Origin of the sequence: Actinacidiphila acidipaludis (genome assembly GCF_019890725.1) — a bacterium.
GTDB classification, from domain to species: Bacteria; Actinomycetota; Actinomycetes; order Streptomycetales; family Streptomycetaceae; genus Actinacidiphila; species Actinacidiphila acidipaludis.
This window is the reverse complement of sequence record NZ_JAINZZ010000022.1, coordinates 1-57,671: the sequence shown is the minus strand read 5'-3', so window position 1 is coordinate 57,671 and position 57,671 is coordinate 1. Positions and strand designations below refer to the sequence as shown.

Annotated in this window: 43 protein-coding genes (1 of these 43 running past the window's edge); 23 read left to right on the top strand and 20 right to left on the bottom strand. The window is 72.5% G+C overall.

Features of this window, described 5'->3' with window-relative positions; translation table 11 throughout:
* From K7862_RS18795 to K7862_RS18775, 5 genes are all read left to right on the top strand, one after another.
* Window positions 1–52 carry the 3' end of an extracellular solute-binding protein gene (locus K7862_RS18795; RefSeq protein WP_308012059.1) on the top strand. It extends 1,313 nt beyond the left edge of the window, so only the last 52 of its 1,365 coding nucleotides appear in the window; the start codon falls outside the window, past its left edge; the stop codon is at window positions 50–52.
* Window positions 53–59: 7 nt separating this feature from the next.
* On the top strand, window positions 60–989 hold the full coding sequence (locus K7862_RS18790; protein WP_372461587.1) for a carbohydrate ABC transporter permease: 930 nt from the start codon (window positions 60–62) through the stop codon (window positions 987–989).
* Between the two features lies 1 nt (window position 990).
* The gene (locus K7862_RS18785; RefSeq protein ID WP_222963909.1) at window positions 991–1,893 is read left to right on the top strand and encodes a carbohydrate ABC transporter permease; all 903 of its coding nucleotides are present in this window, start codon (window positions 991–993) and stop codon (window positions 1,891–1,893) included.
* 88 nt (window positions 1,894–1,981) lie between these two features.
* Entirely contained in the window at window positions 1,982–5,020 is a 3,039-nt protein-coding gene (locus K7862_RS18780; protein WP_222963907.1) for an alpha-mannosidase, read from the top strand.
* A 77-nt stretch (window positions 5,021–5,097) separates the two neighbouring features.
* Complete coding sequence (locus K7862_RS18775; RefSeq protein WP_222963905.1) at window positions 5,098–5,526, top strand: SRPBCC family protein; 429 nt, start codon at window positions 5,098–5,100, stop codon at window positions 5,524–5,526.
* Window positions 5,527–5,688: 162 nt separating this feature from the next.
* Here the strand turns inward: K7862_RS18775 and K7862_RS18770 are convergent, their stop codons facing one another.
* Window positions 5,689–6,594 (bottom strand): LysR family transcriptional regulator, encoded by a 906-nt coding sequence (locus K7862_RS18770; protein ID WP_222963903.1) that lies wholly within the window; start codon window positions 6,592–6,594, stop codon window positions 5,689–5,691.
* 169 nt (window positions 6,595–6,763) lie between these two features.
* Here K7862_RS18770 and K7862_RS37675 point away from each other — a divergent pair, with 169 nt between their 5' ends.
* From K7862_RS37675 to K7862_RS18760, 3 genes are all read left to right on the top strand, one after another.
* Window positions 6,764–7,018 (top strand): nuclear transport factor 2 family protein, encoded by a 255-nt coding sequence (locus tag K7862_RS37675; protein WP_262413407.1) that lies wholly within the window; start codon window positions 6,764–6,766, stop codon window positions 7,016–7,018.
* Window positions 7,015–7,236 carry a nuclear transport factor 2 family protein gene (locus tag K7862_RS37670; RefSeq protein ID WP_372461590.1) on the top strand — a complete coding sequence of 74 codons (222 nt, stop codon included), beginning with the start codon at window positions 7,015–7,017 and terminating at the stop codon, window positions 7,234–7,236. The genes K7862_RS37675 and K7862_RS37670 overlap by 4 nt, the downstream gene beginning before the upstream one ends.
* Before the next feature lie 107 nt (window positions 7,237–7,343).
* Entirely contained in the window at window positions 7,344–8,276 is a 933-nt protein-coding gene (locus tag K7862_RS18760; RefSeq protein WP_222963901.1) for a zinc-binding dehydrogenase, read from the top strand.
* A gap of 62 nt (window positions 8,277–8,338) precedes the next feature.
* Here K7862_RS18760 and K7862_RS18755 read toward each other — a convergent pair whose 3' ends face one another.
* Window positions 8,339–8,776: a winged helix-turn-helix transcriptional regulator gene (locus K7862_RS18755; protein ID WP_222963899.1), complete on the bottom strand. Its 438-nt coding sequence runs from the start codon at window positions 8,774–8,776 to the stop codon at window positions 8,339–8,341.
* An 82-nt stretch (window positions 8,777–8,858) separates the two neighbouring features.
* Here K7862_RS18755 and K7862_RS18750 point away from each other — a divergent pair, with 82 nt between their 5' ends.
* Window positions 8,859–9,929 (top strand): GlxA family transcriptional regulator, encoded by a 1,071-nt coding sequence (locus K7862_RS18750; RefSeq protein WP_222963897.1) that lies wholly within the window; start codon window positions 8,859–8,861, stop codon window positions 9,927–9,929.
* A gap of 121 nt (window positions 9,930–10,050) precedes the next feature.
* Here the strand turns inward: K7862_RS18750 and dxs are convergent, their stop codons facing one another.
* On the bottom strand, window positions 10,051–12,045 hold the full coding sequence (dxs, locus tag K7862_RS18745; RefSeq protein WP_222963895.1) for a 1-deoxy-D-xylulose-5-phosphate synthase: 1,995 nt from the start codon (window positions 12,043–12,045) through the stop codon (window positions 10,051–10,053).
* A 110-nt stretch (window positions 12,046–12,155) separates the two neighbouring features.
* Complete coding sequence (locus K7862_RS18740; protein ID WP_262413405.1) at window positions 12,156–15,236, bottom strand: multifunctional oxoglutarate decarboxylase/oxoglutarate dehydrogenase thiamine pyrophosphate-binding subunit/dihydrolipoyllysine-residue succinyltransferase subunit; 3,081 nt, start codon at window positions 15,234–15,236, stop codon at window positions 12,156–12,158.
* Between K7862_RS18740 and K7862_RS18735 the strand changes: the two genes are divergently transcribed.
* Both K7862_RS18735 and K7862_RS18730 read left to right on the top strand, forming a co-directional pair.
* The gene (locus tag K7862_RS18735; protein WP_222963892.1) at window positions 15,235–15,690 is read left to right on the top strand and encodes a DUF6884 domain-containing protein; all 456 of its coding nucleotides are present in this window, start codon (window positions 15,235–15,237) and stop codon (window positions 15,688–15,690) included. The two genes, K7862_RS18740 and K7862_RS18735, sit on opposite strands and share 2 nt — an antisense overlap.
* 130 nt (window positions 15,691–15,820) lie before the next feature.
* Window positions 15,821–17,002, top strand: coding sequence for a TDT family transporter (locus K7862_RS18730; RefSeq protein ID WP_308012057.1), 1,182 nt, complete (start codon window positions 15,821–15,823; stop codon window positions 17,000–17,002).
* A 73-nt stretch (window positions 17,003–17,075) separates the two neighbouring features.
* Here K7862_RS18730 and K7862_RS18725 read toward each other — a convergent pair whose 3' ends face one another.
* Window positions 17,076–18,335 (bottom strand): SGNH/GDSL hydrolase family protein, encoded by a 1,260-nt coding sequence (locus K7862_RS18725; protein ID WP_222963890.1) that lies wholly within the window; start codon window positions 18,333–18,335, stop codon window positions 17,076–17,078.
* A gap of 31 nt (window positions 18,336–18,366) precedes the next feature.
* Entirely contained in the window at window positions 18,367–20,982 is a 2,616-nt protein-coding gene (locus K7862_RS18720; RefSeq protein ID WP_222963888.1) for a hypothetical protein, read from the bottom strand.
* Window positions 20,983–21,309: 327 nt separating this feature from the next.
* Here K7862_RS18720 and K7862_RS18715 point away from each other — a divergent pair, with 327 nt between their 5' ends.
* From K7862_RS18715 to K7862_RS18685, 7 genes are all read left to right on the top strand, one after another.
* Window positions 21,310–22,341 carry a glycoside hydrolase family 43 protein gene (locus K7862_RS18715; protein WP_222964020.1) on the top strand — a complete coding sequence of 344 codons (1,032 nt, stop codon included), beginning with the start codon at window positions 21,310–21,312 and terminating at the stop codon, window positions 22,339–22,341.
* 417 nt (window positions 22,342–22,758) lie between these two features.
* Entirely contained in the window at window positions 22,759–24,153 is a 1,395-nt protein-coding gene (locus K7862_RS18710) for an ABC transporter substrate-binding protein (RefSeq protein ID WP_222963886.1), read from the top strand.
* A 20-nt stretch (window positions 24,154–24,173) separates the two neighbouring features.
* Window positions 24,174–25,091, top strand: a complete 918-nt coding sequence (locus tag K7862_RS18705) for a carbohydrate ABC transporter permease (RefSeq protein WP_308012056.1) — start codon at window positions 24,174–24,176, stop codon at window positions 25,089–25,091.
* Window positions 25,088–26,026 (top strand): carbohydrate ABC transporter permease, encoded by a 939-nt coding sequence (locus K7862_RS18700; protein ID WP_222963884.1) that lies wholly within the window; start codon window positions 25,088–25,090, stop codon window positions 26,024–26,026. Before K7862_RS18705 ends, K7862_RS18700 begins: the two co-directional genes overlap by 4 nt.
* Before the next feature lie 137 nt (window positions 26,027–26,163).
* A complete protein-coding gene (locus K7862_RS18695) occupies window positions 26,164–28,248 on the top strand; it encodes a glycoside hydrolase family 2 protein (RefSeq protein WP_222963882.1) in 2,085 nt (694 codons plus the stop codon).
* Between the two features lie 144 nt (window positions 28,249–28,392).
* The gene (locus K7862_RS18690) at window positions 28,393–29,409 is read left to right on the top strand and encodes a LacI family DNA-binding transcriptional regulator (RefSeq protein ID WP_222963880.1); all 1,017 of its coding nucleotides are present in this window, start codon (window positions 28,393–28,395) and stop codon (window positions 29,407–29,409) included.
* A 103-nt stretch (window positions 29,410–29,512) separates the two neighbouring features.
* Window positions 29,513–30,583 carry a helix-turn-helix domain-containing protein gene (locus K7862_RS18685; RefSeq protein ID WP_222963878.1) on the top strand — a complete coding sequence of 357 codons (1,071 nt, stop codon included), beginning with the start codon at window positions 29,513–29,515 and terminating at the stop codon, window positions 30,581–30,583.
* Window positions 30,584–30,690: 107 nt separating this feature from the next.
* Here K7862_RS18685 and K7862_RS18680 read toward each other — a convergent pair whose 3' ends face one another.
* Window positions 30,691–34,893 carry a carboxypeptidase regulatory-like domain-containing protein gene (locus K7862_RS18680; RefSeq protein ID WP_308012055.1) on the bottom strand — a complete coding sequence of 1,401 codons (4,203 nt, stop codon included), beginning with the start codon at window positions 34,891–34,893 and terminating at the stop codon, window positions 30,691–30,693.
* Between the two features lie 591 nt (window positions 34,894–35,484).
* Between K7862_RS18680 and K7862_RS18675 the strand changes: the two genes are divergently transcribed.
* The gene (locus tag K7862_RS18675; RefSeq protein WP_222964014.1) at window positions 35,485–39,546 is read left to right on the top strand and encodes a carboxypeptidase regulatory-like domain-containing protein; all 4,062 of its coding nucleotides are present in this window, start codon (window positions 35,485–35,487) and stop codon (window positions 39,544–39,546) included.
* A 132-nt stretch (window positions 39,547–39,678) separates the two neighbouring features.
* Here the strand turns inward: K7862_RS18675 and K7862_RS18670 are convergent, their stop codons facing one another.
* The 4 genes from K7862_RS18670 to K7862_RS18655 all read right to left on the bottom strand — a co-directional run bounded on the left by K7862_RS18670 (window position 39,679) and on the right by K7862_RS18655 (window position 41,767).
* Window positions 39,679–39,858, bottom strand: a complete 180-nt coding sequence (locus K7862_RS18670; protein WP_222963876.1) for a hypothetical protein — start codon at window positions 39,856–39,858, stop codon at window positions 39,679–39,681.
* Window positions 39,859–40,107: 249 nt separating this feature from the next.
* Window positions 40,108–40,920, bottom strand: a complete 813-nt coding sequence (locus tag K7862_RS18665) for an SDR family NAD(P)-dependent oxidoreductase (protein WP_262413403.1) — start codon at window positions 40,918–40,920, stop codon at window positions 40,108–40,110.
* Between the two features lie 59 nt (window positions 40,921–40,979).
* Window positions 40,980–41,321, bottom strand: coding sequence for an ArsR/SmtB family transcription factor (locus K7862_RS18660; RefSeq protein ID WP_222963874.1), 342 nt, complete (start codon window positions 41,319–41,321; stop codon window positions 40,980–40,982).
* Window positions 41,318–41,767 carry an SRPBCC domain-containing protein gene (locus K7862_RS18655; RefSeq protein ID WP_222963872.1) on the bottom strand — a complete coding sequence of 150 codons (450 nt, stop codon included), beginning with the start codon at window positions 41,765–41,767 and terminating at the stop codon, window positions 41,318–41,320. Before K7862_RS18655 ends, K7862_RS18660 begins: the two co-directional genes overlap by 4 nt.
* Before the next feature lie 898 nt (window positions 41,768–42,665).
* On the opposite strand from K7862_RS18655, the gene lanKC reads away from it, so the two are divergent.
* The 4 genes from lanKC to K7862_RS18635 all read left to right on the top strand — a co-directional run bounded on the left by lanKC (window position 42,666) and on the right by K7862_RS18635 (window position 49,772).
* On the top strand, window positions 42,666–45,269 hold the full coding sequence (lanKC, locus tag K7862_RS18650) for a class III lanthionine synthetase LanKC (RefSeq protein WP_222963870.1): 2,604 nt from the start codon (window positions 42,666–42,668) through the stop codon (window positions 45,267–45,269).
* 98 nt (window positions 45,270–45,367) lie between these two features.
* Window positions 45,368–45,505: a SapB/AmfS family lanthipeptide gene (locus tag K7862_RS18645; RefSeq protein ID WP_222963868.1), complete on the top strand. Its 138-nt coding sequence runs from the start codon at window positions 45,368–45,370 to the stop codon at window positions 45,503–45,505.
* Window positions 45,506–45,625: 120 nt separating this feature from the next.
* Window positions 45,626–47,467, top strand: a complete 1,842-nt coding sequence (locus K7862_RS18640) for an ABC transporter ATP-binding protein (RefSeq protein WP_222963866.1) — start codon at window positions 45,626–45,628, stop codon at window positions 47,465–47,467.
* 232 nt (window positions 47,468–47,699) lie between these two features.
* Window positions 47,700–49,772: a hypothetical protein gene (locus tag K7862_RS18635; protein WP_222963864.1), complete on the top strand. Its 2,073-nt coding sequence runs from the start codon at window positions 47,700–47,702 to the stop codon at window positions 49,770–49,772.
* 69 nt (window positions 49,773–49,841) lie between these two features.
* On the opposite strand, the gene K7862_RS18630 is transcribed toward K7862_RS18635, so the two are convergent.
* The 9 genes from K7862_RS18630 to K7862_RS18590 form a co-directional block, all read right to left on the bottom strand.
* On the bottom strand, window positions 49,842–51,497 hold the full coding sequence (locus K7862_RS18630; RefSeq protein WP_222963862.1) for a RecQ family ATP-dependent DNA helicase: 1,656 nt from the start codon (window positions 51,495–51,497) through the stop codon (window positions 49,842–49,844).
* A gap of 89 nt (window positions 51,498–51,586) precedes the next feature.
* Window positions 51,587–52,396 carry an ABC transporter ATP-binding protein gene (locus tag K7862_RS18625; protein WP_222963860.1) on the bottom strand — a complete coding sequence of 270 codons (810 nt, stop codon included), beginning with the start codon at window positions 52,394–52,396 and terminating at the stop codon, window positions 51,587–51,589.
* The gene (locus K7862_RS18620) at window positions 52,393–53,490 is read right to left on the bottom strand and encodes a FecCD family ABC transporter permease (RefSeq protein ID WP_222963858.1); all 1,098 of its coding nucleotides are present in this window, start codon (window positions 53,488–53,490) and stop codon (window positions 52,393–52,395) included. The genes K7862_RS18625 and K7862_RS18620 overlap by 4 nt, the downstream gene beginning before the upstream one ends.
* Window positions 53,487–54,500 carry a FecCD family ABC transporter permease gene (locus tag K7862_RS18615; RefSeq protein ID WP_222963856.1) on the bottom strand — a complete coding sequence of 338 codons (1,014 nt, stop codon included), beginning with the start codon at window positions 54,498–54,500 and terminating at the stop codon, window positions 53,487–53,489. The genes K7862_RS18620 and K7862_RS18615 overlap by 4 nt, the downstream gene beginning before the upstream one ends.
* Window positions 54,501–54,505: 5 nt before the next feature.
* Window positions 54,506–55,549 (bottom strand): ABC transporter substrate-binding protein, encoded by a 1,044-nt coding sequence (locus K7862_RS18610; RefSeq protein WP_222963854.1) that lies wholly within the window; start codon window positions 55,547–55,549, stop codon window positions 54,506–54,508.
* A 164-nt stretch (window positions 55,550–55,713) separates the two neighbouring features.
* A complete protein-coding gene (locus tag K7862_RS18605) occupies window positions 55,714–55,917 on the bottom strand; it encodes a cold-shock protein (RefSeq protein WP_222963852.1) in 204 nt (67 codons plus the stop codon).
* Window positions 55,918–56,250: 333 nt separating this feature from the next.
* Window positions 56,251–56,427, bottom strand: a complete 177-nt coding sequence (locus K7862_RS18600) for a hypothetical protein (protein WP_222963850.1) — start codon at window positions 56,425–56,427, stop codon at window positions 56,251–56,253.
* Window positions 56,428–56,536: 109 nt separating this feature from the next.
* Window positions 56,537–56,875, bottom strand: a complete 339-nt coding sequence (locus tag K7862_RS18595) for a hypothetical protein (protein ID WP_222963848.1) — start codon at window positions 56,873–56,875, stop codon at window positions 56,537–56,539.
* Window positions 56,876–56,917: 42 nt separating this feature from the next.
* The coding region (locus tag K7862_RS18590) for a cytochrome c oxidase subunit I (protein ID WP_222963846.1) at window positions 56,918–57,671 on the bottom strand (754 nt) is incomplete at its 5' end.

The window sequence follows — 57,671 nt, the reverse complement described above, 5'->3', positions numbered from 1 at the left end:
CGCGGTGAAGAGTGCCACCGACGGCGCGGTCGAGGACCGCGCGGCCGGGTGACGGCCCGGTGACGGCAACCTACGGTCCGGGCGCGGGCACCGTCCCGCGCCCGGGCGGCGCCCCGTCCCGCCCCGGCCGGACGCGGCGCACCCTGCTGCGCGGGCTGCCGGTCGTGCCGTCCGTGATCCTGATGCTCCTGTTCCTGGCCGGCCCCATCGCCTACTGCGTCTACTACGCGTTCACCGACATGCGCCTCACCGGCGCGTCCGGCACGCACTTCGTCGGGTTCGGCAACTTCACCAAGGCGTTCGGCGACTCCAACTTCCGCAACGCGGTCGAACTCACCCTGATCTTCACGGTGCTGTCGTCCATCGTCGGGCAGAACGTGCTGGGGCTGTTCCTGGCCGCGCTGATGCGCAGCGCCTCCAAGTCGGTGCGCAGCACGGTCAGCACGGTCGTGGTGGTCTCGTGGGTGCTGCCCGAAGTGGTCGCCGCCTATCTGCTGTACGCGTTCTTCCGCCGGGAGGGCGAGCTCAACGCCATCCTGCACGTCCTCCATCTGCCGCAGCAGAACTGGCTGTTCACCCTTCCCATCGTGGCGGTCTCGCTGGCGAACGTGTGGCGCGGCACGGCGTTCTCCATGCTGGTGTACTCGGCCGCCCTCCAGGAGATCCCGGCCGAGATCACCGAGGCGGCCGAGGTCGACGGCGCCGGCCGCTGGAAGCGGCTGTGGCACGTCACCCTGCCGATGATCCGCCGCTCGATCGGCACCAACCTGATGCTCAACACGCTGCAGACGCTGTCGGTGTTCGGCCTCATCTTCGTGATGACCCGGGGCGGCCCCGGGAACCGCAGCGAGACGCTTCCGCTGTACATGTACGAACAGGCCTTCCAGGACAGCCTCATCGGATACGGGACGGCCGTGGCGCTGATGCTGCTCGCGGTGGGCGCGCTGTTCTCCGTGCTGTACCTGCGCCTGCTGCGGACGGAGGTCTGACATGGCGGTCGTCTCGTCCCCGAAGCCCCGGGTCCACGGCGAGCGGGTGCGGTCCGCACGCGAGCGCCGCGTCAGGACGCGGTCACGCCGGCGCACCGAACGCATCGTGGTGAACACGATCCTGCTGCTGATCGCGGTGCTGTTCCTGGTCCCGCTGGCCTGGCTGGTGATGGCCTCGCTGAACGGCACGGCGGACCTGCGGGTCCGGGTGCCGCACCCGATGACGCTGGACAACTTCCACCGGGTGCTCAACGCCGACATGACCTACCGGCCGATCCTGAACGGCCTGATCCTGTGCGGGGGCGCGACCGCGCTGTGCGTGGTCTGCGCCGTGCTGGCGGCCTATCCGCTCTCCCGCTACGAGTCGCGGTACAAGCGGCCGTTCCTGCTGACCATCCTGTTCACCACGGGCCTGCCCATCACCGCCGTGATGGTCCCGGTCTACGCCATGTTCGTGCAGGTCAACCTGATCGACACGATGTACGGGACGATCCTGTTCCTCGGCAGTTCCGCGCTGCCGTTCGCGATCTGGCTGACGAAGAACTTCATGGACGGCGTGCCGCTGGTGCTGGAGGAGGCCGCCTGGACGGACGGCGCCTCCTCCATGCAGACGCTGCGCCGCGTGGTGCTGCCGCTGATGTGGCCGGGCATCACGGTCGTCACCATCTTCACCTTCCTGAGCATGTGGGGGAACTTCTTCGTCCCCTTCTTCCTGCTGCTGTCCCCCGATCAGCTGCCCGCCTCGGTGAGCATCCTCAATTTCTTCAGCTCACGCGGCACAGTGGAGTACGGGCAGCTCGCCGCGTTCTCCCTGCTCTACTCCGCCCCCGTGGTGGTGCTGTACGCCGTGATGTCCAAGGTCCTCGGCGGCAGTTCGGCGCTCGGCGGCGCGCTGAAGGGCTGACGGCCCGCCCGTTCCCACCGTCCGCATCTCCCGCAGCGCCTCACTGCTCCGACCCGCAACGAGTCCGCCCGAACAAGGAGCGCTATCCATGCACGACGACCGGAGGCTGGTGGAGGACCGTCTCGAGCGGGTCCTCCGCGAGCGGATCCGTCCCGCCGTCCATCCTGTGTCCGTTCCGCTGGACGTCCACCTGTGGCACGCCCCCGGGGAGCCGGTGCCCGTGGCCGAGGGCCTGGCCGCGCCGTACGAGCCGGGGCAGGCCGGCGACGTGTGGGGCAGACCGTGGGGCACGACATGGCTCAGGCTGGCCGGCACCGTGCCCGCCGAGTGGGCGGGCCGGCACGTCGAGGCGGTCGTCGACCTCGGCTTCGGCCAGACCCACCCCGGGTTCTCCGCGGAGGGCCTGGTCTACCGGCCGGACGGCACGGCGATCAGGGGCCTGCACCCGCGCAGCCACACCGTGCGGATCGCGGCCGCCGCGGAGGGCGGTGAACCCGTGCTGTTCTACGTCGAGGCCGCCGCCAACCCGCTGATCGCCGGGCCCACGACCGACCTGGGCGACACCCGCACGGCCCCGCCCGAGCCCCTGTACCGGCTGGCGCGGGCGGACCTGGCGATCTTCGACGAGGTCGTCTGGGAGCTGGTCCAGGACCTGGACGTGCTCGGCCAGCTCATGCAGGAACTTCCCGTGGACACCCCGCGCCGCTGGGAGATCCTGCGGGCGATCGCCTCCGCCCTGGACGTCCTTGACCCCGCCGACGTGTCCGGCACCGCGGCCGAGGCGCGGGCGTGCCTGGCCCCCGCGCTCGCCGCCCCCGCCCACGCCTCCGCGCACCGGGTGTCCGCCGTGGGCCACGCGCACATCGACTCGGCGTGGCTGTGGCCGCTGCGGGAGACGGTGCGGAAGGTCGCGCGCACCTGCTCCAACGTCACCGCGCTGATGGACGACCATCCCGAGTTCGTCTTCGCCATGTCGCAGGCGCAGCAGCTCGCCTGGATCAAGGAGCACCGCCCCGAGGTGTTCGCCCGGGTGCGGGAGAAGGTGGCCGCCGGGCAGTTCGTGCCGGTCGGCGGCATGTGGGTCGAGTCGGACACCAACATGCCCGGCGGCGAGGCGCTGGCCCGGCAGTTCACGCACGGCAAGCGGTTCTTCCTGGAGGAGTTCGGCATCGAGACACGGGAGGTGTGGCTGCCCGACTCGTTCGGCTACACGGCCGCGCTGCCGCAGCTGGTGAAGCTGTCGGGGTCCACGTGGTTCCTGACGCAGAAGATCTCCTGGAACCAGACCAACCCCTTCCCGCACCACTCCTTCTGGTGGGAAGGGCTCGACGGGAGCCGGGTGTTCACCCACTTCCCGCCGGTGGACACGTACAACTCGGACTTCTCCGGGCGGGAGATGGCGCATCTGGTGCGCAACTTCCGGGACAAGGGCCAGGCGAGCCACTCGCTCGTCCCGTTCGGCTTCGGCGACGGCGGCGGGGGTCCCACCCGCGAGATGCTCGCCCGCGCGGCGCGCCTGCGCGACCTGGAGGGCGCTCCGCGGGTCGCGATCGAGCCGCCTGCGGAGTTCTTCGCCAAGGCTGCGGCCGAGTACCCCGGCGCGCCGGTGTGGGTGGGGGAGCTCTATCTGGAACTGCACCGTGGGACGTACACCTCGCAGGCGCGGACCAAGCAGGGCAACCGGCGCAGTGAGGCGCTGCTGCGCGAGGCCGAGCTGTGGGCGGCCACGGCCGCGGTGCGCACCGGCTTCCCGTACCCCTACGAGGAGCTGGACCGGATCTGGAAGACCGTCCTGCTGCACCAGTTCCACGACATCCTGCCCGGTTCGTCCATCGCGTGGGTGCACCGGGAGGCACGGGACACCTACGCCCGGGTGGCCCGCGAACTGGAGGACGTGATCGGCGCGGCGCTCGCCGCGCTCGCCGGCGACGCGCACTCCGGCGGCACGGTCGTCTTCAACGCGGCGCCGCACGAACGCTCCGGCGTGCCCGCCCTGGGCGGCTCGGTCGCCGCGGGCGAACCCGCCGGGCCCGTGGTGTCCGTCACCGAGGACCCGGACGGCGGTTACGTCCTCGACAACGGGCTGCTGCGCGTCAGGGTGGACCGGCGCGGCCTGGTGACCTCGGTCTACGACCTCGACGCCGAGCGCGAGGCGGTGCCGCCCGGCTCCGCGGCCAACCTGCTGCAACTGCACCGGGACCTGCCCAACCACTGGGACGCCTGGGACGTCGACTCGTTCTACCGCAACAGCGTCACGGACCTGACCGGCGTCGACGAGCTGCTGCTCACCCTGAAGGACCCGGCGGTGGCGCAGGTGCGGGTCGTCCGCAGCTTCGGCTCCTCGCGCGTCGAGCAGACCCTGTCGCTGGGCGCGGGCGCCAAGCGGCTGGACGTCGACACCGCCGTGGACTGGCACGAGCGGGAGAAGATGCTCAAGGCGGCGTTCCCCGTGGACGTGCACGCCGACCGGTCGGCCGCCGAGACCCAGTTCGGACACGTCTTCCGGCCCACGCACACCAACACCAGCTGGGACGCGGCCAAGTTCGAGATCTGCGCCCACCGCTTCCTGCACGTCGGCGAGCCGGACTGGGGCGCGGCCGTCGTCAACGACTCGACGTACGGCCACGACGTGACCCGGACCGTCCGGCCCGACGGGGGCACGACCACGACCGTCCGGCTGTCGCTGCTGCGTGCTCCCCGTTTCCCGGACCCGGAGACCGACCAGGGCGAGCACCGCCTCCGGTACGCCTTCGTCCCGGGCGCGGATCTCGCGGACGCGGTGCGCGAGGGGTACCGGATCAACCTGCCGGAGCGGTCGGCGCCGGGCGACGCGGCGGTCGCGCCACTCGTCACCGTCGACACCGCGTCCGTGGTCGTGGAGTCGGTCAAGCTGGCCGACGACCGGTCCGGCGACGTCGTCGTCCGGGTCTACGAGGCACTGGGCCGGCGTGCCCGCGCCGTGCTGCGCACCGGCTTCCCGCTCGCCTCGGCCGTCACCGTCGACCTGCTGGAACGTCCCCTCACGGACGACGACGGCCCTGCGCCGGAGGCGACGGAGGACGGCGTGCGGCTGGCGCTGCGCCCCTTCCAGATCCTGACGCTGCGGCTGTCACGGGCCGCCGGCTGAGGGGGTGCGCCCGGGTCCGCCCGGGCGCATCCTGAGAGGTGGGGGCGACGGCGTCGCGCGCAGGTAAGGAGCAGGTCATGGCGACCGTGCATTTCCACATGAACTCCCCCATGAGCCCGGCGGAGGTGATGGGGGTGCTGACCGACTTCAGCCCCGAGCGGGCGAAGGAGTGGCCGACGATCGACGAGGAGCACCTCACGGTGCACCAGCGCGGCGACACCTGGGCGGAGGTGACCGAGGGCACCGCCGCCCAGTGGGAGCACGCCCGCTACGAGTGGGACCCGGCGTCGAACAAGGTCACCACGACCACGATCGACTCGAAGGTCTTCGGCCCGGGCGGCGGCTGGGTGTTCGAGATGACCCCCGAGGGCGAGGGCACCCGGGTGGACATCCAGCTCACCCGGGAGCACCCCAGCACCTTCAAGGGCAAGATGCTGGCCACCATCCTCCCCTTCTCCGCCCCCGTCCTGCGCAAGTCCTTCAAGGGGCCGCTGAAGAGCGCGTAGCGCTCCGCGAGCGGGTCGGCAGTCGGGGCGCCGTCTTGTTCTCGTCGTTCCAGTCGTCGTCGGACTGCGCCCGGTCACCGTCGTTCGACGACCGCTCCCCCCGGTCGTCGGCCAGTCCTCCGCCCGACCGCCGCCCGCCCCGGGGCCGGGTCCTCGTCGCCGTCACGCCGGGGCGCGGAGCCAGCCGTGCGCGCGGGTGGTGTCGGCGGCGGCCCGCAGCAGGTGGCCGAGGCCCGGCCGACCGTTGTCGCCGCGGGTGAGCAGATGGATCTCGATGGCGGCCGCCGGCGTCAGCGGCCGCCAGGTCAGGCCGCCCGGCAGACCCGGCAGGGTGGACTCGCCCACGACGGCGACGACCGTGCCCCGCGCGACCGGCGTGTGGGCGGCGTCGAAGAGCGGGCGGTGGCGCAGGGCCGGGGAGACCCCGGCCCGCTCGAAGACCGCCGTGATCGCGTCGTAGTGACCGGGGTTGGCCTCGCGTGCATGCATCAGCACCTGCTCGCCCGCCAGCGCGTCCACCTCCACCCGCTCATGGACGGCCAGGGGGTGGGCGTCGTGCATCAGCACGCCCTGCCGTTCCAGCCTGAGCAGGGTCCGGACGAGATGGGGCACGGGCGGCGGGCAGCGGACCAGCCCGGCGTCCAGGGTGCCGTCGGCGACGCCCGAGACGATCTCGGCGGTCGGCAGCAGCCGGGTGGTGACGGTCAGGCCCGGATGCTGCTCGGCGAGATGGGCCAGGAGGGCGGGCGCGTTCTCGTAGCCGGTGCTGGCGCTGTAGCCGAGCGACAGGCTGCCCTGCGCGCCCGCGGCGAAGCCGCGCATGTCGCGCCAGAGGCGGTCGGCCTCCGCACAGAGTTCCTCGCCGCGCTCCCGCAGCACGCGTCCGGCCTCGGTCAGCGCGACGGACTGGGTGGTGCGCTCCAGCAGGCGGACGCCCAACTCCTTCTCCAGTTCGCGTACCTGGCGGCTCAGCGCGGGCTGGGCCACGTGCAGCCGGGCGGCGGCGCGCGTGAAGTTCAGCTCCTCGGCGACGGCGAGGAAGTAGCGCAGGCGGCGGAGTTCCGGCATGTACGGATCGTACCGGCGGAGCGTCCGCCGATCACCCTGACTGACCTGCGGTTATGCCGAGTTGTTCTGGGGTGAGCGCGAACAGGTCTTTCCCTTCCGGGTTCGACGGAACCTAGCGTTTCCGGTGTCGGGAAGAGCACCACGACACACCACGAGAAGGGCCGGACCCATGAACACGAGCACACCCGCGACCGGAACCACGACCGGGACCGGCACGCAGGCCGAGGACGCGACCGGGACGACGGCCACCGAGGAGGGCCGGGCCGTCGTCCAGGCGTACATGGACACCCTGATGACCGGCGACATCGCGGCCCTCAAGGACTTCTTCACCGAGGATCGACCTGGACCCTCGCCGGTGACCTGCCGCTCTCGCGCACCTGGACCGGACCGGCCGAGATCCTCGACGAGTTCGTGCCCGCGATGATGGCCCGGCTGGACGCGGAGACGGTGGAATTCAGCTTCGACGGACTGCTGGCCGACGGGGACCGGGTGCTGGCCGAGTGGAACACCCGGGCCCGGGCCAAGAGCGGGGGTCAGTACGACCAGCACTGCCTGGCCGTGTTCACCGTCCGGCACGGCCGGATCGCCGCCGTGCGGGAGTACTTCGACACCCTGCACGCCCAGACGGTCGTCTTCGCCTGACCCCCCGCCTCCCGGGGCTCCGTCGAGTCCCCGGCCGCCGGACCTCCCGGCCCTCCCGGCCCTCCCGGCCCGCACGATCCCTCCCCTGAGACGAAAGGAAATCTCCCATGAAGGCGATGCTCCCTGGCGGTTCCGCAGGCAAGCCGGTTCTCCTGGGCGAGGCCGGTGAGCCCGAACCGGCCCCCGGCGAGGCCGTCGTCGCCGTCGAGGCCTACTCCGTCAACCGCGGTGAGACGTTCCAGCTCGACGGCGCCCTCGACCGCACCTGGTCCGGGTGGCGGCCCGGCAAGGACGTCGCCGGCACGGTGATCCGGGCGGCGGCGGACGGCAGCGGGCCGGCCGCCGGCACGCGGGTGGTGGCCCATCCCCCGGCGTACGGCTGGGCCGAGCGCGTGGCCGTGCCCACCACGAGCACCGCCGAACTGCCCGACGCCGTCGACGCGGTGACCGCCGCCGCCCTGCCACTCGCCGGGATCACCGCGCTGCGGCTGCTGCGCGCCGCCGGGCCGCTCACGGGCCGCCGGGTGCTGATCACCGGGGCCAGTGGCGGCGTGGGCCACTACGTGACCGAGCTGGCCGCCGCCTCCGGCGCGGAGGTGACCACGGTCAGCGCCACGGCCGAACGCGGCGCGCGTCTCGGGCAGTTGGGGGCGGCCGAAGTGGTGACCGCGGTGGAGGACGCAACCGGCCCCTACGACGTGGTGCTGGAGTCGGTCGGCGGCGGCAGCCTGCCCGCGGCCCTGGCCCGGCTCGCGCCCGGTGGCCTTCTGGTGTGGTTCGGCCAGGCCGGCCGGACCCCGGTGACCCTCGACTTCTTCGACTTCTTCGCCGGACCGGTCCAGGCCCGGATCGCCCACTTCGACTACACGGTCTCCGACCGGACCTACGGCCAGGATCTCGGCACCCTGGTCCGGCTGGTCACCGGCGGCCGCCTGCACCCCGAGATCGGCACCGTACGGGACTGGGCCCACACCGCCGAGGTCATCGCCGACCTGCGCGACCGCAGAATCCGCGGCAACGCGGTCCTGACCATCGGCTGAGGCCGCGGGTGCCGATGGCGGCGGGGTCGGCGACAGGCGCCGGTCCGCCTTCGGTCGGGCCGTCAGCTGAGGGCCTGCTCCTCCTCCGACGCGGCCGCCAGCCCGTCCAGGGGTTCGCCGCACCCGGCGCACACGACCCGGGTCCCGGAGTCCGGGCCGCAGGTGTGGAGCGACGGCGGCGCGGGCGCGTCCTCCAGATGCCGCAGCCCCCATTCCCGCAGCCCGACGAGCACCGGCTCCAACTCCCGGCCCGCGGGGGTCAGGTGGTACTCGAAGCGCGGCGGGCGGTCCTGGTACCGGCGCCGTTCCAGCACTCCCGCGGCCTCCAGCGAGCGGAGCCGCTTGGTGAGGACGTCCCGGGGCGCGCCGGTGTTGGCCAGGATGCCCGCGTAACGCCGCACCCCGAGGAACAGCTCGCGCAGGACCAGCAGCGACCAGCGCTCCCCGATGACGTCGAGGGACCCGGCGATGGGGCAGGCACGCGGCCGGACGTCGGTCATGCCCTCATCGTAGTCGGTTTGTTTCACAAACTGACTGGGCTTAGCATCGGCGGTAGGCGCACGTCAGGTCCGGAGGCCCTCGATGAACACACACGCCGGAACCCGCCCGCTCCTGGTGAGGATCCTCGTCTTCCCGGGGGTGCGGGTGCTGGACATCACCGGCCCGATCGAGGTGTTCACCTCCGCGAACGAGTTCGGCGGCCGCTACCGGCTCACCCTGGTCTCGGCCGACGGCGAGCGCGTGACCACGGCGGCCGGAACCCGCCTCGAGGTCGACATGGCCGCCGGCGACGCCGCCGAGACCAGCGACATCCTGGTGATCCCCGGCGGCCCCGGCTGGGACCGGTTGATCAAGGACGACGACCTGCTGGACATCGTGCGCGGGCTCGACGCCCGCTCCCGCTGCACGGTGTCGGTGTGCACCGGCGCGTTCCTGCTGGCCGCGGCCGGCCTCCTGGACGGCCACCGCGCGACGACGCACTGGCGTCACACCCGGGAGCTCGCGTCGCGCTTCCCCGCCGTCTCGGTAGAGCCCGACGCGATCTTCGTCCAGGACGGCACGGTGATGACCTCGGCGGGCGTCAGCGCGGGCATCGACCTGTCGCTGGCACTGGTGGAGATGCAGTGCGGCGCCGACGTGGCCCGGGAGGTGGCCAGGGACATGGTCGTCTTCATGCAGCGGCCCGGCGGGCAGTCCCAGTTCAGTGCCCGCGCCCGGGCCCCGCACGCCCGGCAGCGGATGCTGCGCCAGGTACTGGACGCCGTGGCGGCTGACCCCGGCGGCGACCACACGCTGTCCGGCATGGCCCGCAGGGCCGGGATCAGCGCCCGGCACATGTCCCGTCTGTTCGGTGACGAGGTGGGCACCACACCGGCCCGCTACGTGGAGCAGGTCCGCCTCGAGGCGGCGCAGGCGATGCTGGAGGGCGGCGACGAACCGGTGGCGGTGGTCGCCCGGCGCAGCGGCTTCGGCTCCCCCGAATCGCTGCGCAGGGCGTTCGTCAGGAACCTCCGCGTGACGCCGAGCGCGTTCCGGGAGCGCTTCCAGAGCACAGGCGTGGCCGCCGGGGAAGAGGTGGCCGCGGCCTCCCCGGACGGACCGGCCGGGCCGGTGCCGGCCGGGGCCGCCGCGGCCGGTGCCGGGGCCCGCTGACGCGATTCCGCCGCACTCTAGGGCCTCGCGGAGCCCGAAGTGCTCCGACGGTCGCGGGCAGGCGTGAGGAGGGCCGGCGCCAGAAGCCCGGCCCCCGTACGCACCCGCACCCGCGCCTGACTCAGCCGGTCACACCCGCGCCCACGCCTGTCACGGCCGCGCCTGTCGAACCACCGCCGACGTCCGCGCCGGCCGTCCCGCCACCCGAGACCCCCGCACCGGCCGGGCCCGCCGCCGTCACTCCCGCTGCCGTCGCTCCCGCCACCGAGATCACCGCCTCCGCGACGGCCCGGGCGTCGAGTCCGGCCTCGGCCAGCAGCTCGTCCCGGGTCCCCTGCTCGGGAAAGCCCTCACTGACGCCGAGGACACGTACCCGCCTGCCGATGCCGGCGTCGGCCAGCTGCTGCGTCACAGCGGTTCCGACACCGCCCGTCCGCAGCCCGTCCTCGACCGTGACCACCGCGGAGTGACGGGCGGCGAGCCGCAGCAGCTCGGGAGGCAGCGGCTGGACCCACCGCGGGTCCACCACGGTGACCGGCACCCCCTGCCCGGCGCACAGCCGCGCCGCCTCCAGCGCGGTCCGCGCCATGACGCCGACGGCCACCAGCAGCACGCCGCCGTCCGCTTCGTGCAGCACGTCGACACCACCGGAGCGCCGCAGTGCGGGGATGTCCGTGCCGACCGCGCCGCGCGGGAAGCGCAGTGCGGTCGGGGCGTCCGCGACCTCCAGCGCCTCGCCCAGCTCCTCGCGCAGCGTGGGGAGATCGCGGGGCGCGGCCATCCGCAGGCCCGGCACGGCCCGCAGCAGTGCCAGGTCCCAGAGCCCGTTGTGGCTCGGGCCGTCGTCGCCGGTGACACCGGCCCGGTCGATCACCAGTGTCACGCCGAGCCGGTGCAGCGCGAGGTCCATCAGCACTTGGTCGACCGCGCGGTTGAGGAACGTCCCGTAGAGCGCCACCACGGGATGCAGTCCGGACATCGCCAGCCCCGCCGCCGAGGCCACCGCGTGCTGCTCGGCGATCCCGACGTCGAAGAACCGCGACGGGTGCTTCGCCGCGAAGTCCGTCAGGCCGACCGAGCCGGGCATCGCCGCCGTGATGGCGACCACCTCGGGCGAGGTGCCGGCGACCGTGGCCAGTTCCCGTCCGAAAGCCTCCGACCAGGAGAGTCCCCCGGTGCGCAGCGGCACACCGGTGTCCGGGTCGATCGCGCCGACGCCGTGGAAGTGGTCGGTCTCGTCCTGCTCCGCCGGCCGGTAGCCCAGCCCCTTGCGCGTGATGCAGTGGACGACCACCGGCACCCGCATCTCCTTGGCGCGTTCCAGCGCCTCCTCCAGGGCGGGGATGTCGTGGCCGTCCACCGGGCCGAGGTAGGCGAGCCCCAGTTCGGCGAAGAAGGGCTGCGGGACGAGGGCGTCCTTGATCCCCTGCTTGGTGGCCCGCACCGCGCGGTGCAGGGTGCGGCCCGGCGCGCCCGCACTGGTCAGCGCCTGCCGCCCCAGGTTCACCAGCCGCCCGTAGCGGGCGTGCGTGCGCAGCCCCGACAGGTGCCGGGCCAGTCCGCCGACGGTCGGTGCGTACGAACGCCCGTTGTCGTTGAGGACGATCACCAGGGGGCGGTCCGGGGCCGCGGCGATGTTGTTCAGCGCCTCCCAGGCCGCGCCGCCGGTCAGCGCGCCGTCCCCGACGACCGCGACGATGTGCCGGTCGGTGTCCCCCGCGAGCTGCCGGGCCTTGGCCATCCCGTCCGCGTAGGACAGGGCCATCGAGGCGTGCGAGTGCTCGATGTGGTCGTGCGCGGACTCGGACCGGCTGGGGTATCCGGACAGGCCGCCCCGGCGGCGCAGCCGGGCGAACCCCGCCGTCCTGCCCGTCAGGATCTTGTGCACGTACGCCTGGTGCCCGACGTCCCACAGCAGGGTGTCGCGTGGGGAGTCGAAACAGCGGTGCAGGGCCAGGGTCAGCTCGACCACGCCCAGGTTCGGCCCGAGGTGGCCGCCGTTCCGCGCCACGTGGCGGACCAGGAACGCCCGGATCTCCTCGGCCAGGGTGCCGAGTTGGGCGTGGCTGAGCCCGCGGAGGCCGGCGGGCTCGTCGATGTGTTCCAGCAGGGCCATGTGCTCTCGGTTCTCCTTGCCGTGATCGGCTTCTCGTGTCCGGGTTCGGCGTGGGGCGGCGCCCGGACCGTCGCCGGGGAGGACGACGGTCCGGGCGCCGGACGCCGCTGTCAGGCGAAGGCCCGGCGGACGAGGTCCTGCTGCTCGGCGGCGTGCCGCCGGGCCGAACCGACCGCGGGGGCGGACGCGGCCGGACGGCTCACGCACTCCAGGAAGCCGGGCAGCAGCGGGGCGATACGGGGCGCGGCGAAGGTCCAGGCGCCCTGGTTGGCGGGTTCCTCCTGGACCCAGCGCACCGTGGCGGCGGACGGGTACCGCGTGAGTTCCGCGCGCAGTTCGGCGGCCGGGAAGGGGTACAGGCGCTCCACCCGGACGATGGCGGTCCGGTCGTCCCCGGCCTCACGCCGGTGGGCGTCGAGGTCGTGGCTGACCTTGCCCGTGCACAGCAGCACACGCTCCACGCGGGCGGGGTCCGGAACGGGGTCGGCGTACACCGGCTGGAAGCCGCCGGCGGTGAACTCCGCCAGGCCGGAGGTGGCGGCCTTCAGTCGCAGCATCGACTTGGGGGTGAAGACCACCAGGGGCCGGCGCTGCGGGTCCAGTCCTTGAGCCCGCAGCAGGTGGAAGTAGTTGGCCGGCAGGGAGGGGTTCGCGACGGTGATGTTGTCGTCGGCGCACAGTTGCAGGAACCGCTCCACGCGCGCGGAGGAGTGGTCGGGGCCCTGGCCCTCCAGGCCGTGCGGCAGCAGCAGCGTCACGCCCGACCGCTGTCCCCACTTCTGCTCGGAGGACGCGATGTACTCGTCGACGACCGTCTGTGCGCCGTTGGCGAAGTCGCCGAACTGCGCCTCCCACATCACCAGCGCGTCCGGCCGTGCGACGGAGTAGCCGTACTCGAAGGCGAGGACGGCGAGTTCGGACAGGAGCGAGTCCCACGGCGTGAACGGTGCCGCGTCCGGGCCGAGGGAGTTCAGCGGTGTGTGGTGGCGGCCGGTGGCGCGGTCGGTGAGGACCGCGTGCCGCTGGCCGAAGGTGCCGCGCCGGGAGTCCTCCCCCGCCAGCCGGACCGGGACTCCGTCCAGCAGCAGGGTACCGACGGCCAGCGCCTCCGCGGTCGCCCAGTCGACGTTCCCGGCGTCCAGCATGGCCGCGCGCCGCCGCAGTTGGGGCAGCACGCGCGGGTGCACGGTGAAGCCGGACGGCAGTTCGGTCTGGGTGCGCAGGACACGGCGCAGCGTGGCCTCGGCGACGGTCGTCGCCGGACTCCCGTCCGCGTCGCCGCCGGCCCGCGGGGTGGGCTGCGGCGCGCGGCCGGGCGTGGACGCCGTCGCGGTCTCGGCGAAGGCCCGTTCCAGCAGTTCCCGGTAGCGCCGGCGCGAGCGTTCGATCTCCTGGTCGTCGACCTGCCCGCCCTTGAGCAGGGACTGCGCGTACAGCGTGCGCACGGACGGCCGTTCGGCGATCCGGTCGTACATGACGGGCTGCGTGATGGAGGGGTCGTCCACCTCGCTGTGGCCGTGGCGCCGGTAGCAGACCAGGTCGACGAAGACGTCCTTGCCGAACGTCTGCCGGTAGTCGAAGGCGAGCTGCGCGGCCCGGACGACGGCTTCCGGGTCGTCGCCGTTGACGTGGAACACCGGCGCCGCGACGGTCCGGGCGACGTCGGTGGCGTAGGTGCCGGAGCGGGCGCCCTCGGCGGCGGTGGTGAACCCGACCTGGTTGTTGATGACCACGTGGACGGTGCCGCCGGTGCGGTAGCCGGGCAGTTGCGACATGTTGAGCGTCTCGGCGACCACGCCCTGGCCCGCCAGCGCCGCGTCGCCGTGGACCACCACGGGCAGCACGGAGAACGGGCTGTGGCTGCCCTCCACCAGATCCTGCCGTCCCCGTACGACCCCTTCGGCCACCGGTCCGACGACCTCCAGGTGCGAGGGGTTCGCCACCACCGACACCGCGACCGCCCGGCCGTCCACGGTGTGGAAGGTGCCCTCGGCGCCGAGGTGGTACTTCACGTCGCCGGAACCGTGCACGGACCGGATGTCGGTCGCGTCCTCGAACTCCCGGAAGATGTCGGCGTAGGGCTTGCCGACGATGTTGGCGAGGACGTTCAGCCGGCCGCGGTGGGCCATGCCGATGACGACCTCGCGGGTGCCCAGCCGCGCGGCGCGTTCGAGCAGTTCGTCGAGCAGGACGATCGCCGACTCGCCGCCTTCCAGCGAGTACCGCTTCTGTCCGACGTACTTGGTGTGCAGGAACGTCTCGAACGCCTCGGCCGAGCCCAGCCGGTAGAGGATCCCGAGCTGTTCGGCGCTGCCGAAGGGCCGTTGCGGACCCTCCACCCGCTGCTGGATCCACCGCCGTTCCCGCGGGTCCTGGATGTGCATGTACTCGATGCCGGTCGTGCCGCAGTAGGCGGCGCGCAGGGTCGCCAGCACGCCGCCCAGGGTCATCTCCTGCCGGCCCGCGAAGCCGTCGACGGGGAACACCCGGTCGGTGTCCGCGGCGTCCAGGCCGTGTCCCGCCGGTTCCAGGTCCGGGTGGCTGCCGGTGGGCGCGGCGCCGAGCGGGTCGGTCGCCGCGGCCAGGTGCCCGCGGCCCCGGTGGGCGTGGATCAGGGCGGCCACGCGGACCGCCTTGGCCGCGAGGCCGGCGTCCTCCCGGCGGGCCAGGGCGGCCGCGGCCGGTTCGCTGACGATCAGGTCCGTGGGCGGCGACGCGCGGAAGTAGTCCTGCCAGACCTCGTCGACGGACTCGGGATCGTGCAGATACCGCTGCCGGAACTCGTCGACCAGCCATTCGTTGATGCCGAATTCCGGCACCTGCGAGTCGCGGGGGGCACTGCCTGTCTGTGAAGCCACGGCGTACGACGCCTTCTTTCGTCCTGGGAGACACTCCCGGGCGGTCACAGCGTGGGCGGCCGCCCGGCGCCGAGGCGGAACGGTCCCCGGTGACGAGGACGTCCGCCCGGTCGGCAGCTTCGAGGCTAGGCAGCCGCGACGGCCCGCGGACCGTCCCGGACGGCCAGGCAGGCGGCAGATCGGGACACCGGGGCGGGGCCGGCACGCATCGGCGGACAGCAGCCCGCGGCATGTCCGGATGTGAGGGCCGCGTGTCCCCGGATACGGCCATGCCCACCGCGCCGCGCGGTGTTGGCCACCTCCGACCGCACGAACACCTGGAGGTATCCGCATGACCCCGGACGAGCACACCGTCGGGTTCCCCGAGCTGATCGTGATCCCCTGCGGGGCACGCAAGCTGGACCACCGCGCACGCGCGGCGGACCTGTACATCGGGTCGTACCACCGGGCCTGCCGGAGGGCCGCGGAGGCGCTGCGGCCGGACCACCTGCTGATCCTGTCCGCCCGCCACGGCCTCCTCGGCCTCGACGACGAGATCGAGCCCTACGACACCGCGCACGGCGCCGAGGGCTCGGTGACCGCGGATGTCCTGCGGGACCAGGCGGTACGACGTGGCATCGCCGAACTCGACCCGGTGGTCGCCCTCGGAGGCGCCCGCCATGTCGCCCTGGTCGCCGCCGTGTGGCCGCACGCGCGAACCCCGCTGAACGGGACGCGCGGCATGGGCGAACAGATCGCCCGGCTCTCGGCCATGGCCCGCTCGGCCGATCCCGGCTCCTGGCTGTGACGGCCCGCCGGCCGCGAGGCCGGGGACGGTGAGCGATGCCGTGCCCGAGCGGCCGCACGACCCCCCGCCCGAAGCCCTCTCCCCTCTTCCCCGCCCTGTTCCGCCCGACGAGAAAGAGACCGCCCACACCGTGTCATCCCAGCCCAGCAGTACCGGAGCCGTTCCCCTCGAGGACGCCGCACAGCCCGCTCCCCCAGGCGGCGGACGCGTCGTCCGGCACGCGGCGGCCACGGCAGGAGCCACCACCGCACCCGTCCGCCCGTTGCTCGTCCCCGGGTGGTTCGCGGCCGTCATGGGAACCGGGATCGTCGCCAACGCGGCGGTCACCCTGCCGGGGAGTTCTCCCTGGCTGCATGCCGCGGCCAGGGTCGTCTGGGTGGCGGCCGCACTGCTGCTCGTCACGCTGACGGTCGGCTACCTCCGGCAGCGGGCACTGCGGCAGCACACCGCGGACCCGATGCAGATGCAGTTCTTCGGCGCCCCGGCGATGGCCCTGATGACCGTCGGCGCGGGGGCGCTGCAGCTCGGCCGGCCGGTGATCGGGGCGCGGGCCGCGCTGGACGTCGACTGGGGCCTGTGGTCGCTGGGAACCGCGCTGGGCATCGTCACCGCCTGCACGGTGCCGTACGTCATGGTGACGCGGCACCGCTTCGGGCCCGACGCGGCGTTCGGCGGCTGGCTGATGCCGGTGGTGCCGGCGCTGGTCTCGGCGACGACCGGTGCCCTGCTGGTCCCGCACGCGCCCGCCGGCCAGGCGCGGCTGGCGCTGCTCAGTGGCTGCTACGCGCTGTTCGGGCTCGGTGTGGTGACGGTCCTGCTGGTGCTCGCGATGCTCTACAGCCGGATGGTGCACCACGAGGCGCCGACGGGCGCGGTGGTGCCCACGGTGTGGATCGGGCTGGGGGCGCTGGGCCAGATGGTGACGGCGCTGGGCGTGCTGGCCGGCGTCGCTCCCGGCGTGCTGCCCACTTCGTCCGCCCGCGGTGCGGCAGCCGTGGCGCTGCTGGGCGGACTGGGGGTGTGGGGTTTCGCGGCGCTGTGGCTCACGCTCGCCGCGGCGCTGACGGTACGGGAGTTCCGGGCGGGGCGGCTGCCGTTCGCACCGACCTGGTGGTCGTTCATCTTCCCGCTCGGCGCCTTCGTCACCGGGACGAGTGCCCTGGCCGCCCGCACGGGCTCGCAGATGTTCTCGGGTTTGGCGGTCGCCCTGTACATGCTGCTGATCGGCGCCTGGTCGGCGGTGTCCGCCCGCTCGCTGGCCCACGCGGCGGCGCACACGGGCCGGGCGGCACACCGCCGTCCGCGCGACTGAGCCCGGCGGTTCGGGATGGTGCCGTCCGGGTGGTGCCCGCGGGAGAGGGATCCTCTCCCGCGGGCACCCGCCGTCAGTGCAGCAGTCCGAGGTCGACGGCGTCGGCCATCGCCTGCATGCCGGCCGCGTTCGGGTGGAGGTGGTCGCCGGAGTCGTAGCGGGGGTCGAGGGAGGTGGGGTCGGTCGGGTCGGCGACGGCTTGGTCGAAGTCGACGACCCCGTCGAAGGCTCCACCGGTGCGGATCCAGGTGTTGACCGACTGGCGGAGGGCCTCGGCCGAGTCGCTGTAGTAGCCGTTGCCCCTGTCCGGCAGCAGGGTTCCGCCGATGATCCGGACCCCGGCGGCGTGCGCCTGGCCGATCAGGGTGCGATAGCCGTCGATCAGGTCCTGGGCGGTGAGCGGGCCGCCGCCCGGGCGGGCGTTGTTGCCGATGTCGTTGATGCCTTCGAGCAGGATCACGTCCCGGACGCCGGGCTGGCCGAGGGCGTCGTGGGCGAACCGCTTCGTGGCGCTGACGCCCTGCCAGATGTTCGGCACGTCGGTGAGCACGCGGTTGCCGCCGATGCCGGCGTCCACCACGCCCATCGGCCGGGTGCCGGCCAGCCTCCTGGCCAGGTCGTCGGGCCAGCGCCGGTACGCCCCCGTCGGGGTGTTGTACCCGTCGGTGATGGAGTCACCGAACGCCACGACGGTGCCGCGGGCGTCGGGTGAGATGACGTCCAGCCCGGAGAGGTAGTACCAGGAGGTGGTCGCCGCGACGTAACTCCCGTCGCCGGCCTCGGCCGTGTGGTCGCCCGCGGAGGACACGTACGTGGTGTCGAACGCGTCGGAGTGCCAGGTCGCGGAACTGGTGGCGTCCGGCAGGTAGACGCTGACGAGGACGTTCTGGTCGGCGCTGACCGTCATCGGAACCGGGTCGCTGACGACCTCGGCTCCGGCGGCGATGGTCACCGACGCGTGGTGGCCGAAGGTGACCGCGTGCTGCGTGCCGGGCGCGGCGGTGGCGCGGTCCGCCTGGTCGGCCACGTTCGCCGCCCCGACGGTGAGCGGGGTGGTGCCGCGCAGGTTCGACAGGTGGATGCGCAGTCCGTGCCCGCTGACGCTGGAGTGGACGACCATGCGCAGGGTCCGGTTGTCGAAGGCCGGCCCGCCGATGGTCATGCTCGGCGACCAGGCCGCCACGCGCGGGCCGTTCGGGGCCTGCGCCTGCTCGGCGGTCGCACCTGCCGCCGCGGGCGCGGCGGGTGCGGCGGGTGCGGCGACGAGCAGGGCGGCCACGGCCGCGGTGACCGCCGCCAGCACCGGCATCGTCCGCTTGTTGACGAGGAACATTCTCTGCCTTTCTTCGGCTGGTGACGGAGCGTCAGCTCAGCGTGAATCCGTCGACGAGGAGGTAGGAGCCGCTGAGTTTGGTCACCGTCAGCGTGTGCGGGCCGTCGGTCAGACCGGAGACGGACCAGAGCTTCTGCTGGGCGTGGCGCTCGGGAGTGGCCGCGCTGACCGTGCCCTTGGCGACACCGTCGAGGGTGATGCCGATGTCGCCCTCGTCGGAGTTGGTCTCGGTGAGGAAGCCGACGCCGGTGCCGGTGAAGCTGATCGTGGCGGAGGCGCCGTCGTGCTGGGCGTAGTGCACGCCGTTGTCGAGATCGCCGACGCCGCGTGATCCGCTGGACGACCAGCTGCCGCTGTAGGACACCCGCAGGTCGTCGTCGTCGGCCACCGCTCCGGGCGGGGTGCCCGGTCCCGCGGCGGCGATGATCGCCTGGGCGGCGGCGGGCCAGTTCCCGTCGTCGACGACCGTGGCCTGCTGGAAGGAGATGTTCGTGCCGTTGTTGTTGTAGGCGGCGGTGTCGGACCAGTTGTCGTGGATCGCGTCGTCGTGGATGCTCGGCGTCCACAGGTTCACCCACAGCGAGCCGTTGCCGTAACGCACCAGGTTGTCATGGGTGTTCCACTGCGAGCTGCCCTCGTCGTGGTAGATCATGTTGCATCCGTCGATGCACTCGGCGAGCACGTTCCCGGTGAACTCCGACGGCGACGACAGGCCGCCGAGGGTGTAGATCGGCCCGCCGTCGAACAGCGCGCCCATGACGCTGTGCACGTGGTTGCCGACGATGTGCTCGTCACCCGCGTAGCTGGTGCCGTGCGCGCACGGGGTGGACAGGCCCTGCTTGGCCTGGAGGGTGCAGTCCGAGGCCCAGCCCCATCCCCAGCCGATGGAGATGCCGGAGTACGGCGTGTAGCCGACGTCGTTGTGCGACAGCGTCGTGCCGCGGCTGTACCCGACCCAGATCCCGACCGCGTCGGCGTACTCCTGGCCGGGGAACCGCACGACGCTCCGGGAGACCGTGTTGCCGCTGGTCATCAGGGCCGGATCGGTCTGGTAGTAGTCGTCGACCTCGCCGATGGCGACGCCGGTGCCGGCGGTGTCGCTGATCGTGCTCCCGGTGACCGCGGAGTCCTGGGTCTGGTCGGCCAGGTCGATGCCGCTGGTGCCGGTGTGCGCGACGGTGTCGCCGTCGAAGGTGATGCGCTGCCCGCGGTGCACCTGCAGGGCGGCCGGGATGCGCGTAGGGGTGCGCGTGGTCGGGTCCCAGAGCACGCCGGCCTGGTTGTCGATGTAGCCCGCGGCGCTGGGGGCGGTCCACGCGGTGCCCGTGAAGGTGAGGCCGGAGAAGGTGATGTCGTGCACCGGCGTGACCGCGTCCGGGATCACCGTGAAGCCGTCCACCAGCAGATACGTCCCGCCGGTCTTGACCACACGCAGGGTGTGGGTGCCCTTGGCCAGGCCGGTGACCGAGACCATGGCCTGCTGGGCGAGCCGCACGGGGCCGTTGCCGGAGACCGTGGAGACCTTCCTGCCGTCGACGTAGACGTCCGCACTGCCCTCGTCGTCGTTGGTCTCCGAGAGCATCTGGATGCCGGTGCCGTCGAAGGTGTAGCTGACGGCGTCGCCGTCGGCCGAGGTGTAGTGCACATCGGCGTTCAGGTCGCCGAGGGGCCGGCCGCCGGAGTATCCCCACGAGCCGGTGTAGACCGCGCGCCAGTCGGTGTCGTTCAGCGGTGCGAGGTGGCCCGGTGTGCCGGAGACGTCCACCAGCTGCTGCGCCTGGGGCAGTTCGACGTCGGCCTTGGCCAGGTCCTCGCCGGGCCGGGGCACGTAGTACAGGTAGCCGGCGTTCTGGTCGATCCAGAACTGGCCGGGCGTGCCGAGGAGCTGGTAGGCGTTCTCCAGCCAGGTGATGCCGTCGAGGGTGGGCAGGCCCGCGCCGTTGAACGGGAAGCCCGGGTGGGGCACCGAGGTGTGGTTGCTGTTCCAGCACGCGGGGTCGACGGTCAGGTCGGAACCGCCGGACGCCGAGGGCGTGATGGAGGCCAGCGGGCAGCGCATCTGCTTCCAGCCGCTGTCGCGGACCACCTCGACGTGGGCGGGATCGGTCCACCGGGTGTACGATGCGTCGGCCGTGGTGAACCCGGTGGCGGTGACACTGAAGCCGGAGGGGTCACGCGTACCGCGGTCGCGGTCCGCCCGCACGCCGTCGACGAACAGTTCGCGGGCGGCCGTGCCCGCGGGCACCTTGGCGCGGTAGATGTTCTTGGCGGCGTCGACCCGCGTGAACCCGGTGACCCGGACGGCTCCGGTGAGCACCGGCGTCTGTCCGGCGGCCGCACGGTAGACCACCGGGTGGCCGGGCCGGCCGGAGTCCTGGACGCCGAGCCGGAACGGGCCGGTCAACCGGTAGGTCCCGCCCTGGAGTTCGACGGCGACGTCCCCGGCTGCTCCGGGAACGAGCTTCCTCGCCTGGTCCCGTGCGGTGTCCAGCGCGCACGGACTCTGCGTGGTGCAGGCCGTGCCGTGGCCGTCGGGTGCGACATGCAGCACGTCGGTATGCGAAGCGGCCTCGGCCGGCAGTCCGCCCGACACCCCGAAGGTGGCGGCGGCGACGGCCACAAGGCATGCGAAAACAGCCCTGCGCATATGAGTTCTCCAGACGGCGGGCAACAGTGATCGGGTGAGACGTCCCATGAATGTACGGGGACAACCCCCGATCTTCCTAGGCCTGCCCCGGAGTTTTCGCCCCGGAGATCCGACCTTTCCCGAGCCTTGGCCCAAACGGGCACTGCCGGTTGACGCACACTCAGGAGCCGTCCGGAGCACACAGGGAAGGCGCGATTGCCATGTCCACAGCGACTCGGGATCCTGTGGGAATGTGGTTCGGCCGGCGTTGACCCCTGTGTGAAAGTGGTGGAAACGGTGGAAAGCAAACGGTCCTTGCGTCCGGACACCCGCGGCGCCCTGGCCCTGATTCTGGCCGGCGCGTTGACCGCCGTGCCGGCGGTGTTGTGCCCGGTGCCCGCCCAGGCGTCACAGACCACCATCCACAACGCGGACCCGAGCGTGATCAGAGTCGGCGGCACCTACATCAGCGCGGAGTCCTCCGGCGGCGGCATCGCCGTACGGGAGGCCTCCTCCCCCGGCGGCCTCGGTGCGGCGGCCTCCCACAAGGTCTGGTCGGACACCAAGGGCCGCGGGGAGGTGTGGGCCCCGGAGATCGTGGTGGACGGCGGCCGTTACTACATCTACTTCACGTCCGGCACCGGATCGGCCCACCGGATGTACGTGATCAGCTCCGCCACCGCCGACAGCGGCTACGGCGCCGAGACCGAGCTCGCCCTGCCGGACGACAAGTGGGCCATCGACGGCACCATGTTCACCTTCAACGGGCAGCGGTGGTTCGTCTGGTCGGGCTGGGCGGGCGACACCAACGTCGAGCAGAACCTCTACGTCGCCCGGATGAGCAGCCCCACCACGCCGACCGGAGCGCGGTACATCATCTCGCAGCCGCGCGAGAGCTGGGAGCGGGTGGTGGGCAACCCGTACATCAACGAGGCGCCGGCGGCCATCAAGGACCCCGACGGCCAGCTCCACATCGTGTACTCGGCCAACGGAAGCTGGAGCGACCAGTACTGCATGGCCGATCTGCGACTGCGGTCCGGCGGCGACCCCACCTACGTCTGGGACTGGTACAAGTCGAACGGCTGCCTGTTCGGCTCCCACGCGGCCACGATGATGCCGGGCTGGGACCCGACCCTCTACGTCGACGGCCCGGGCAGCCACAGCTTCGTACTGCTCGACGGCGACATCGGCACCAGCCCGCCCGCCGGGCCGAAGTTCCCGCTGATGTTCACCGCGGTCCCCAAGGGAACGCCGTACTCCTGGTCCAACCGCTACTGGTTCACGGGCAGTTTCTGCTGGTGGGGCAACACGACCTACACCCGGGCGAACGTCCCGGGCGCCACCAGCAACAGCGGGTGGGGCCTGAAGTTCTTCGAGTGACGCCGCGTCGGCCGTGAGCGCCGAGTCCCCCGTCGGGGGGCTCGGCGCTCACGTTGTGCGACCGGGGGCTTGTGCGCCGCCTGGGCGAGGGGTAGCGTGCGCCGCATCATTTCAACGTTGCAAAGCGACTGGCACCTCCGCTCATTTCAACGTTGCAATGCTTCTGCCTGCAGCTCTTCGGCAAGGAGTCGTCCGTGAACCACAGGACACTGTTCGCTGCCCCTTCGGTCCCCGGCGACTCCGTTCGGTACACGCCCGCCGCCCGTCCGGCGACGGAAGACGCGCGGTGCGGCGCGGCACCGGCGCGAGCCGGGGCCTGAACGCCGCCTGAGCCAAAGGCCCGCCCCGAGCCGCCGGCCCTTCCCCCCGCTCGATCACCCGACCCGACCCGTCCTGAACCAAAGGAACGAGTGACCCATGTCCGAGCACCACACCAGCCGGGAGCGCCGGCCGCACGGCCGGCCGGCCCGCTGGACCGCGGCCGCCGGTGCGGCCGTGCTGGCCGCCGCACTGCTGACCGCCTGTGCGGGGACCGACAGCAGCAGCGCGTCGCCCGCCACCGGCGGCGGCAAGGCCTCCGGAGGCGCCGGCTGCGCGGCCGGCGCGACGCCGCTGACCTTCTGGGGCTGGTCCGCCGGCTACGACCTGGCGGTGAAGAAGTTCAACCAGACGCACCCCGGCATCTGCGTGAAGATCGAGAACGCCGGTGCGGCCGGTGACGAGTACACCAAGCTCACGGACGCGCTGAAGGCCGGGTCCGGCACCCCGGACGTGGCCCAGGTCGAGTACCTCGAGGTCCCGTCGTTCGTGATCACCAAGAGCCTGGTCGACCTGTCGCAGTACGGCGTCAGCTCGGTGCGCAAGGACTTCGCACCGGTCGCCTGGTCACAGGTGACGCAGGGCTCGGCCCAGTACGCGATGCCCGTCGACCTCGGACCGCTCGCCCTCTACTACAACTCGAAGGAGTTCGCCGCGCACAGCGTCCAGGTGCCCACCACCTGGGCGGAGTTCGCGACCGCCGCGGACAAGCTGCACGCCGCCGACCCCAAGGCCGCGATCACCAACTTCGACCCGGTGAGCGCCCAGGACGTGCTGGCCCTGATGCAGCAGTACGGCGCGTTCCCGTTCTCCTACACGGGCGGGGCCACACTCGGCATCCACTTCACCGGCGCCCGGCAGACGGCCTTCGCGAACTTCTGGCAGGGCCTGATCGACAGGAAGGAGGTCACCACCACCGCCGACTTCTCCCCGGCGCAGTGGGCGGACTTCGACAACGGCGCCGACGCCTCCCGGCTGAGCCCGGCGTGGGGACCGGTCGGCATGCAGGGCAGCATCAAGAAGACGATCGGTGACTGGCGTACCGCGCCGATCCCGACCGTCGCCCCGGGACAGCAGCAGTCCGGCAACTGGGGCGGTTCGACCCTGGTCGTGGTCAAGGGCACCCCGCACGCCAAGGAGGCCGCCGAGTTCGCGCAGTGGTTCGGGGCGTCCGCCGACTCGTGGAAGATCCTCAGCGGCAGCGTCGGCGGGGCCTTCCCCGGCTATCTCCCGCTGCTCGACGACGCCGAGTTCCAGGCCACGACGCTGCCGATCTCCGGGACCGACACGCCCAACAAGGTGTTCGCCCAGGCAGCCCAGCACATGCAGAGCCCGCAGTGGCCGCCGATCATGACCGCCGCCCTGACCAAGTGGACCTCGGTCTTCGCCGGGGTCACCAAGGGCAGCGAGACCCTGCCGCAGGCCTTCGCCGCGTTCCAGCAGCAGATGGTCGCCTATGCCAAGGACCAGGGCTTCACCGTCACCGAGGGCTGAGAGCAAGAGGACCAGAGCACGTGACACACATACCCGCCTCACGCCCGCGCGGCCTCGGCCGGCGCGGCAGCACCCGCCAGTGGCCCGGCGCGGTGTTCATCACTCCGCACATGCTGGCGCTCGCGCTGTTCATGCTGGTGCCGACCGTGTACGCGGTCTACGACAGCCTGCAGACCACCCGGCTCATCGGCGGTACGCACTTCTCGGGCATGGCCAACTACCGTGCCGTGCTGCACTCCGCGGAGTTCTGGGAGGGCGTGCGGCGGGTGCTGCTGTTCGCTGCCGTGCAGGTGCCGCTGACGATCGGTCTCGCGTTCCTGTTCGCGGCGGCCTTCGACGCCGGCATCGTGAAGTACAGCAGGTTCTTCCGGACCGTCTTCTTCCTGCCCTTCGCGGTCCCGGGCGTGGTGGCCGCGCTCATGTGGTCGTTCCTGCTGCTGCCGGGCTTCGGCCCCTACGCCAAGCTGGCCGACGGCATCGGGCTGGGGCACGTCGATTTCTTCTCGTCGCGGATGATCCTGCCGACGATCGTGGTCATCGTGCTGTGGGAGTGGACGGGTTACAACGTCACGATCATCTACACCTCCCTGAAGTCGGTGCCGCAGCAGATCACCGAGGCCGCGATCATGGACGGGGCCCGGCTGGGCACGATCATCCTGCGGCTGAAGCTGCCCATGGTGTGGCCGACGATCACGATGCTCTTCTTCCTCAACACCGTCGGCGCGCTGCAGTTGTTCACCGAACCGTCGATCCTGGCGGCGTTCCAGCCCCAGTCCGTGTCGTTCGGATTCACGCCCAGTCTGTACGTCTACAACACCGCCGTCGGCAGCGGCGACTACAACCTGGGAGCCGCTGCCGCCGTCGTCCTGGCCCTGATCATCGGGGCGTTGTCGCTGGGCGCGTTCGCTCTTCGCCGCCGCAGGGGGGAGTTCGCATGAGCAGCCCGGCACACACGGGCAGGGGCTCTCGCCGGGCCAGGAAGCAGGGGGCGGCCGACCACGTGCCCATCCACCTGTACGGCCTGCGGCGCGGGACGGTCACCGTACTGACGCTGATCTGCGGGGCGTTCGCGGCCTTCGTCCTCGCGCCGATCGCCTGGCTGGCGATCAACGCGACGAAGACCCAGGCCAATGTCTACGGAACCCCTGGGTTCTGGTTCGCGCGCCCGTTCCACCTCTTCCAGAACCTGTCCGCGCTCGGTCGGAACATCAGCGGCGCCGGCGTCTACCTGCAGTGGCTGGGCAACACCCTGCTGTACGCGGCGGTCGCCGGACTCGGGTCCACCCTGCTGTCGGCGCTGGCCGGCTACGGCTTCGCCCGCTTCCGGTTCCGCGGCGCCAACGCCCTGTTCTACCTGGTGATGTCCACGCTGCTGGTGCCCATAACCTCCGTGGCGCTGCCCCTGTTCCTCGTCTACGCCAGGGTCGGGCTGGTCAACTCCGTCTGGGGGATGATCCTGCCCAGCATGGTCTCCCCCGTCGGGATCTATCTGATGCGCACGTACATCGACGCCTCGGTGCCCGCCGACCTGATCAACGCCGCCCGGATGGACGGCGCGAGCGAGACGCGGATCTTCGTGCAGATCGTGCTGCCGCTCACGGTGCCGGGTCTGGTCACCGTGCTGCTGCTGACCGTCGTCGCGGTGTGGAACAACTACTTCCTGCCGCTGATCATCTTCAGCCGCAGCCGTCTGTACCCGCTCACCGTCGGTCTGTCGTCGCTGTCGCGCCAGGCGGAGACCGGTTCGAAGGCCGAGCTGGTACCCGTCCTGATCACCGGTGGGCTGGTCACCGTCCTTCCGCTCATCGTCCTCTTCCTGTTCCTGGAGAAGTACTTCCGCGGTGGCGCTCTGCAGGGCAGCACGACCGGCTGACGCCGTTCCCCGCCGGGACCCGCCGCACACCCCGGACACCGCCGTCCCACACCACCGCTGTTTCCCCACGATCACGTCCCACGCGACCCCCCGTGTTCATCGTCGCACGCGCACGTCGCCGCACCCTTGGAGCCACCGTGTCGCCCGAGTCCGCCGTCCGCCCCGAGTACCCCCGCCCGCACTTCGACCGCTCACACAGCTGGCTGAGCCTCAACGGCGCCTGGGACTTCACCCCCGATCCCGGGGGAACCGCCGCACACCACCTGTCCTCGCACGGCGACGCGCCGTGGCCGCACACCGTCACCGTTCCCTTCGCCTGGGAGACGGAGGCCTCCGGCGTCAGCCTGCAGTGGCTGGAGTACGGCTGGTACCGGCGCACCGTGACCGTCCCCGGCACATGGGCCGGGCAGCGGACCGTCCTGCACTTCGGCGCCGTCCACCACATGGCCCGGGTATGGGTCGGCGGCGTGCTCGTCGCGGAGCACGAGGGCGGTTACACACCCTTCGAGTGCGACATCACCGACGCGCTCGCCGGCCGGACGTCCGCCACCGTTCTGGTGCGGGTCTGGGCGCCCACGGACAAGCGCGCGATCGTGCACGGCAAGCAGCGCAGCATCCCCCGCGACGACTACGACGACTGCGCGTTCACCCCGACCAGCGGCATCTGGCAGCCGGTGTGGCTGGAGGCGCGGCCGGCGACGTACCTCGAGGCGGTCGCGCTGGCACCTGCCCCCGGTCTCGACGCGATCACCGCGGACATCACCGTCACCGGCCCCGCCGCAGCGCAGAGCAGACTCACCGTACGGCTCGACGACGGTCCGGCACTGCGGACGGTCACCCCGGACGCCGAAGGCCGGGCGACGGTCACCCTGCCGATCGCCTCCCCGCGCCTGTGGAGCCCCGACGACCCCTTTCTGTACGGCGTTTCGGTGCTGCTGGAGTCGGCGGACGGTAGCGACCGGGTCGCAGCGACGACCGGTCTGCGCCAGGTCGAGACGGACGGGCCGCACCTGTACCTCAACGGGGAACGCCTCTACGTCCGCGGTGTGCTGGACCAGGGCTACTGGCCCGGCACCGGGATGACGGCGCCCGACGAAGCGGCCTTCGTCACCGACCTGGAACTCGCCCGGGCGGCCGGCTTCAACCTCGTGCGCAAGCATCTGAAGCTGGAGGACCCGCTGTTCCTCCACCACGCCGACCGGCTGGGCATGCTGGTGTGGGCCGAGCCCGCCAGCACCGGGCGCTGGTCCCCGGAGGCCGCCGACCGGTTCGCCGCCCAGATCGAGCCCATGGTGCGCCGCGACGGCAACCACCCGTCGATCGTCATCTGGGGTCTGTACAACGAGGAGTGGGGCCTGGACTGGGACGTGCCCGGCGACCCCGCCAAGCAGACATCGGTCCGTCAGGCGTACGGCCTGCTCAAGAGCCTGGACGCGAGCAGACCGGTGGTGGACAACTCCGGCTGGACGCACGTCGCGACCGACCTCGTGGACTGGCACATCTACGACGAGACGCCGGCCGGCTGGTCGGCGAAGGTCCGCGCACTTCTCGTGGACGGCGCCCGCAGCTTCCCGGTGGGGCTGGGCGGCGGCCGGGTCGTCCAGAAGCGAGTGATGGCCGACGGGGGTCCCGCCCCGGCCGTGCCCAACCTCAACAGCGAGTTCGGCGGCGGGAAGACGAGCGTCGAGCGCGGCTGGAACCTGCGCTGGCAGACCCTCGAGCTGCGCCGGCACGACGTCCTGTCGGGCTATGTCTACACCGAGCTGTACGACATCGAGCACGAGATGGCGGGCCTCTTCGCCTTCGACCGGTCCCGCAAGGACCTGGGCGGCCACGACCCTCTCGAGACCAACGCCCCGACGGTGCTGGTCGCCGACGTCGAACCGGCCGCGCCGGGACGCGACCTGATCACGGGCACCGACCGCAAGGTCGCCTTCGATGTGCGGATCTCGCACCACGGAACGGCGCCGTTCGAAGGCTCCGTGGCCGCGGTGTGGGGCCCGGCGCTGGGAGCCGGGGCAGAGCTCGGCGCCGGCGACGACTCCCTGTCCGCGCCGGCCGGTCCGGTGCGGGCCGAGCCGTACCGGCTGAGTGCCCCGGTGCGGATCGCCGCCGTCCTGCCGGAGGGTGCCGGGGCGGCCAGGCTGCACCTGCTGGCCATCGAGCACGGGAAGGTGGTCGCCCGGTCCTGCGTCGACGTCGCCGCGGCCGACACGGACTGACATGCTGTCGTGCGAACTCGGAGCCGCCGGCCGGCGCCTCGCCGGCCGGGCTCCGGGCCCGCGGTGCACGCGGCTCGCCGACCGGCGCACCGGCGAGCCGACGCATCCGCGGCCGACGTGTTGCAGATTTCCGAAAGGAGCGCGATGGCCACGACCCGGCTTCGCGACGTGGCCGAGCGCGCGGGCGTGTCGGTCCGGACGGTGTCCAATGTCGTCAACGGCTACGCCCGCGTCGCCGAGGAGACCCGGCGGCGTGTGGAGGAGGCGGTCGCCGAACTCGGCTACCACCCCAACCTTCTGGCCCGCAATCTCAAGCGCGGCCGCACCGGCCTGATCGCCCTCGTCGTTCCCGAGCTGGACGTGCCCTACTTCGCCGAACTGGCGCGCTCGGTGGTCGGCGAGGCCCGGCAGCGCGGGTACACCGTCGTGATCGACCAGACCGACGGGGAGCCCGACCGCGAGCGGGAGTTGATCATGCACGGTGCCAGTGCCGCTCTGTTCGACGGCGTCATCCTCAGCCCACTGGCGCTGTCGCAGGCCGATCTGGCCCACCGGGACGCCGCCGGTCCCCTGGTCCTGCTGGGCGAGCGGATCGCCGCCAGCCCGTACGACCACGTGGCCATCGACAACGTCTCGGCGGCCGCGGCCGCCACCGAGCACCTGCTCGCGCTCGGCCGCACCCGCGTCGCGGCCATCGGCGACCAGCCCTACGACACCGGCGAGACTGCCCAGCTGCGCACCCGGGGCTACCGGATGGCGCACGAGGCGCGCGGACTCTCCGTCGACCCGTCGCTGACGGTCGCCACGCCCAGGTTCCACCGGCAGGAGGGTGCCGCGGCCATGGCGCGGCTGCTCGACCACCCGGACGGGCCGCCGGACGCGGTGTTCTGCTACAACGACCTCCTCGCGCTCGGCGCCATCCGTACCCTCCTCACCCGCGGAGTGCGCGTCCCCGAGGACATCGCCGTGGTCGGCTTCGACGACATCGAGGCGGGCCGGTACAACACACCGACGCTGACGACGATTTCACCCGACAAGGCGATGATCGCCCGGCTGGCCGTCGAACGACTGGCCCTGCGGCTCGACGGCCCTCCGGCCGGTGAACCCGCCGAGCTGTGGGCGTCCTACACCCTGGAGGTTCGGGAGAGCAGCGGCGGCTGAGGTTTCGGGAACGACCACGGATCCTGGCCCGGCGGCCACTTCATGAAGGTCACATGTTCAACCACGCACGCACCTCGGGCTACGGTGTGCGCCGGAGGTGGCCATGCTGGAAGTTCTCGGGCTGGATCAACCGGCTGAAACGCTGTATTTCGTTCTGGTGGACAACCTGCCTCTGTCCATAGAGGAGTTGGCCCGCCGCACCGGCATCGAGCCGGACGTGGTGGCCGCGGCCATGGTGCGGCTGGAGGACGGAGGGCTGATCTCCCGGCTGCCGGGCAGCCCGCCGAGCTACACCGCGCTGCCGCCGGGGCACGCGCTCGAGGTGCTGCTGCTGGCCAGGGAGCGGGACATCCAGCGGGTGCGGGCCCTGACCGAGCGCCTGACCGACCGGCACCGGGACGCACGGCGCGACCGCGACTCGTCCTCCCTGATCCAGGTGATCACCGGCCGGGACGGCGTCGCCCGCTGCGGGCAGCAGCTGTTCAACCGGGCGGAGAAGGAGCTCCGGGGCATCGACGCGCCGCCCTACGCGGAGGCCCGCGACGGCGCGCGGGTCAACTCCGCGGCGGTGATCCGCGGCCGCGGCATCCGCAGCCGCTTCATCCACGCCCGGGACAGCCTCAACACCCCCGGTGCGATGGGGCGGGTGGAGGAGGACATCGCGGCGGGCGAGGAGGTGCGGTTCGTCCCCGAGGCGCCGATGAAGCTGATCATCGCCGACGACCAGGCCGCGCTGATCCCGCTGCTCGCCACCCCGCAGGTGCTCGACGCCTGCATCCTGGTCCACCCCTCGGCACTGCTCGACGCGCTCTCCACGCTCTTCGAGTCGCTGTGGGCCCAGGCGCAGCCGTACATGCCGGGACGCAGCGCACCGGTCGGAGCGGACGAGTTCGTCAACGACGAGGAGCGCCGGATCATCTCGATGCTGGCGATGGGCATGCCGGACGAGACCATCGCGCGTCAACTGGGCATCGGCTACCGCACGGTGCAGCGCAGGGTGCAGGCGCTGCTCACCCGGCTCGGAGCGGCGAGCCGGTTCCAGGCCGGCGTGCTCGCCGCCAGCCGGGGCTGGTGGACTCCGGAACCGGTGAAGGAGACGGCGGGCGAGGGCCGCGGACCGGACGCTGAGCCTGGGGCCACCGGTCGCTCAGCGAGCCCGACAACGCTGTCATAGGGCGGGCGCGCACGTCGGGGACGGGCGGGCAGGCGGTGAACATCCCGCCCGCCTGCCCGCCGCACGCGATCCGGCGGCCGCACCTCGTGCGGCCGCCGGGCTCGGCGCTACTGGTGCAGCAGGGCGAAGTCCGCGGTCACCGTCCCCTCGGCGACGAGGTGCACGGTGCGGGTCGCCGGGCGGTAGCCCGTCGCCGCCGCGATGACCGTCAGCGGGTTGTTCCTGGCCGGCAGCCACACCGCGTAGCCGCCGTCGGGCCCGGTGGTCACCGGGACGTCGCCGTTCTTGGAGTCGATCTCGACCACCGCGCCGGCCAGCGGCCCGCTGGTGCCGTCGGCGGCGCGGCCGGTGACCGTACCGGTCAGCAGCCCCCAGCCGGCGGGCGGGACCACGGTCATGGTGACCGGCAGCGAGACCGAGCCGTACGGGGTGTCGCTGTCCACGATCAGCGCGGCCCGGTGCGCGCCCAGGTCGGCCGAGGTCATCGCCCCCGCGTCCAGGGTCACGCGGACCGTGACCGAGCCGCCGGCCTTGACCGTCAGCTTCGCCGCCGAGGGCGTCAGCCACGGCACGTCGGCGTGCGGCTGGTCGTAGCCGGCCAGCTTCTGCACCGACGCCTGCGGGATGCTGTACGCGTTGGCGCCGCCGATCAGGTACCAGCCGGGGGCCGACTGGGCGTCCAGGACCGGGTTCGCCAGGTTCGGCAGCGCCGACCAGGAGTCGGAGGCCGGGTCGTAGGCGTGCGCCTCGTTGGTGAGCGCGTCCGCGCTCACCTCCACGCCGCCGGCCACCAGCAGCTTTCCGTCGGCCGCGGTGCCGGAGGCGCCCCAGACGTCGGTGGGCGCGTCGGCCACCCGGTGCCAGGTGCCCTTGGCGGGGTCGAGCGCGTAGGTGTGGACGGTGTCCTGCGGGGCCTGTCCGTCGGGCTGGTACACCCCGCCGGAGCAGTAGACGATGCCGTCGGCGGTGCCGCACGCCGGGAAACCGATCGGCTCCGGGTAGGGAGCGCCCGCCGACCAGGTGTCCGTCGCGGGGTCGTAGACCTGCACGTCGTTGTAGCCGCAGTTGAACAGGTCGCAGCCGCCGATGACGTAGAGCTTGTCGCCGGCCACGGCCGATCCCGAGGCGCCGTAGGCGGTCGGGATGTCGGCGATCTGCGACCAGGAGTCGGTCGCCGGGTCGTAGACCTCGCCACCCGCGATCGGGTTGCCCGCGGCGTCCCGCCCGCCGGTGACGTAGAGCTTGCCGCGGATGAATCCGTAGGCCGGGGAGAAGCGTTTGGTGGTGGGGGCGGCGAGCGTCTTCCAGGTGCCGGCCGTGGCGTCGTACGAGGCGAACGAGCCGCTCCACACGCCGCCGGGCGACTCGCCGAGCCCGGCGTAGAGGGTGCCGTGGTCGACCGCCGCGACGCCGCCGAAGGACGCGGCGGGCAGGTCGGTGAGCGGCTGCCACGCCTGGTCGGCCGGTGCGGCGGCGGAAGCGGACGCCCCGGCCGTGGGCGCGGCCCCGGTGGCCGCCGCCGGCGCGGCCTTCAGCAGGTCGTGCGGTGTGATCGCGGTCGGCGTACGGCGTGCCGCGGGACCGGCCGCCCCGGACTTCGGGCCGGCCAGGTTCTGCTCGCCGAGCGAGAACGTCGCGGGCGAGCCCCCGGTGTTGCGCACCTTGACGTCGACGGTCCTGCTGCTCCCCCAGGCCACGTTCGCGTTCACGGCGGAGACGCTGTACCGCAACTGGGCGGGGTGCAGGGCGAAGTCGGCCGCCGTCACCGCGCCGGGCCGGACGTCGACCTTGGCGGTGACCGCCGGGTAGCCGAAGCCGGGCAGGCCCGCGGTGAACTGCTGCTTGCCGGTACGGCTGGAGAACAGCCAGTACAGGCCGTCCCCGACGGCCGGGTCACCGGGCGAGGCCACGCTGCGGCCGGCGTCGGACGGGGCGGCGACGCCGTTCACCGTCGCGCCGAGCACGCCGGCCCGGGTGTTGGCGTCGGTGACCTGGCCCACGACCAGGCCGCCGGGCCGGGTGACGAGGGTCGGGGTGCCGACGGCCACGTTGTCGATCTGCCAGATGCCGGTGAGCGAGCCGGTGAAGTGGAACCGCAGCCGCACCGAGGACTTCCCGGCGTAGGCGGTCAGCGGCACATTCTGGTGCGAGGGGCCGCCGAGGACGTCGGTGTGGTGCCACACGGTGGTCCAGGTCGCGCCGCCGTCGGTGCTGGCGTCGACGTCGGCCGTCAGGTCGCCCAGCCGGTACAGCGACGGCAGGGCGGTGTCGAACTGCAGCGCGGGCTTGGTCTCGGCGCTGAAGTCGTAGACAGGGCTGATGAGTTCGGTGTCCGCGGGCGCCCAGCCGAGCGCGAAGTCGTCGACCTCGGCGAAGCGGCCGGTGCCGCCGGTCTGGTTGCCCCGGTTCAGCGGGTCGTCGAACTGCCAGCCGCCGGCGGAGGTGTTGTTCTTGACCGTCCACCCGTCGGGCGCCGCCGCGGTGGCGAAGGGCTCCAGCCCGCCGCCGTGGTAGTCCGTCTCGTAGCCGGGCGGGAGCGCTCCCGTGGTGCTGAGCGGGAGGGCCAGGTTCACGGTGCGCGGGCCGGTGCCCACGTCGACGGTGGAGGCCGCCTGCTGGTAGCCGGTGTAGAGCGCGGTGGCGTGCAGGGTGTAGCTGCGGTTCATCGGGACCCGCAGCGAGTAGCGGCCGGTGGCCGGGTCGGTGAAGACGGTTCCGGGCACGCCGTCCACGGTGAGCTTGGCGTACAGGCCCCAGCCGTGGCCGCCGCCGTCCGTGACCGTGCCGGAGATCTCCTGCGAAGGTACGGCGGTGAGGGCGGCGTCCTGGGTGAGGGCCGCGCCGTCGTCGACGCGCACCTGCCCGAGGTCCTGGTCCGCGTAACCGAACGCCGAGACCGTCAGCGGGTAGCTGCCCGCCGGGACGTCGAGCCGGTAGCGCCCCTGGGCGTCGGTGGTCGCGTGGTAGTCCCCGAGGCTGACGGCGGCTCCGGTGATCGGCTTCCTGGTGGCCGTGTCGCTCACCGTGCCACTCACCGCGCCGTGCGGGCCGGGCTTGAAGGCGGCGACGCCGATGGGCGTGCCGAGGCCGGTCGGGCCGTCGTAGCCGGGCTGCGCGGCGCAGGTGTAGGCCGGCGTGCAGTCGGGGACCGTGCCGTAGCCGCAGAGCGAGGCGTCCGAGCAGCTCGCGTCGTCGCCGCGCGTGATGTCGTTGAGCGCGCCGGGCTGCTGGTAGGGATAGGCAGCGGGGTAGGTGCCGTCGACGGGGGTGCCCGCCAGCGCGTAGACGCCGGCGATGATCGGCGCCGACGCGGACGTGCCGCCGTAGACGTTCCAGCCGCCGTCGGAGAAGGAGTTGTAGACCGCGACACCGGTGGCCGGGTCGGCGACCGCGCTGACGTCGGCGACCGAGCGCCCGGCGCAGTCGACGCCGGCCTGGAAGGACGGCTTGGGCTCGACGGCCGAGCAGCCGGAGCCGGTGGCGCCCCAGTGCGGTCCGTCGGAGTTGTACGTCACGCCGTTCCAGACCGACTCTCCCCACCCGCGGGAGCTGCCGTCGCGGACCAGCGAGGTGCCGCCGACCGACGTGACGTAGGGCGACGAGGCGGGGTAGCTGACGCCGTAGCCGTCGTCTCCGGAGCTGAACACCACGGCGACGCCGGGGTGGTTGAAGTAGGCCTCGTCGTAGGCCAGGTCGTCCGTGCTGTCGCCGTACCCGCCCCAGGAGTTGGAGACGTACTTCGCGCCCAGGGACACCGCCGTGTTCACCGCGGTGCCCAGGTCGTCCGAGGTGGTCGCGTCGGCCTCGACGAGCAGGATGTGGGCCTGTGGCGCGACGGCCGAGACCATGTCCAGGTCCAGGGATATCTCGGCGCCCCAGCCCTCGTCGGCGGCAGGGAAGGCCGCGCCGCCGTGCTCGTCGACCTTGCGGAAGCAGCCGTTGTCGGACGTGCAGGCCGGCAGGCCGTACTGCGCGCGGTAGACGGCCAGGTCGGACTCGGCGTTCGGGTTGTCGTAGGCGTCGACGATCGCGATGGTCGCGCCGGCTCCGCCGTCGGCGGGCAGGTCGTAGGCCGACCGCAGGTCGGCGGGCGCGTAGCCGTCGGGCGCGACGGCCGTTCCGGCGGTGTCGCGCCGCACGCCGAGCGCGGCGGCGTGGCCGGTGCGGCGCAGCGCGAAGCAGGTGAAGTGCCCGGGCTTCGGAGTACCGCAGGCGGGCGCCGCGGTCACCTTCCCGGTGGCCGACTGCGGTGCGGCGAGGGCCTGTTGGGGCAGAAGCACCGCGAAGAGGGCGAGGACGGCGGCGGCCACGGCGGCGATGTGCCGCCGTGTGCGCCGGCCCGCGGATGGGCGTTGGACTGGCAAGGGGACTCCAGGAGTGACGGCTGCGGAACCTCGCGGGGTGATCGGGGATCCGGGAGAGGGACGCGGGACGGTTGGAGCCCGAGGAGGCGGACTGACCAGCACAAAGGTCCAACTGGCGTGAATCACCGGTCAATGCGGGCCGCTGGCGGCTTGCCGCCGTGACGTGTTCACGCCCCGAGCCGGACAGGCGGGAACCAACGGGGTCTCTGATGCGTCAACTCATGAGTAGGGGTTGTGTGTTCACTCCGCAATCCCCCAGAAACCCCCATCATTCCTCTTCCTTCCGCCACACCTGTCTCTCCCTTCCGTCACACCGAGTGCGCGTCTGTCACAAACCGCGACCGTTGACATGAGCTGAACAGGATTCGCTAATTAACCCCCGGTGATTGCACGTGCATTCACCGTCGCCCCCAGAGCCGTACACGGGTCGACCCCTGCAAGAACGCATGGAGTCACACGTTGCGCAATTCCACGAGAACCAGACCACCTCTCCGGCGGACGATCTTCGCCGGCCTGGCCGTCGCCAGTGCCACCGCGCTGGCGGTCCTGGGAATCCAGGCACCGGCCGGGGCCACCGCGCCGTCCGGCACGACCCCGGCCGCCGCCACCGACGGACACCCGCTGCTGGAGCCCTCCTGCTCCGTGCCCGGCAAGAACGAGTTCACCTGCTACGCGCTGCGGCGCACCGACGTGAAGGCGAGCAAGGGCGTCACCCCGGCAGCCGTCACCCCCAACGGCTGGGGCGCGACCGACCTGCAGAGCGCCTACGCCCTGCCGACGGACGGCGGCGCCGGGCAGACCGTCGCCATCGTCGACGCCTTCGACGACCCGAACGCCGAGGCGGACCTCGCGGTCTACCGCGACCAGTACGGGCTGCCGGCCTGCACCACCGCCAACGGCTGCTTCAGCAAGGTCGACCAGCACGGCGGAACCAGCTACCCGTCCCCCGACCCGGGCTGGTCCGGTGAGATCTCGCTCGACCTGGACATGGTGTCCGCGGTCGCGCCCTACGCCCACATCCTGCTGGTCGAGGCCGACGACAACAGCTTCGACAACCTGGGCTCGTCGGTGAACGAGGCCGTCGCCCTGGGCGCCAAGTTCGTCTCGAACTCCTACGGCAGCGACTACCGCGGCGGCAACGGCGAGGACCCGTCCGAGACCACCGCCTTCGACGCCTACTACAACCACCCGGGCGTCGCGGTGACCGTCTCCACCGGCGACTACGGATACGGCGTCGGCTACCCCGCCGCCTCGCAGTACGTCACCGCGGTCGGCGGCACCACGCTGACCCGCGACTCGGGCACGGCCCGCGGCTGGACCGAGTCGGCCTGGAGCGACGCCGGTTCGGGCTGCTCCCTGTACGAGCCCAAGCCGGCCTTCCAGAAGGACACCGGCTGCGCCAACCGCGCACTCGCGGACGTCTCCGCGGTGGCCGAGGGCGTCGCGGTCTACCAGACCTACGGCGCCGGCGGCTGGTCGGTCTACGGCGGCACGAGCGTGTCGTCGCCGATCATCGCGAGCGTGTACGCCGACGCCGGCACCCCGGTGGCGGGCACGTACCCCAACTCGTACCCGTACGCCTCGGCTTCGGGGATCAACGACATCACCACGGGCTCCAACGGCTCGTGCACCCCTGGCTACCTGTGCACCGGCGGCACCGGCTACGACGGACCGACCGGCCTGGGCACGCCCAGCGGCCTGGCGGCCTTCCGCAGCGGCCCGCACGGTGAGGTGACCGGTACCGTCACCGACTCCGCCACCGGCAAGGCGATCTCGGGCGCCACCGTCAGCGTCGGCACCGACGTGGCGCACACCAACGCCTCCGGCGCCTACGACCTGACGGTCCCGGTCGGCACCTACGACGTGACCGTGGACGCCTTCGGTTACGCCACCGCGACCGACTCGGGTGTGGCCGTCGCCGACGGGGCGACGCTCACGAAGAACTACAGCCTGACCTCGGTGCCGAGCCAGACCGTCTCCGGCAAGGTCACCGACGGCTCCGGCCACGGCTGGCCGCTCTACGCCAAGATCACCGCGGACGGCGTCCCCGGCTCGGTGTGGACCGACCCCGCCACCGGCGCGTACTCCATGTCGCTGCCGCAGGGGCACGACTACACCCTGCACGTGGCCGCGAACGACCCCGGCTACCAGTCCGTCACCAAGACCGTGACGGTCGGTGACAGCGCGAGCAGCCTGAACATCTCCGTGCCGGTCGACCGGTGGGCGGGCACCGCCCGCGGGTACAGCCAGCACCTGACCGGCACCACCGAGACGTTCGACGCCACCGACGCGCCGCCCACGGGCTGGAGCGTGGTGAACGCCGACGGCACCACCGGCGGCTGGGAGTTCGACGACCCGGGCTCCCGCGGCAACCGGACCGGCGGTGACGGCGCGTTCGCCGTGGCCGACAGCGACCACTTCGGCGGCGCGGCCACCCAGGACACCTCCCTGGTCAGCCCGGTCTACGACTTCACCGACAAGGACGCGCCCGAGGTCGCCTTCAACACCGACTACACCGCGTTCAACAACCAGACCGCCGAGGTCGACGCCACCTCCGACGGCGGCGCCACGTGGACCCAGGTCTGGTCCACCACCTCCGGCGTCCCCGGCCCCGCCCGGATCGAAGTCCCGCTCTCCGACTTCGCCGGCAAGTCCGCCGTCCAGGTCCGGTTCCGCTTCCAGTCCCACTTCGGCTGGTGGTGGTCCGTCGACAACGTCTTCGTCGGCAACCGCGACCTGACCACGATCCCCGGCGGCCTGGTCGTCGGCACCGTGACCGACGCCAACACCTCCGCCGGTGTCGTCGGCGCCAAGGTCACCGCCGAGGACGACGCCGCCCAGACCGCCACCACCGTCGCCACGCCCGACGACCCGAACATCGGGGACGGCTACTACTCCCTGTTCTCCACCACCTTCGGCAGCCACGCCTTCGACGCCGCCAAGTCCCACTACGCCACCACCGCCAAGACGGTGAAGGTGGCCGCGGACAGCGCCGTCGAGGGGGACTTCAACCTCAAGGCCGGTCAGCTCAAGGTCACCCCGGGCTCGGTCGACGCCACCGTCGGCTGGGGCGGGAAGACCTCGCAGCAGCTCACCGTGAAGAACACCGGCGGCGCCCCCGCCACGCTCAAGCTGGGCGAGCGCTCAGGCGGCTTCAAGATCCAGGCGCAGGGTGCCCCGCTCCAGACGGTCAAGGGCTCCTACTCCCCGCTGTCCAGCAAGGCCCACCCGGCCGACGGCACCACGAAGCCGGCCGCGGGACCGTCGGACGACGCATGGCAGACCGCCCCGGACTACCCGAACGCCATCATGGACAACGCCGTCGGCACCTATGACGGCAAGGTCTACTCCGCCTTCGGCTACACCGGCTCCGCCGACAGCAAGGACCTCTACGTCCTCGACCCGACGGCCGGCAGCTGGACCAAGCTGGCGTCGGCGGCCGACACCCGGGAAGCCCCGGCCCACGGCTTCATCGACGGCAAGTTCTACGCCGTCGGCGGCTGGGGCGCGTCCGGCAACCCGGACGCCAAGCTGGAGATCTACGACCCCGCCAGCGACGCGTGGAGCACCGGCACCTCCGCACCCAAGCCGTACGCGGGCTCGGGCACCGCGGTGCTCGACGGCAAGCTCTACATGATCGGCGGCTGCGGCGCCACGTCCTGCGGCACCACGGACGCCAGCGCCTACGACCCGTCCACCGACAGCTGGACCGCGATCGCCGCGTACCCGGAGCCCATCTCCTGGGAGTCCTGCGCCGGCATCAACGGCCAGCTCTACTGCGCCGGTGGTCTGAACGGCAGCACCGACGTCATCCACTCCTACGTCTACGACCCGGGCAGCGACGCCTGGTCGCCGATCGCGGACATGCCGACCACCCAGTGGGCCGCGTCGTACACCTCCGCGAACGGGCTGCTGCTACTCTCCAGCGGCGTCAGCCAGAACGCCCTGACCAACCGCACCTACGCCTTCGACCCGCAGTCCGGCACGTGGGGCGCCCTGCCGAACGCCAACGTCCCGACCTACCGGGGCGGCGGCGCGGCCGGCTTCTACAAGGTCGGCGGCGGCGACGCCCCCGGCTCGCCGATCACGAAGGTGGAGCTGCTGCCCGGTTACGCGCAGGAGGGTTCGGCCGACGTCACGTGGCTGGGCGAGAGCACTCAGGCGCTCACGCTGCAGCCCGGCGCGAGCTCGACGGTCACCGTCACGCTGGACGCCTCGGTTCCCGAGGTCACCCAGCCCGGTGACTTCACCGCGCAGATCACCGCGGGCAGCGACACCCCGTACCAGCTGGCGCCGATCCCGGTGACGCTGCACGTCAACCCTCCGAAGACGTGGGGCAAGATGAACGGCACCGTCCTCGGCGTGACCTCGACCGGCGGCACCGCGCCGCTGGCCGGGGCCACCGTCCAGGTCGACAGCTGGGCGTCGACGTACACGCTGACGACCGGGTCCGACGGCACGTACGCGCTGTGGCTGGACACCCGCAACAACCCGCTGACGGTCATCGTCGCCAAGGACGGCTACCAGCCGACCGTGGCCACGGTGAAGATCAAGAAGGGAGTCGCGGTCATCACCGACTTCACGCTCAAGCGGAAGTAGCGGACGGGACGGGCGCACCTTCTCGCGGGGTGCGCCCGCTCCCGGGCGGGCCGGTCAGTGGGGGACCGGCCCGCCCTTCCGTGTTTCCGGCTCCTCCCGGCAGCCGGGCGTCGCGGTCCGGTCCTTGCCTTCTCAGTCGCCGCTGGAGCGCTTGACCGCGTAGACGACCAGCAGGACCACGGCGACGACGGCCAGCAGGACGATCAGGCCGGTGCCGCCGAGGCCGCCGGACCCGGTGCCGTGGCTGTGCGTGTAGCTGTGATGGTGGGTGCGGTAGGCAAGGTCGGTGAGTGCGCGGTCCCCGTTGGTCATGGCCAGGGAGTCTAGGGGCCCCGCAACACCGGGGCTGTTCCCGCGCGGTCCGCCTACCGTCACAACGCTGTCACTGCGCCCTGCCGGCCGAAGTCCCCTCACGGCAGGCCCCGTTGCGGAACGCGACCCTGTCATCCACGGCGAGCGGTGATGAGCCGGGCGCGAGAGCCGAACCAGACGCCGTCGTCGGTCAGGTGTGCCGACGGCGTCTCGTGCAGGCGCGGGAGCGCGTCCGCGGGCGGCCGGGGATCAGTCGACGAGCGCGCCCGCCGACAGGTTGGCGATCGTGCCGGTCATCGCTCCCGCCCGGTCCGACGCCAGGAACGCGGCGGTCTCGGCGACCTCGCTGAGCGTGGGCAGCCGTTTGAGCAGCGTCCCCTGCGCCATCCCTCCGCCGTCGAGCATGTCCTGGACGGACTCGCCGGCCGCTGCCGCGATCTGCCCGAAGAGCTCCCGGGTGTAGGAACCGGCGGCGGGCGCGTCGACCACGGCGTGCGGGCGGATGCCGACCACCCGGATGTTCCGGGGCGCCAGCTCGGCGGCCAGCACCCGGGCGAAGGCCTCCTTGCCGGCCGCGCTCACGCTGTGCCCCAGGATGCCGCCCACCGCCAGCTTGGATCCCGGCTCGGACAACGTCAGGACGACACCGCCGCGTTCACCGCCCATGTGCCGGGCGACCGCCTTGGTGGTGACGAACAGCGCCCGCAGGAAGCCGTCGATCGGCCGCATGAACTCCTCCAGCGTCAGATCCGCCAGCAGGGTCCCCTGGTCGTGCGGGACGCTGACGGCGTTCAGGGCGATGTCGATGCCGCCGCACGCCGCCGCGACCTCGGCCGCGTGCTTCTCGACCGCCGGCTGGTCGAGGACGTCGACCCGCGCGGTCTCCACGACTCCGCCGGCGGCGGCGATGTCCCGCGCCACAACGTCGAGCTTCGCCTGCGTCCGTCCGACGATGAAGACCCACGCGCCCTCGCGGGCGAAGACCCGTGCGACCGCTCCCCCGATCGCACCGCCGCCTCCGTGGATCACCGCTGTCCTGCCGTCGAGCAACAGCCCGCTCATACCTGTCCTCTCACTGATGGATGGTCCGCCTGACGTCGCCGCGGGCCTGGTTCTCGTGCTCAGTCGTCGAGTTGCCCGCGCTGGATCTGCTCCGCGATGCGCTTGATGCGGTGCAGCCGTGCGTCCCAGGACCGGCCGACGTCGTTCAGCTGCCGGACCGCGCGGGCGAGTTGGTCCTCGTCGACCTCGTACCGCCGCTCACGTCCGATCGGCGTGGCGTGCACCAGGCCGGCGCGGTCGAGGACGCCCAGCTGCTTGGTGACGGCCTGCCGGGTGATCGGGAGACGATCGCTCAGGCTGGTCGGTGTGCCGGAACCGTCCGCGAGCAGCAGGTCGAGCAGTTGGCGCCTGACCGGGTCGCCGATCGCCGACCACAGTTCGTCGTCCACGGTGACGGTCATCGGGCCACCACCGAGGGGGCGTAGCTCCGCAGCCGGGGCAGGAACAGGTCCCAGCCGCGCTCGTGGTCGTGGAAGGTCTCTTCGAGGACGGCGGCCTCCCAGCCCTTCTCCCGCCAGCCGCTCTCCGTCAGCCGCAGGATCGTGCCGTCCCCGGAGGGTTCGAGTTCGAAGGTGACCAGCAGGGAATTGCCGTCGCCGGGCGCCTGTCCCTGGGGAGCGAGCCAGCGCAGTGAGAACTTCCGGGGCGGGTCCACCTCGACCACCGTGATGGCCTCGACCGCCGCATGGCCGTTCCACGCCAGTTCGCCGACCGCGCCCGGCTCGGGTGCGAAGGACGCCTCGTCGGGCCACCACATCCTGAGGTGCTCGGGACGGCTCACCACGTCGAACACGATCTCCGGCGCCGCGTCGATGCGGATCTCCCGCTCCAGCTTTCCGAACTCCATCACACGCCTCCGCATAGGCAACCAGTGGTTGCGCATGACGCTAGCCGTCACCTCCACGTTCCGCAACCTCGGGTTGCGCAAGGATCGCTCGGACTGGGCGGCAGGCGCCGCCCGACGACCGGCCCGGGTCGAGGCAGCGGCGGGAGCGGGAATCCACCCCCCGGCGCGAAATGGCCCCGGGAAAAGGGGCAACGATGCCGCGAAGGCCAATGCCTCACCACGCGTCAAATGATCCGAGGAATTCCTGGTCCTCTCTCGGAGTCGTATACGACAGCGGACACCCGACGATTGGCGTAATGCCATCGCCGGAATGCGGCACTCCCCGTCCACCTCCGCCCTATTCGTTCGAGCTGCAACTGACCGGAATTCAGCCGGACACTGACCGGAACGCGTTCCGGGGATCACCGGCGCTGTTCTGTCAAGAACGCCTCGGGTGGCCGGCCGGCCCGGTCACGCCGCCGGTTCGCCGCCATCGCGTCCCGAGGCCGCGCCCCGCCCACCGCCCACCGGGCGGCGTCACGCACACCGGCTCATCACGAAGCCGCAGGCAGGAGCGACGAAGGGCACGGTTGCCCACCCGGCGCGCACCGGGGCGTGTACCCGAGAGGGGAGGCGCGGAACGGGCGCGTTCAGCCGACCCGGCGCACTTCCATTCGTATCGTGCGCCCTCTCCCGACCTGAGGGCGCCGGCGCGCGATACCCCCGAACGACTGGGCTCCGTAGCGCCGTTGCAGGCGCCTTCGAGGGCCGGTCATATTTCGGATGTTCGCATCGCGGATTTCCGCAAGGCCGACGGGAATCGGTCGGCCGGGACCGCTTCGCGACACCCGACCAGGGAATTCCGCATGCCGAGTTCCGCCCGCCGCACCGCGCCGCCGCCGTCCGAGGAGGGTTTCCGTTGGACAACCGGTACGAGGCCTATGCCTACGCCGACCCGCACTTCTACGACACGCCCCGGCGCTGGGGCGCGCACGAGGAGTTCGCCGCGGTGTCCCGGCCCCTGCCCGACGGCTGGGAGCGCAGCGAGGCGGAGATCTGGTCGATCGTGCGGCCCCTGGAGGTCCAACTGCCGGCGCAGGGCTGGAAGATCCACGTGTCCGCGTGCGCCGAGGACGCCGAGGCGGTGCTGGAGACGGTCTGGGCCTACTGCCTGCGCGAGCGCATCACCTTCAAGTTCCTGCGCGGGCTGCCCATCCTCCAAGTGCAGAACTCCAAGTACGCGGCCCGCCAGGCCAGCGGGAAGTTCTGCACGGTCTACCCGGTGGACGACCAGGAGCTGGAGCGATGTCTCGAGGGGCTCGGCGGTCTGCTGAAAGGCCGGCGGGGGCCGTACATCCTCAGCGACCTGCGCTGGGCCGACGGTCCGCTGTACCTGCGCTACGGGGGGTTCGCCGAGCAGTACTGCCGCAACGACGCCGGCGACCGCGTGCTGGCGCTGCGGCGGCCGGACGGCACGCTGGTCCCCGACGTCCGCGGGCCCGGCTTCTCCGTGCCGCCCTGGGCGCCGGTCCCCGGCCACATCGCCGCCGCCGTCGCCGATCGCGCGAAGCCCCGGGAAACCGGGCTGCCCTACGCCGTCGAGCGGGTGCTGCACTTCTCCAACGCCGGTGGCGTGTACCTGGCGGCCGATCCCGCCGGCGGACCGCGGGTCGTGCTCAAGGAGGCCCGGCCGCACGCGGGTCTGGACCAGCGCGGGGTCGACGCCGTGACCCGGCTGCGCAACGAGCACGCCGTCCTGACCCGCCTCGCCGGTGTGCCCGGCGTCCCCGCCGAGCACGGTCTGCTGACGGCGTGGGAGCACGAGTTCCTGGTGCAGGAGTACGTCGAGGGCACGTCGCTCAGTCAGTGGCTGACCGCACGCTACCCGCTGATCCACCCCGGCGCCGACGAGTCGGTCGTGGCGGAGTACTGCCGCGAGGCGCTGGACGTGGTGCGGCGAATAGAGAGCACGCTCGACGCCATCCACGCCCGCGGGGTGGTCTTCGGCGACCTGCACCCGAGGAACCTGATCGTGCGGCCCGACGGTGAGATCTGCTTCATCGACTTCGAACTGGCCAGTACCACCGAGGAGTTCCTCCGTCCCGCCCTGGGAGCCGCCGGATTCAGCGCGCCCCGCGGGTACTCCGGCACCGACGTCGACCGCTACGCGCTCGCCGCGATCCGCCTCTGGCTGTTCCTGCCACTGCCGCAGCTCACCGCCCTCGACCCGGGCAAGGCCGGCGAGCTGGCGGACTTCCTGGAGCGCCGCTTCCCCGTGCCTCCCGGCTACGCCGACGACATCCGTGCGCTGCTCGGGCACTCCGAGGGCGACGGGCGCACGCGGGGGCCCGCCATCGGCCGCCGCCGGGCCGAGCTCAACGCCCTGCTGACCGCGCGTGAGCCCGACTGGCCCGCCATCCGGGACTCGCTGGCCGCCGGCATCGCGGCCACCGCCACCCCCGGCCGCTCGGACCGGCTCTTTCCCGGCGACGTCGCCCAGTTCGCGCACGGCGGCCTGGGCCTGGCCCACGGCGCGGCCGGCGTCCTGTACGCCCTGCACGTGACGGGCGCGGAGGTCGATCCGGCGCATGTGCGCTGGCTCGCCGACGCGGCCGAGGCCCGCTCCACGGTGCCGGGTCTCTATCACGGCGGGCACGGCGTGGCCTACGTCCTGGACCTGCTCGGTGAGCACGAGACCGCTCTCGCCCTGGTGCGGCGGCTGTCCAAGGCGCCGGACGACCACGCCGACACCACGCTGGGCACCGGCACGCCGGGCATCGCCCTGGCCCTGCTCCACTTCGCCGGCGTCACCGGTGACACCGCGACGGCCGACCGCGCCCTGTCGCTCGCCGTGTCGGCGGCCGACACCCTGGAGAAGGCCGGCCCGGGCGACGCCGGACGCAGGGCCGGACTGCTGGCGGGCGCGTCCGGTGCGGCGCTGGCCCTGATCCGGCTGTACGAGCACGGCGGCGACATCCGCCTGCTGGACCGGGCCGAAGCCCTTCTCGGCCTGGACGTCGACCGCTGCGCCAGCGTCGCCGACGGCACCCTCCAGGTCGTCGACGGCCGCCGCGTCCTGCCGTACGTGGAGACCGGCAGCGCCGGGATCGGCCTGGCGCTGGACGCACTGCTCGCCCATCGTCCCGGCAGCGAACTCGCCCGGCACCGGGACGCGCTGCGCCGGGCCGCGGAACCGGAGTTCGTCATCCAGCCCGGCCTGTTCAACGGGCGGGCCGGACTGCTGGGTTACCTCGCACTGACCCGGCACGACGGCGCCGCGGACGGTCCCGCACGGGCCGCCGTGATGCTGCGACGGCACCGGACCCGGCTGGCCCTGCACCAGATCTCGTACGAGGGCCGACTGGCCTTCCCCGGCGACCAACTGCTGCGCCTGTCGGCCGACTTGGCGACCGGCTCCGCCGGGGTGCTGCTCGCCCTCGGGACGGCGCTGGCCGGAACGCCCTTCCTGCCCTGGACCGGGGCACGCACCACCGTGCCCCGCGCATCCTCCCTCATCGGCTGACAGGCCCGGCCCCAGCCCCGGCGCGACCGCGCCCCACAAGCCCCCGGCCACCGGCCGGGTGATCCATCCCAGTGAAAACCCAGCGAAGGAGAACAGTCATGGCGATCCTCGACCTGCAGACCATGGAACTGCCCGAGACCGAGGAGACCGCGGTCGACGAGACCCTGGAGAACACCAGCTCTCTGAGCGTCCTGAACTGCGGCGTGAGCACCGTCAGCACCCTGCTGTGCCTCTGATCGCAGGCACCGCCCGCTAGGGCGGAGCGCATCGAGCAGCCGGCCGGGGCCGTCCCACGGCCCCGGCCGGCCACTCCCCCGCCCCCAGAGAGGTCTCCGACCGTGGCCGTACCGTCCTCCGTGTCCTCAGCGTCCCCAGCGCCCTCCGAGTCCTCTGCGTCCTCCGCGGCCTCCGCGTCCTCCGCGCAGCCCGCCGCCCGGACCGCCGTTCAGCCGGACGGCACCGGCGGGGACGCCCGGACCCAGGTACGGCTGCGCCACGAACTGACCGCCGATCCGGCCCGGTTGACCTGCGCCCTGCTGCTCGCGGTGGCCGCCACCGGCGGCACACTGGCCCTCCCCCTGCTGGTGCGCAGGATCATCACCGACTTCTCGGCACACCGGGCGCTCGGCACCGACGTGGCGCTGATGTGCGTGGTGGCCGTGTGCGGGGCGCTCGCCCAGGCGGTCGCGGGCATGCTGCTGGCCCGGATCGGCGAGCGGATGACGTACCGGCTGCGGACCCGGATCATGGAGCACGCGCTGCGGCTGCCGCTGCCGGTCGTCCGGGCCCAGGGGACCGGAGAACTCACCGCCCGCATCACCTCGGACGCGCTGCTGCTGCGCGAGGTGGTGGACGTGGCGACCCAACTGCCGCTGGCCGGGCTGACGGTGGTGGCGACGCTGTTCGTCATGGTGTGGATCGACTGGGTCCTCACGCTCGTCACCGTCCTCGCTCTGGCCGTGCTGTCCGTGCTCGTCCTGCTGATCCTGCGCCGGATGAAGGTCAACGTCGGCGCGCAGCAGGATGCCGTGGGACGGGTGGCGCAGCGGTTCACCGCGAGTCTTGAGGCACTCGCGACGGTCAAGGCGTACCGGGCTGAACCGGTCGCCGCGGCCGCGCTGGCCGGGGACGCGGACAGGCTGCGCGCGATCGCCCTGCAGGGCGGCCGGCTGAGCACGCTCGTCCCGGCGGTCCTGACGCTCGGCAACCAGTTCGCGATGATCTCCGTCATTCTGACCGGCGGCGCGCGGCTGGCCTCGGGCGACCTCGAAGTGGCGGCGTTCGCAGCCTTCCTGCTCTACCTGTTGCAGACCGTGCCGTCGGTCAGCACCCTGGCCACCGGCTTCGGGCGGCTGCAGGGAGGTCTGGCCGCGCGGGACCGCTGCAACGACCTGCTCGCGCTCCCGCTGGAAGCCGGTCCGCATGACGCGGACCGGCCGGTGCCCGTACCCGTGCCCGGCGCGCCCGCCGTGGAGTTCCGCTCGGTGTCCTGCACGCACTCCGGGTCGGACCATCCCGCCCTGCGCGACGTCTCGTTCACTACCGCGCCCACCGGCCTGACCGCCGTCGTGGGCCCGTCGGGCGCCGGCAAGAGCACGGCCCTGGCCCTCATCGACCGTTTCGTCCAGCCGGACGCGGGCTCGATCCGGGTGCTCGGCCACGACTCCCGCGTGTGGCCCCTGGAGGCGCTGCGCGCCCGCATCGCCTACGTCGACCAGGCGTTCACGCTGCTGGAGGCCACGGCTCGGGAGAACCTGCAACTGGGCAGGACCCGTCCCGCCTCCGACGACGAACTGGCCGCGGCGCTGGCCGCGGTGGGGCTCACCGAGGACGTCGCGCGGCTGCCGTACGGCCTCGACACCGTGCTGGGCCGCGCTTCCGACCTCTCCGGCGGCCAGCGGCAACGCATGGCGCTGGCACGGGCGTTGCTCTCCGACGCCGGCATCGTGCTGCTCGACGAACCGACCAGCCAGCTCGACGGCCTCAACGAGCAGCGGTTCCGGGCCGTCGTGGACACCCTGGCCCTGACCCGCGCCGTGATCGTGGTCGCCCACCGCCTGTCCACCGTCCAGCACGCGCGCCACGTGGTCATGATGAGCCAGGGCACGGTGGTCGACGCCGGTGAGCACGACACCCTGCTGAGCCGCTGCCTCCCCTACCGCGAACTCGTCGCCAGCCAGGCCCTCCCCGTCCGCTGACACCGGCCCCTGCCACGCCGGCCTGGGACGGCCCTCCCGTACGGGGCCGTGGTCGGGCGAACTGCCGGAAGGCAGTACCCTCTTGATCCTCACAGCCGTCCCCTCGGGGACTCGAGGGTTGCCGCGGCGCCCTCGGGCAGGGGGCGAGCTTCCCGCGACCCGACGTGACCACGGGTCGGGGGCACACGACCGACAAGTCCCTGACATGGGGCGGCGCGAGGGGCAGGATCACGTGAGCGACATCGACGGCACCGGCATACCCGACGGCACCGACGGCGCGACGCCGCACGACGCGCCCCCCGCAGGGTCCGCCGGAACCCCCGCGCAGGGCTCGGCGGGCGAGACGAGGACGGCCGAGGGCACGTCCGCGGCCGCTGAGCCGGCCGCCGGGAGCGAGTCCGGGCCCGCGCAGCCCGCGGCGGCGGACGTCGAGATCGCGCCCGCACCGGCCCCGCGCAAGCGCACTCCGGCCACCAAGACGACTGCGAAGACGAGTGCGAAGACGCCTGCGGCCAGGGCCTCCTCGACAGCCAAGGCCGCTCCCGCCAGGAAGACGACGGCGGCCAGGCGCGCACCGGCCAAGGCGGCCACGACCGGAGCAGCGGCCGCAGCCGAGAGCGCCCCAGCCGAGGCCGACTCCCCCACCGCCGAGCCGCCCGCCACGGCCGGCACCGTCGAGGCCACGCCGGCGAAGGGCGCCGCGGCCGCCGGGACGCCGGCAACGGCAGCCGCACCCGCGGTGGAAGCGACAGTGGACGCGAGGGCGACGGCGCGGGCCGTGACCGCCGAAGGCGCCGACGCGGACGCCGCACCGGCAGCCGCCGAAGGCACCGCTGCGGCCGCCACGCCCGAACAGCCCCAGGCTCCGGCCCAGGACAACTCCCCTGCCACTGCCGCGAAGCAGCCGCAGGCAGGAGCGAAGTCGGCCAAGGACGCTCCTGCGGCGAGGAAGATCATCGCCAGGAAGACCACCCCGGGCAAGCGCACCACCGCGGCCGCAGCCGGTACCGCTGCCGCGGCGGGCGCCACGGCTCCCTCCGCCCAGGACGCCCAGGCCGGCGCCAACGCGGCCGCCGGCGCGGGCACGTCGCCGGTCAAGGCCGCGAAGACCACCAAGGCCGCGGCCAGGAGGACCACCGCGGCCAAGCGCACGGCAGCGGGCGCCGCGGCCGCCGGGACGTCCGCGCAGAACGCCCGGGCCGCTGGATCCGCCCAGGCCGCGCAGAACGGACAGACAGCTCAGACCGACACCCAGCCGGGCCCGGACGCTCCCGCCGCCACGACGACGTCGGCCGCGGGGACGGGCAAGGCCGCGAAGTCCGCCAGGACGGCCAAGTCCACCAAAGCCCCGGCCAAGACCGCCCCGAAGACCGCCCCGAACACCGCCGCCCCGGCCGCCCCCGAAGCCGCGGCAGCATCCGCGAGTGCCATCCCCGCCGGGGAGGCCACTCCGGAGGGGGGCGCCACCCCGGCTCAGCCCCTTGACGCCGCCCCGCCTGCGGACGTCGCCAAGGGAACCCTCGGTCCCGGCTCCGCCCTCGCCGTCCCCGAAGGAGGCGGCGGGACGGCGCCCGGCGGGACGGAGGCGGGCGGTGGCGGCCGGCCGCCGCGCTTCGGGCGGCGGGCGAAGATCGTGGCGGTCGCGGCGGCAGCCGTCGTCGCCGTGGTGGTGGTCGCCATCACCGCCGTCGCGTCCGGCAACGACAAGACCAGCGCCGCGGCGAACCCGGGCCCGTCGAGCAGCACCGCCGCGGCGACCACGCCCGCCACGGCCGGATCGACAACTCCCGCGGCCCCCGTCACCACCGCGCCGGCGAGCAGCAGTCCCTCCGCCTCGCCGACGCACGCGCGGGTCAGGACCACGACGACGATCGCACCGGCCACGCCGACCGGCACCACCCCGGCGTCCGTGCCGCCCGCGTCGCCGAGCGCCACGGCCCCCACCGTCACGCCGACGACCGCGGAACCGAGCAGCCCGCAGGTCTCCTCGGTCGCGGTGACCGGCTTCAGCTGCACGTCCGGCAAGAAGCGGACGGCCACGGCGACGGTGGTGGTGCGGTACGACGGGACGGCCGCCGGCACGCTGCACCTGAGGTGGTGGCGCAGCGCAGGCCGCTCGCCGCAGGGCGCGGTCATGGTGAACGGTCCGCAGACCGCCCAGTTCCCGAAGGGCGCGCAGACCTACACGTACACCGACAAGCTGACCTTCACCGTGGACAAGGCCCACCCGTACGTCGGTCTGACCGTCTCCACCACGCCGGGCGCCGCCTCGGGCAGCAACTCCTACGGAGTCGGCTGCGGTTGAGCCGGAACGTGTCGCCCCACCGGTCCGGCGGTCCCGACACGGCCGCCGGACCGCGGGTGCCCACCGGGCTCAACACCGTTCGAGGATCCCGGACTTCAGGGTGGACGCGGTGAGGTGCTTGTAGCCGACGCTGTCGAAGTAGACCAGGACCTCGTGGTCGTCCTGGCTCATGAGCCGGCCGTTGCCCCACAGCCGGTGGCGTACGGGGGTGGCGCCGATGATCGACGGGGTGGGCGCCGGCTCCTCCTCGCGGGTCTCGTCGTTGTCGCAGTTGCCGCAGGGCGGGGGGTAGGTCTCGCCGAAGTAGGCGAGCAGCTCGGCCCGTCGGCAGTGGGTGCTCTCCGCGTAGGCGCGGGCGGCCTGGAGTTTGCTCGCCAGAACGGCCTGCCGCCGCTTGTCGTGCGCGACGAGCTGATCCGTCAGGTCGGCGGGGCGGGGCAGGTGGCGCTGCGGCTCCACGACGCGGTGACGTCCTGATCCGCTGAGGCCGAGGAAGCCGAGTTCGGCCAGTTCGTTGACCACGCGGTCCACGGCGTGGGCGGGTACCCCGGCGTCCCGGACGAGGTCCGCGAGGGCGATGTGGCAGCCCGCGTTCTCGATGGCGTCCACCACGCTGTGCAGGGTGGCCTCGCCCAGGTGGGTGCGGGCGGCGAGGCTGCGGGGGATGCGGATGGTGCGGGCGTCGTGGACCAGCACGGCGGCGGCCGGCTCCCCGTCCCGGCCGGCCCGGCCGATCTCCTGGTAGTAGTCGTCGATGCTCGCGGGCACCCCCGCGTGCACGACGCTGCGGATGTCGGACTTGTCGATGCCGAGCCCGAACGCGCTGGTGGCGACCACGACATCGAGGCGGCCGGCGAAGAAGTCGTCCTGGATGTCGGCCCTGGCACGGGCGGCCATGCCGCCGTGGTAGGCGGCGGCGCGGAAGGCGTCCTGCCGGAGCCGTTCGGCCAGGCTCTCGCAGCGGGCGTGGGTGAGCGCGTACACCAGCGCGGGCGTCTCGTGCTCGATGACGACGTCGACGCAACGGTCGTCCACGGCCCGCGCCTCGGGACGTTCCGGCTGGGTGAGCCGCATGGCCAGCGAGATGTTGGGGCGGTCGAAGTCGGCGACCACGACCTGCGGGGAGCGCATGCCGAGGCCGCGGGTGATGTCGGCCTGGACGGGCGGGGCGGCGGTCGCGGTCAGGGCGAGGACCGGAGGCCTGCCGAACTCGTCCAGCGCGTCGGCCAGTCGGAGGTACTCGGGGCGGAACTCCTGGCCCCATTCGCTCACCAGGTGCGCCTCGTCGACGGTGAACAGGCCGACGGGGCGGGCGCCGTCGCGGATCGCCGCCCTGGCCTCGGAGTTGGTGAGCTGTTCCGGGCCGACGAGGAGGAAGTCGAGGTCGCCCCGGGCGAGCCGGTCGAGGGTGTCCTTGCGTTCCCGGACCCGCTGGGCGGAGTTCAGCAGCGCCGCCTGGACGGTCCGGTCACCGAGGCGGCGTCCGTCGATCGACCGGATCTGGTCCCGCTGCAGGGCGATGAGGGGGGACACGACGACGGTGAGGCCGCCGCGCGCGATGCCCGCGACCTGGTAGATCGCGCTCTTGCCGCTGCCGGTCGGCAGTACGGCGAGCGTGTCGCGGCCCTCGGTGACGGCGCGGGCGGCCTGTTCCTGTGACGGCCGCAGGCTGAAGCCGAACAGGGCGCGGGCCACCTCGGACGGCACGAGCGTCGTTTCGGACATACGACCACATTTTACCCGCGGGTCGGCGCGTGTCCTGTCCAGCCGCCGCGCGGGGCCGGCGCCGCGCGGGACCGTCCGGAATCAGCGCGTCAGTCCGCGGCGGCGGGCTGCCAGGGGATGCCGGGCACGACCAGCGGGCTGCCGGTCACGGGGTCGGAGACGACGACGGAGGTCAGACCGAAGACCTCGCGGACCAGGTCGGCGGTGACGACGTCGGCGGGGCGCCCCTGCGCCACGACGCGGCCGGCCTTCATGGCGATGAGGTGGTCGGCGTAGCGGGCCGCCTGGTTGAGGTCGTGCAGCACGGCCACGACCGTTCGGCGGCGGTCGTGGTTGAGGCGGCGGACCAGGTCCAGCACCTCCACCTGGTGGGCGATGTCGAGGTAGGTGGTGGGCTCGTCCAGCAGCAGCAGCTCGGTGTCCTGGGCCAGCGCCATGGCGATCCACACCCGCTGGCGCTGGCCGCCGGACAGCTCGTCGACCGGGCGGTCGGCGAGGTCGGCGGTGCCGGTGTGCTCCAGGGCCGCGGCGACGGCCCGCTCGTCGGCCTCCGACCACTGTTGCCACCACTTCTGGTGCGGCTGGCGGCCGCGGGCGACGAGGTCGGCGACGGTGATGCCGTCCGGCGGCGTGGGGCTCTGCGGCAGGACACCGATGGTGCGCGCGATGTCCCGGCCGGGCAGCCGGGCCAGCTCGGCGCCGTCGAGCAGGACCGTGCCGGAGCGCGGTTTGAGCAACCGCCCGAGCGCCCGCAGCAGGGTGGACTTGCCGCACGCGTTGGGGCCGACGATCACGGTGACCCGCCCGTCCGGGATCTCCAGGTCCAGGCCGTCGACGACGACGCGGTCCTCGTAGGCCAGCGTGAGCGCCTGGGCGGTGAGTCGACTGGTGGGGCTCATGAGGTGCTGCCTCCGGAACGGCTGCGGGTGCGGGCGATCAGCCACATCAGGTAGGGGGCGCCCACCGCGGCCGTGAGCACGCCGACGGGGAGTTCGACGGGCGAGAACAGGCGGCGGGCGAGCAGGTCCGCGACGACGACCACCAGGGCGCCGGTCAGCGCCGAGGACAGCAGCGGGATCTGCGCGGTGCGGGTCAGACGGCGGGCGATCTGCGGCGCCAGCAGGGCGACGAAGTCGACGGGTCCGGTCGCGCCGGTGGCGACCGACGCCAGGACGACCCCGATCAGGGTGAGGCCGAGCCGCATGCGGTCCAGCCGGATGCCGAGGGCGACCGCGGTGTCGTCGTCGAAGGACGCACCGCGCTGCGCCCAGGCCGCCCAGAGCACCGCGGGCACGGCCACGAGCAGGACGAGCGCCAGCGGCGCCGCCTGGTCGTAGCCGCGGCTGTTGAGCGAGCCGGTCAGCCACACCTTGGCCTGCTGGGCGACGAGGTAGTCGCCCTTGGTGAGGAACAGCTGGGTCAGCGAGCCCAGGGCGATGGACACGCCGATGCCCACCAGCACGAAGCGGGAGGCGTGCAGTCCGCGCCGCCAGGCGAACGCGTACACCAGCAGTCCCGCCCCCAGCCCGCCGGCCACCGACACGTACGGGAGGGTGGTGTGCCCGACCAGCCCGAAGCTCATGGCGGCGACGGTGGCCGCGCCCGCGCCGTGGGTGACGCCGATGACGTCGGGGCTGGCCAGTGGGTTGCGGGCGACGGTCTGGACGAGCGCCCCCGCGACGCCGAAGGCGGCCCCGGCGAGCAGCCCGACGACGAGCCGGGGCAGGCGCAGGGTCCCGACGACCAACTCGTCCGGGCTGGGCCGCCCGAGCAGGACGTCGATCACCTGCACGGGTGACACGAAGGAATCCCCGACGCACAGGTACAGCACCACGGCGGCGGCGAGCAGCACGGTGAGCAGGCCGGCGACGGCCACCGCCCGGCGGTGCACCAGGAAGCTGGCGCCGCCGATCCGCGCGACGGCGTACCCGGCCGGGCGCGTCGCCGTGCGCGCGGACGCGGTGTCCGCGGCGGCGCTCTCGGTACGGGTCACGACGCGACCACCGTCCTGCGCCGTACCAGCGCGATGAGGAAGGGCACGCCCAGCAGCGCGGTCATCACGGCCACCGGCACCTCCGAGGGCGGAAAGACGACCCGGCCGATCACGTCGGAGAGCAGGATCATCACCGGGCCGAGCAGCGCGGCGACCGGCAGCACCCAGCGGTGCGCCGAGCCGACCAGCGCCCGGGCGATGTGCGGGACGGCAAGTCCGGTGAACGCGATCGGGCCGACCGCGGCCACCGCCGCGCCGGTGAGGACGGTCGCGCCGACGGCGCCGAGCACCCGCAGCCGGGCCGCGTCGTGGCCCAGGCCCCGTGCGGCGTCGTCGCCGAGCGCCAGGGCGTCCAGGCCCTTGGCGAGCAGGCCGGCCAGCAGCAGTCCGGCCAGCACGAAGGGCCAGATCTCTCCGATGACGTCGGTACCGCGTCCGCTGATCGAGCCGACCTGCCAGAACCTGAACTCGTCGAGCGCGTGGGCGTCGGTGGTGGCGATCCCGGAGACCACCGAGGCGAGGAAGGCGTTCATCGCCGCACCGGACAGGGCCAGTTTCACCGGGGAGGCGCCCCGGTGGCCGCCGGCGGCGACCACGTACACGGCGACGCACGCGAGCGCGGCGCCGGCGAACGCGAACCAGACGTATCCGGTGAGGGTGTGCACGCCGCAGAAGGCGATCGCGCACACCACCCCTGCCGAGGCCCCCTGGCTGACGCCGAGGATGCCGGGCTCGGCGATCGGGTTGCGGGTGATGCCCTGCATGACGGTGCCGGCGACGGCGAGGGCGGCGCCGGCGAGGATGCCGATGACGGTCCTGGGCACGCGCAGCGACCGCACGACCTCGGCGTCGTTGCTGGTGCCGCCGTGCAGCAGGGCCCTCATGACCTCGGTGGGGGCGATCTGCCGGCTGCCCACCGCCAGGCTGAGCAGGACCGCGAGTGCGAGCAGCACCGCGCATCCGGCCAGCCAGGCGATGCGGCTCCGGGTGGGTCGCGTCGTTCGCGTCATCCGCGTCAGGCCGTCAGGTACTTCGTCAGGTCGTCGAGGACCGAGTCGGCGGCGGTGACGCCGAGGCCGAGGTACCAGGTCTCGTCGGGGACGTCGTGCGCGTGGCCGTCCTTGACCGCCTTGAGGTTCTTCCACAGGGGGTTGCCCTGCGCCTTGGACTCGTCGGTGGCCTTGGGGTCGCCGTAGACGCCGGTGAAGATGTAGTCGGCGTCGGCCTGGTCGATGTTCTCGGCGCTGATCTCGGCGGCGAGGTCGCTGATGTCCTGGTTCTTCGGCCGCGGGATGCCCACGTCCTTCAGGATGGTGCCGATGAAGGAGTCGTTGGCGTACAGGCGGACCTTGCCCTCGGGCATGTAGCGGACCATCGAGACGGTCGGCTTGTCCGCGCCGAGCCGGGCCCCCAGGGCCTTGGCCCGCGTCTCGTACGCGGCGAGGTTCGCCTTCGCCTGCGCGGTCTTGTCGAGCGCGGCCGCGTTGAGCAGGTAGTTCTGCTTCCACGTGAAGCCGGGACGGATCGAGAAGACCGTCGGGGCGATCTTCGACAGCTCGTCGTAGGAGTCGGCGGCACGCAGCCGGCTGCCGAGGATGAGATCGGGCTTGAGGTTGTTGATCGCCTCCAGGTCGAGGCTGTTGATCGTGCCCACGCTCGCGGGGTCGCCCGCCTGGCCCTTGAGGTACGACGGCAGCTTCGGCGAGCCCTCGGTGACGGCGAGACCGACCGGCTTGACGCCGAGTGAGACGACGTTGTCGAGTTCGCCGACGTCCAGGACCACCACGCGCTCGGGCTGCGCCTTGATCACGGTGCTGCCCATGGCGTGCTTGATGGTGCGCGGCCACTGCCCCGGCTTGGCGTCCGTGCCCAGGGCCGCGGTCTTCGCGACCGCGTCGCCGAAGTCCTTGCCGCCCTGGGCGACCGACGTGGAGTCCTTGGCCGCGGAGCTGCCCGAACCCTCCTTCCCGCTGCTGTTGGACGCACCGCAGGCCGCGAGGCTCAGCGCGGCGGCGATGGCGACAGCGACGGCGGCTGAGGCACGGCGCCGAAGGGGCATGACAGAACTCCCTGAGGTCTGGTTCACCATGAACAGGTTAGGTGAGCCTTACCTTATGCGATCTCCGCTCCCCCTCCTCCGGCGGGTCCGCGAGAACCGGCCTCCGACAGCGAAGGACCGGGCCCGCCCGGAGGGCGGACCCGGTCCTGAGAACGCGTCGCGGTTCAGGCCAGGACGATGTTCTCCGCCTGCGGGCCCTTGCGGCCCTGCGTGACGTCGAACGTGACCTTCTGGCCCTCCTGCAGCTCACGGTAGCCCTCGGCCACGATGTTCGAGTAGTGGGCGAAGACGTCCGCGCCGCCGCCGTCCTGCTCGATGAAGCCGAAGCCCTTTTCCGCGTTGAACCACTTCACTGTGCCGGTCGCCATCTCGTTCTCCTGCGATAAAGGTGTTTCCCGGGTCTCGGGCCGCACGGCCCGGCGTCGCCGCATTGACCCCATCCGGCGGCCGGACAAAGAAAAATGCGCCCGAAGGTCACATCCCGTCAGGCGCACACAGCATTCACGGGTACCAAAACTGCAACTTTCGGGAGATTAGCACAGATCCGTTACGGAAGCCCGGGAAACGGGATATGTCGTCTTTACCCTGCCAGGGCGGGTCCAGGGGCCCTGACCTGGCAGTCCACACAGCGTCATCCGCCGCAGAACAGCGCGGTACCGCCACCCGGGTGATCCCGGATCCGCTGGACGACAGGCGCCCGGTCAGAGCTCCTTGACGTCGTCCAGGGACCGGCCGATCGCGTCCGCCACCTCTTCCTCGCCCTCGCCGCTGGCCAGGGCCGCCGCGCTCTCCGCCTTCAGATCGTCCGCGGCGGCCTGCCGGGCCTGCTCGGCTTCTTCGTACCGCTGGGCGGCGAGAACCACCTTCGATGTCGTCATGCCCTCATGCTGCCCGACGAGTGCGGCTTCATGACGTAACCGTCGACTGTCCGATCCGGTGTCGTCGAAGCGGGGCGGGGCGCGCGCGCCCCCTCCCCAGCACCGGCCGTCACCTCACGAGCAGCACGAAGGCGTCGGCCCCGACGACGAGGCCCGCGACGGTCGCCGTGGCCGCCACACAACGCGCCTTCATCCGAAGGTAGTTGGCGGCGTACTCGGCGCGCAGTTCGACGGCGCGGTCGCAGATCCGCTGGAGCATCACCCGTGAGGCGGCCGTGCGGTCGTCGACATAGACGCGCTCGACCTCCTCGCGCTGTGCGGTCGTCAGCCACGGCAGCCGTTCGGTGAACGCGGTGGCGTCACGCTGCGCCTGGGCGACCTCCGCGTGCCACATGAGGAACCCCTCGACCTGCCGAAGCCCCCGCTCGTTGTCCTTGTCCCGCCGCATGGGTGTGCCCCCGCTCCTCGCGTGGTCCTCGATCGAAGTCGTTCACTGTTGTTTGTCACCGGGAGCGATGGTCTTCGACTCCTCGAGACGGTTCGTGATCGCGTCGATGTGCGCGATGTCGGGGTGGTGCAGGTCGAACGCCGGCGATTCGGAGCGGATGCGCGGCAGCGTGAGGAAGTTGTGCCGCGGCGGCGGGCAGGAGGTCGCCCACTCCAGCGAACGGCCGTAGCCCCAGGGGTCGTCGACCTCGATCTTCTTGCCGTACTTGGCGGTCTTCCAGACGTTGTAGAGGAACGGCAGCATCGACAGGCCGAGCAGGAAGGACGAGATGCTCGAGACGGTGTTCAGGGTGGTGAAGCCGTCCGCGGCCAGGTAGTCGGCGTAGCGGCGGGGCATGCCCTCGACCCCCAGCCAGTGCTGCACCAGGAACGTGCCGTGGAAGCCGACGAACAGCGTCCAGAACGTGATCTTGCCGAGCCGCTCGTCGAGCATCTTGCCGGTCATCTTCGGCCACCAGAAGTGGAAGCCGGCGAACATCGCGAAGACGACGGTGCCGAAGACCACGTAGTGGAAGTGCGCGACGACGAAGTACGAGTCCGAGACGTGGAAGTCCAGCGGCGGCGCCGCCAGGATCACACCGGTCAGACCACCGAACAGGAAGGTGACGAGAAATCCGACGGACCACAGCATCGGGGTCTCGAAACTCAGACTGCCCTTCCACATGGTGCCGATCCAGTTGAAGAACTTCACCCCGGTCGGTACCGCGATCAGGAAGCTCATGAAGGAGAACCAGGGG

What these genes read in the sequence shown, in the direction of transcription:
- K7862_RS18785 (WP_222963909.1), top strand. Translation starts at nt 991, where the DNA reads ATGGCGGTCGTCTCGTCCCCGAAGCCCCGGGTCCACGGCGAGCGGGTG.
- K7862_RS18780 (WP_222963907.1), top strand. Translation starts at nt 1,982, where the DNA reads ATGCACGACGACCGGAGGCTGGTGGAGGACCGTCTCGAGCGGGTCCTC.
- K7862_RS18775 (WP_222963905.1), top strand. Translation starts at nt 5,098, where the DNA reads ATGGCGACCGTGCATTTCCACATGAACTCCCCCATGAGCCCGGCGGAG.
- K7862_RS18770 (WP_222963903.1), bottom strand. Translation starts at nt 6,594, where the DNA reads ATGCCGGAACTCCGCCGCCTGCGCTACTTCCTCGCCGTCGCCGAGGAG.
- K7862_RS37675 (WP_262413407.1), top strand. Translation starts at nt 6,764, where the DNA reads ATGAACACGAGCACACCCGCGACCGGAACCACGACCGGGACCGGCACG.
- K7862_RS37670 (WP_372461590.1), top strand. Translation starts at nt 7,015, where the DNA reads ATGATGGCCCGGCTGGACGCGGAGACGGTGGAATTCAGCTTCGACGGA.
- K7862_RS18760 (WP_222963901.1), top strand. Translation starts at nt 7,344, where the DNA reads ATGAAGGCGATGCTCCCTGGCGGTTCCGCAGGCAAGCCGGTTCTCCTG.
- K7862_RS18755 (WP_222963899.1), bottom strand. Translation starts at nt 8,776, where the DNA reads ATGACCGACGTCCGGCCGCGTGCCTGCCCCATCGCCGGGTCCCTCGAC.
- K7862_RS18750 (WP_222963897.1), top strand. Translation starts at nt 8,859, where the DNA reads ATGAACACACACGCCGGAACCCGCCCGCTCCTGGTGAGGATCCTCGTC.
- dxs (WP_222963895.1), bottom strand. Translation starts at nt 12,045, where the DNA reads ATGGCCCTGCTGGAACACATCGACGAGCCCGCCGGCCTCCGCGGGCTC.
- K7862_RS18735 (WP_222963892.1), top strand. Translation starts at nt 15,235, where the DNA reads ATGACCCCGGACGAGCACACCGTCGGGTTCCCCGAGCTGATCGTGATC.
- K7862_RS18740 (WP_262413405.1), bottom strand. Translation starts at nt 15,236, where the DNA reads ATGCGGATACCTCCAGGTGTTCGTGCGGTCGGAGGTGGCCAACACCGC.
- K7862_RS18725 (WP_222963890.1), bottom strand. Translation starts at nt 18,335, where the DNA reads ATGTTCCTCGTCAACAAGCGGACGATGCCGGTGCTGGCGGCGGTCACC.
- K7862_RS18720 (WP_222963888.1), bottom strand. Translation starts at nt 20,982, where the DNA reads ATGCGCAGGGCTGTTTTCGCATGCCTTGTGGCCGTCGCCGCCGCCACC.
- K7862_RS18710 (WP_222963886.1), top strand. Translation starts at nt 22,759, where the DNA reads ATGTCCGAGCACCACACCAGCCGGGAGCGCCGGCCGCACGGCCGGCCG.
- K7862_RS18700 (WP_222963884.1), top strand. Translation starts at nt 25,088, where the DNA reads ATGAGCAGCCCGGCACACACGGGCAGGGGCTCTCGCCGGGCCAGGAAG.
- K7862_RS18690 (WP_222963880.1), top strand. Translation starts at nt 28,393, where the DNA reads ATGGCCACGACCCGGCTTCGCGACGTGGCCGAGCGCGCGGGCGTGTCG.
- K7862_RS18685 (WP_222963878.1), top strand. Translation starts at nt 29,513, where the DNA reads ATGCTGGAAGTTCTCGGGCTGGATCAACCGGCTGAAACGCTGTATTTC.
- K7862_RS18670 (WP_222963876.1), bottom strand. Translation starts at nt 39,858, where the DNA reads ATGACCAACGGGGACCGCGCACTCACCGACCTTGCCTACCGCACCCAC.
- K7862_RS18665 (WP_262413403.1), bottom strand. Translation starts at nt 40,920, where the DNA reads ATGAGCGGGCTGTTGCTCGACGGCAGGACAGCGGTGATCCACGGAGGC.
- K7862_RS18660 (WP_222963874.1), bottom strand. Translation starts at nt 41,321, where the DNA reads ATGACCGTCACCGTGGACGACGAACTGTGGTCGGCGATCGGCGACCCG.
- K7862_RS18655 (WP_222963872.1), bottom strand. Translation starts at nt 41,767, where the DNA reads ATGGAGTTCGGAAAGCTGGAGCGGGAGATCCGCATCGACGCGGCGCCG.
- K7862_RS18645 (WP_222963868.1), top strand. Translation starts at nt 45,368, where the DNA reads ATGGCGATCCTCGACCTGCAGACCATGGAACTGCCCGAGACCGAGGAG.
- K7862_RS18630 (WP_222963862.1), bottom strand. Translation starts at nt 51,497, where the DNA reads ATGTCCGAAACGACGCTCGTGCCGTCCGAGGTGGCCCGCGCCCTGTTC.
- K7862_RS18625 (WP_222963860.1), bottom strand. Translation starts at nt 52,396, where the DNA reads ATGAGCCCCACCAGTCGACTCACCGCCCAGGCGCTCACGCTGGCCTAC.
- K7862_RS18615 (WP_222963856.1), bottom strand. Translation starts at nt 54,500, where the DNA reads ATGACGCGAACGACGCGACCCACCCGGAGCCGCATCGCCTGGCTGGCC.
- K7862_RS18610 (WP_222963854.1), bottom strand. Translation starts at nt 55,549, where the DNA reads ATGCCCCTTCGGCGCCGTGCCTCAGCCGCCGTCGCTGTCGCCATCGCC.
- K7862_RS18605 (WP_222963852.1), bottom strand. Translation starts at nt 55,917, where the DNA reads ATGGCGACCGGCACAGTGAAGTGGTTCAACGCGGAAAAGGGCTTCGGC.
- K7862_RS18600 (WP_222963850.1), bottom strand. Translation starts at nt 56,427, where the DNA reads ATGACGACATCGAAGGTGGTTCTCGCCGCCCAGCGGTACGAAGAAGCC.
- K7862_RS18595 (WP_222963848.1), bottom strand. Translation starts at nt 56,875, where the DNA reads ATGCGGCGGGACAAGGACAACGAGCGGGGGCTTCGGCAGGTCGAGGGG.